The organism is Rhodonellum sp. (genome assembly GCF_030656585.1).
Lineage (GTDB): Bacteria > Bacteroidota > Bacteroidia > Cytophagales > Cyclobacteriaceae > Rhodonellum > Rhodonellum psychrophilum.
Window position 1 is genome coordinate 1 of record NZ_JAUSPP010000003.1, and the last position, 57,145, is coordinate 57,145.

At 41.7% G+C, this 57,145-nt stretch carries 53 protein-coding genes; 27 read left to right on the top strand and 26 right to left on the bottom strand.

Going from position 1 to position 57,145, the window contains the following annotated elements; genetic code table 11:
• Window positions 1-728, top strand: a 728-nt coding sequence (locus Q7J63_RS00090) for a DUF1080 domain-containing protein (RefSeq protein ID WP_304883473.1), incomplete at its 5' end; no start/stop codon positions are given.
• Window positions 729-957: 229 nt separating this feature from the next.
• On the opposite strand, the gene Q7J63_RS00095 is transcribed toward Q7J63_RS00090, so the two are convergent.
• On the bottom strand, window positions 958-1,272 hold the full coding sequence (locus Q7J63_RS00095; RefSeq protein WP_304883474.1) for an iron-sulfur cluster assembly accessory protein: 315 nt from the start codon (window positions 1,270-1,272) through the stop codon (window positions 958-960).
• Window positions 1,273-1,389: 117 nt separating this feature from the next.
• On the opposite strand from Q7J63_RS00095, the gene Q7J63_RS00100 reads away from it, so the two are divergent.
• The 7 genes from Q7J63_RS00100 to Q7J63_RS00130 all read left to right on the top strand — a co-directional run bounded on the left by Q7J63_RS00100 (window position 1,390) and on the right by Q7J63_RS00130 (window position 5,796).
• Entirely contained in the window at window positions 1,390-1,911 is a 522-nt protein-coding gene (locus Q7J63_RS00100; protein ID WP_019599546.1) for a hypothetical protein, read from the top strand.
• An 11-nt stretch (window positions 1,912-1,922) separates the two neighbouring features.
• Window positions 1,923-2,336, top strand: a complete 414-nt coding sequence (locus tag Q7J63_RS00105; RefSeq protein WP_019599545.1) for a YkvA family protein — start codon at window positions 1,923-1,925, stop codon at window positions 2,334-2,336.
• A gap of 47 nt (window positions 2,337-2,383) precedes the next feature.
• Window positions 2,384-3,100 (top strand): oxidoreductase, encoded by a 717-nt coding sequence (locus tag Q7J63_RS00110; RefSeq protein ID WP_304883475.1) that lies wholly within the window; start codon window positions 2,384-2,386, stop codon window positions 3,098-3,100.
• Between the two features lie 9 nt (window positions 3,101-3,109).
• Window positions 3,110-3,562, top strand: a complete 453-nt coding sequence (gene dtd / locus Q7J63_RS00115; protein WP_304883476.1) for a D-aminoacyl-tRNA deacylase — start codon at window positions 3,110-3,112, stop codon at window positions 3,560-3,562.
• Between the two features lie 99 nt (window positions 3,563-3,661).
• Window positions 3,662-5,152 carry an ATP-binding cassette domain-containing protein gene (locus Q7J63_RS00120; protein ID WP_304883477.1) on the top strand — a complete coding sequence of 497 codons (1,491 nt, stop codon included), beginning with the start codon at window positions 3,662-3,664 and terminating at the stop codon, window positions 5,150-5,152.
• A 79-nt stretch (window positions 5,153-5,231) separates the two neighbouring features.
• On the top strand, window positions 5,232-5,558 hold the full coding sequence (locus Q7J63_RS00125; protein ID WP_026333810.1) for a nucleotide pyrophosphohydrolase: 327 nt from the start codon (window positions 5,232-5,234) through the stop codon (window positions 5,556-5,558).
• Between the two features lie 100 nt (window positions 5,559-5,658).
• The gene (locus tag Q7J63_RS00130; protein ID WP_081625020.1) at window positions 5,659-5,796 is read left to right on the top strand and encodes a DUF2256 domain-containing protein; all 138 of its coding nucleotides are present in this window, start codon (window positions 5,659-5,661) and stop codon (window positions 5,794-5,796) included.
• A gap of 136 nt (window positions 5,797-5,932) precedes the next feature.
• Here the strand turns inward: Q7J63_RS00130 and Q7J63_RS00135 are convergent, their stop codons facing one another.
• The 4 genes from Q7J63_RS00135 to Q7J63_RS00150 form a co-directional block, all read right to left on the bottom strand.
• Window positions 5,933-8,389, bottom strand: a complete 2,457-nt coding sequence (locus Q7J63_RS00135; RefSeq protein WP_304883478.1) for a zinc-dependent metalloprotease — start codon at window positions 8,387-8,389, stop codon at window positions 5,933-5,935.
• A 77-nt stretch (window positions 8,390-8,466) separates the two neighbouring features.
• Window positions 8,467-10,569, bottom strand: a complete 2,103-nt coding sequence (locus tag Q7J63_RS00140; protein ID WP_304883479.1) for a helix-hairpin-helix domain-containing protein — start codon at window positions 10,567-10,569, stop codon at window positions 8,467-8,469.
• A complete protein-coding gene (locus tag Q7J63_RS00145; RefSeq protein ID WP_304883480.1) occupies window positions 10,566-11,390 on the bottom strand; it encodes a hypothetical protein in 825 nt (274 codons plus the stop codon). Before Q7J63_RS00145 ends, Q7J63_RS00140 begins: the two co-directional genes overlap by 4 nt.
• Before the next feature lie 107 nt (window positions 11,391-11,497).
• Window positions 11,498-13,012, bottom strand: coding sequence for a POTRA domain-containing protein (locus Q7J63_RS00150; RefSeq protein ID WP_304883481.1), 1,515 nt, complete (start codon window positions 13,010-13,012; stop codon window positions 11,498-11,500).
• A gap of 15 nt (window positions 13,013-13,027) precedes the next feature.
• Here Q7J63_RS00150 and yidD point away from each other — a divergent pair, with 15 nt between their 5' ends.
• Window positions 13,028-13,249 (top strand): membrane protein insertion efficiency factor YidD, encoded by a 222-nt coding sequence (gene yidD / locus Q7J63_RS00155; RefSeq protein WP_081625019.1) that lies wholly within the window; start codon window positions 13,028-13,030, stop codon window positions 13,247-13,249.
• Here the strand turns inward: yidD and Q7J63_RS00160 are convergent.
• The 5 genes from Q7J63_RS00160 to Q7J63_RS00180 form a co-directional block, all read right to left on the bottom strand.
• Window positions 13,231-14,349, bottom strand: a complete 1,119-nt coding sequence (locus Q7J63_RS00160) for a prolipoprotein diacylglyceryl transferase (RefSeq protein ID WP_304883482.1) — start codon at window positions 14,347-14,349, stop codon at window positions 13,231-13,233. The two genes, yidD and Q7J63_RS00160, sit on opposite strands and share 19 nt — an antisense overlap.
• Window positions 14,350-14,462: 113 nt before the next feature.
• Window positions 14,463-16,310 (bottom strand): NAD(+) synthase, encoded by a 1,848-nt coding sequence (nadE, locus tag Q7J63_RS00165; protein ID WP_304883483.1) that lies wholly within the window; start codon window positions 16,308-16,310, stop codon window positions 14,463-14,465.
• Window positions 16,311-16,356: 46 nt separating this feature from the next.
• The gene (gene rnc / locus Q7J63_RS00170) at window positions 16,357-17,097 is read right to left on the bottom strand and encodes a ribonuclease III (RefSeq protein ID WP_026333809.1); all 741 of its coding nucleotides are present in this window, start codon (window positions 17,095-17,097) and stop codon (window positions 16,357-16,359) included.
• 2 nt (window positions 17,098-17,099) lie between these two features.
• On the bottom strand, window positions 17,100-18,353 hold the full coding sequence (gene fabF / locus Q7J63_RS00175; RefSeq protein WP_019599531.1) for a beta-ketoacyl-ACP synthase II: 1,254 nt from the start codon (window positions 18,351-18,353) through the stop codon (window positions 17,100-17,102).
• Between the two features lie 21 nt (window positions 18,354-18,374).
• Window positions 18,375-18,611 carry an acyl carrier protein gene (locus tag Q7J63_RS00180; RefSeq protein WP_008629501.1) on the bottom strand — a complete coding sequence of 79 codons (237 nt, stop codon included), beginning with the start codon at window positions 18,609-18,611 and terminating at the stop codon, window positions 18,375-18,377.
• Window positions 18,612-18,760: 149 nt separating this feature from the next.
• Here Q7J63_RS00180 and Q7J63_RS00185 point away from each other — a divergent pair, with 149 nt between their 5' ends.
• Both Q7J63_RS00185 and pyk read left to right on the top strand, forming a co-directional pair.
• Complete coding sequence (locus Q7J63_RS00185; protein ID WP_019599530.1) at window positions 18,761-19,189, top strand: IPExxxVDY family protein; 429 nt, start codon at window positions 18,761-18,763, stop codon at window positions 19,187-19,189.
• A gap of 14 nt (window positions 19,190-19,203) precedes the next feature.
• Window positions 19,204-20,634 carry a pyruvate kinase gene (gene pyk, locus Q7J63_RS00190; RefSeq protein WP_019599529.1) on the top strand — a complete coding sequence of 477 codons (1,431 nt, stop codon included), beginning with the start codon at window positions 19,204-19,206 and terminating at the stop codon, window positions 20,632-20,634.
• A gap of 225 nt (window positions 20,635-20,859) precedes the next feature.
• On the opposite strand, the gene Q7J63_RS00195 is transcribed toward pyk, so the two are convergent.
• The 5 genes from Q7J63_RS00195 to Q7J63_RS00215 are packed head-to-tail and all read right to left on the bottom strand — an operon-like array spanning window position 20,860 to window position 24,598.
• A complete protein-coding gene (locus Q7J63_RS00195) occupies window positions 20,860-22,419 on the bottom strand; it encodes an NFACT RNA binding domain-containing protein (RefSeq protein WP_304883485.1) in 1,560 nt (519 codons plus the stop codon).
• Window positions 22,419-23,183, bottom strand: a complete 765-nt coding sequence (locus Q7J63_RS00200; protein WP_304883486.1) for an MBL fold metallo-hydrolase — start codon at window positions 23,181-23,183, stop codon at window positions 22,419-22,421. The genes Q7J63_RS00195 and Q7J63_RS00200 overlap by 1 nt, the downstream gene beginning before the upstream one ends.
• On the bottom strand, window positions 23,180-23,458 hold the full coding sequence (locus tag Q7J63_RS00205) for a hypothetical protein (protein ID WP_019599525.1): 279 nt from the start codon (window positions 23,456-23,458) through the stop codon (window positions 23,180-23,182). The genes Q7J63_RS00200 and Q7J63_RS00205 overlap by 4 nt, the downstream gene beginning before the upstream one ends.
• A gap of 9 nt (window positions 23,459-23,467) precedes the next feature.
• Entirely contained in the window at window positions 23,468-23,848 is a 381-nt protein-coding gene (locus Q7J63_RS00210; protein WP_304883487.1) for a response regulator, read from the bottom strand.
• A gap of 3 nt (window positions 23,849-23,851) precedes the next feature.
• On the bottom strand, window positions 23,852-24,598 hold the full coding sequence (locus Q7J63_RS00215) for a response regulator (RefSeq protein WP_304883488.1): 747 nt from the start codon (window positions 24,596-24,598) through the stop codon (window positions 23,852-23,854).
• Between the two features lie 54 nt (window positions 24,599-24,652).
• On the opposite strand from Q7J63_RS00215, the gene miaA reads away from it, so the two are divergent.
• Window positions 24,653-25,564, top strand: coding sequence for a tRNA (adenosine(37)-N6)-dimethylallyltransferase MiaA (gene miaA, locus Q7J63_RS00220; RefSeq protein ID WP_304883489.1), 912 nt, complete (start codon window positions 24,653-24,655; stop codon window positions 25,562-25,564).
• Here miaA and Q7J63_RS00225 read toward each other — a convergent pair.
• From Q7J63_RS00225 to Q7J63_RS00235, 3 genes are all read right to left on the bottom strand, one after another.
• Entirely contained in the window at window positions 25,549-25,917 is a 369-nt protein-coding gene (locus tag Q7J63_RS00225) for a hypothetical protein (protein ID WP_304883490.1), read from the bottom strand. The two genes, miaA and Q7J63_RS00225, sit on opposite strands and share 16 nt — an antisense overlap.
• A gap of 3 nt (window positions 25,918-25,920) precedes the next feature.
• Window positions 25,921-26,895, bottom strand: coding sequence for a 6-phosphofructokinase (pfkA, locus tag Q7J63_RS00230; RefSeq protein WP_019599520.1), 975 nt, complete (start codon window positions 26,893-26,895; stop codon window positions 25,921-25,923).
• Between the two features lie 225 nt (window positions 26,896-27,120).
• Window positions 27,121-27,468: a single-stranded DNA-binding protein gene (locus Q7J63_RS00235; RefSeq protein WP_019599519.1), complete on the bottom strand. Its 348-nt coding sequence runs from the start codon at window positions 27,466-27,468 to the stop codon at window positions 27,121-27,123.
• A gap of 717 nt (window positions 27,469-28,185) precedes the next feature.
• On the opposite strand from Q7J63_RS00235, the gene Q7J63_RS00240 reads away from it, so the two are divergent.
• The 6 genes from Q7J63_RS00240 (at window position 28,186) to Q7J63_RS00265 (ending at window position 35,928) form a co-directional block, all read left to right on the top strand.
• Window positions 28,186-29,487, top strand: a complete 1,302-nt coding sequence (locus Q7J63_RS00240; protein WP_019599516.1) for an amidohydrolase family protein — start codon at window positions 28,186-28,188, stop codon at window positions 29,485-29,487.
• A 33-nt stretch (window positions 29,488-29,520) separates the two neighbouring features.
• Window positions 29,521-31,026 (top strand): S10 family peptidase, encoded by a 1,506-nt coding sequence (locus Q7J63_RS00245; protein ID WP_019599515.1) that lies wholly within the window; start codon window positions 29,521-29,523, stop codon window positions 31,024-31,026.
• A 200-nt stretch (window positions 31,027-31,226) separates the two neighbouring features.
• Window positions 31,227-32,312, top strand: a complete 1,086-nt coding sequence (locus tag Q7J63_RS00250; RefSeq protein WP_019599514.1) for an efflux RND transporter periplasmic adaptor subunit — start codon at window positions 31,227-31,229, stop codon at window positions 32,310-32,312.
• Window positions 32,309-33,568, top strand: a complete 1,260-nt coding sequence (locus tag Q7J63_RS00255; protein WP_019599513.1) for an FtsX-like permease family protein — start codon at window positions 32,309-32,311, stop codon at window positions 33,566-33,568. The genes Q7J63_RS00250 and Q7J63_RS00255 overlap by 4 nt, the downstream gene beginning before the upstream one ends.
• Before the next feature lie 2 nt (window positions 33,569-33,570).
• Complete coding sequence (locus Q7J63_RS00260; RefSeq protein ID WP_019599512.1) at window positions 33,571-34,254, top strand: ABC transporter ATP-binding protein; 684 nt, start codon at window positions 33,571-33,573, stop codon at window positions 34,252-34,254.
• Window positions 34,255-34,509: 255 nt separating this feature from the next.
• Window positions 34,510-35,928 (top strand): Glu/Leu/Phe/Val dehydrogenase, encoded by a 1,419-nt coding sequence (locus tag Q7J63_RS00265; protein WP_019599510.1) that lies wholly within the window; start codon window positions 34,510-34,512, stop codon window positions 35,926-35,928.
• Window positions 35,929-36,139: 211 nt separating this feature from the next.
• Here Q7J63_RS00265 and proC read toward each other — a convergent pair whose 3' ends face one another.
• Window positions 36,140-36,943 (bottom strand): pyrroline-5-carboxylate reductase, encoded by an 804-nt coding sequence (proC, locus tag Q7J63_RS00270; protein ID WP_019599509.1) that lies wholly within the window; start codon window positions 36,941-36,943, stop codon window positions 36,140-36,142.
• A gap of 378 nt (window positions 36,944-37,321) precedes the next feature.
• Between proC and Q7J63_RS00275 the strand changes: the two genes are divergently transcribed.
• The 4 genes from Q7J63_RS00275 to Q7J63_RS00290 all read left to right on the top strand — a co-directional run bounded on the left by Q7J63_RS00275 (window position 37,322) and on the right by Q7J63_RS00290 (window position 43,235).
• On the top strand, window positions 37,322-38,482 hold the full coding sequence (locus tag Q7J63_RS00275; RefSeq protein ID WP_019599508.1) for a glycosyltransferase family 4 protein: 1,161 nt from the start codon (window positions 37,322-37,324) through the stop codon (window positions 38,480-38,482).
• Between the two features lie 67 nt (window positions 38,483-38,549).
• A complete protein-coding gene (locus Q7J63_RS00280; protein ID WP_304883492.1) occupies window positions 38,550-39,611 on the top strand; it encodes an NAD-dependent epimerase in 1,062 nt (353 codons plus the stop codon).
• 127 nt (window positions 39,612-39,738) lie between these two features.
• Window positions 39,739-40,791 carry a dTDP-glucose 4,6-dehydratase gene (rfbB, locus tag Q7J63_RS00285; protein ID WP_019599505.1) on the top strand — a complete coding sequence of 351 codons (1,053 nt, stop codon included), beginning with the start codon at window positions 39,739-39,741 and terminating at the stop codon, window positions 40,789-40,791.
• Between the two features lie 581 nt (window positions 40,792-41,372).
• Window positions 41,373-43,235, top strand: a complete 1,863-nt coding sequence (locus tag Q7J63_RS00290; protein ID WP_304883493.1) for a M1 family metallopeptidase — start codon at window positions 41,373-41,375, stop codon at window positions 43,233-43,235.
• A 40-nt stretch (window positions 43,236-43,275) separates the two neighbouring features.
• On the opposite strand, the gene Q7J63_RS00295 is transcribed toward Q7J63_RS00290, so the two are convergent.
• Together Q7J63_RS00295 and Q7J63_RS00300 are read right to left on the bottom strand one after the other, a co-directional pair.
• A complete protein-coding gene (locus tag Q7J63_RS00295) occupies window positions 43,276-43,449 on the bottom strand; it encodes a histone H1-like protein (RefSeq protein ID WP_019599500.1) in 174 nt (57 codons plus the stop codon).
• Between the two features lie 100 nt (window positions 43,450-43,549).
• Entirely contained in the window at window positions 43,550-44,800 is a 1,251-nt protein-coding gene (locus Q7J63_RS00300; RefSeq protein WP_026333808.1) for an aminotransferase class I/II-fold pyridoxal phosphate-dependent enzyme, read from the bottom strand.
• Window positions 44,801-44,986: 186 nt separating this feature from the next.
• On the opposite strand from Q7J63_RS00300, the gene accC reads away from it, so the two are divergent.
• The 3 genes from accC to Q7J63_RS00315 are packed head-to-tail and all read left to right on the top strand — an operon-like array spanning window position 44,987 to window position 48,367.
• The gene (accC, locus tag Q7J63_RS00305) at window positions 44,987-46,489 is read left to right on the top strand and encodes an acetyl-CoA carboxylase biotin carboxylase subunit (protein ID WP_304883494.1); all 1,503 of its coding nucleotides are present in this window, start codon (window positions 44,987-44,989) and stop codon (window positions 46,487-46,489) included.
• Window positions 46,489-47,802 carry a DUF1015 domain-containing protein gene (locus tag Q7J63_RS00310; protein WP_304883502.1) on the top strand — a complete coding sequence of 438 codons (1,314 nt, stop codon included), beginning with the start codon at window positions 46,489-46,491 and terminating at the stop codon, window positions 47,800-47,802. The genes accC and Q7J63_RS00310 overlap by 1 nt, the downstream gene beginning before the upstream one ends.
• Window positions 47,786-48,367, top strand: a complete 582-nt coding sequence (locus tag Q7J63_RS00315) for a Maf family nucleotide pyrophosphatase (protein ID WP_304883495.1) — start codon at window positions 47,786-47,788, stop codon at window positions 48,365-48,367. The genes Q7J63_RS00310 and Q7J63_RS00315 overlap by 17 nt, the downstream gene beginning before the upstream one ends.
• A gap of 305 nt (window positions 48,368-48,672) precedes the next feature.
• On the opposite strand, the gene Q7J63_RS00320 is transcribed toward Q7J63_RS00315, so the two are convergent.
• From Q7J63_RS00320 to sdaAB, 3 genes are read right to left on the bottom strand one after another with little or no spacing between them, the layout of a single operon-like run.
• Window positions 48,673-49,983 (bottom strand): efflux RND transporter periplasmic adaptor subunit, encoded by a 1,311-nt coding sequence (locus tag Q7J63_RS00320; RefSeq protein WP_304883496.1) that lies wholly within the window; start codon window positions 49,981-49,983, stop codon window positions 48,673-48,675.
• 9 nt (window positions 49,984-49,992) lie between these two features.
• Entirely contained in the window at window positions 49,993-51,339 is a 1,347-nt protein-coding gene (locus Q7J63_RS00325) for a TolC family protein (RefSeq protein ID WP_304883497.1), read from the bottom strand.
• A 2-nt stretch (window positions 51,340-51,341) separates the two neighbouring features.
• Window positions 51,342-52,019: an L-serine ammonia-lyase, iron-sulfur-dependent subunit beta gene (gene sdaAB, locus Q7J63_RS00330; RefSeq protein WP_304883498.1), complete on the bottom strand. Its 678-nt coding sequence runs from the start codon at window positions 52,017-52,019 to the stop codon at window positions 51,342-51,344.
• A gap of 155 nt (window positions 52,020-52,174) precedes the next feature.
• Between sdaAB and Q7J63_RS00335 the strand changes: the two genes are divergently transcribed.
• Window positions 52,175-53,008, top strand: coding sequence for an aminotransferase class IV (locus Q7J63_RS00335; RefSeq protein ID WP_304883499.1), 834 nt, complete (start codon window positions 52,175-52,177; stop codon window positions 53,006-53,008).
• A 239-nt stretch (window positions 53,009-53,247) separates the two neighbouring features.
• On the opposite strand, the gene Q7J63_RS00340 is transcribed toward Q7J63_RS00335, so the two are convergent.
• Entirely contained in the window at window positions 53,248-54,042 is a 795-nt protein-coding gene (locus Q7J63_RS00340; protein WP_019599489.1) for a thymidylate synthase, read from the bottom strand.
• Between the two features lie 228 nt (window positions 54,043-54,270).
• Between Q7J63_RS00340 and Q7J63_RS00345 the strand changes: the two genes are divergently transcribed.
• Entirely contained in the window at window positions 54,271-56,544 is a 2,274-nt protein-coding gene (locus Q7J63_RS00345; protein ID WP_304883500.1) for an RND family transporter, read from the top strand.
• Here the strand turns inward: Q7J63_RS00345 and Q7J63_RS00350 are convergent.
• Window positions 56,529-57,145, bottom strand: a 617-nt coding sequence (locus Q7J63_RS00350; protein WP_304883501.1) for an endonuclease/exonuclease/phosphatase family protein, incomplete at its 5' end; no start/stop codon positions are given. The genes Q7J63_RS00345 and Q7J63_RS00350 overlap by 16 nt on opposite strands.

The following is a 57,145-nucleotide window of genomic DNA, read 5'->3' on the forward strand; positions in this document are numbered from 1 at the left end:
ACAACTGGATCGTCAAAATTTCCAAACATGAGGTGGGAGAGAATTTCGCCAACACGTTTAGGGTTGAAGATGGTTTGATGAAAGTTCGCTATGACGGTTATTTTGAATTTGACCGACAATACGGGCATATATTTTATGACAAGCCATTTTCAGCGTACCTCCTTAAAATTCAATATCGTTTTGTTGGGGAGCAGGCAAAAGGCGGTGAAGGTTGGGCGTTGCGAAACAGTGGAGCGATGCTCCACGGCCAAGACCCAAGAACAATGTTGAAGGACCAGGATTTCCCTATTTCCATAGAAGGCCAGTTATTGGGCGGCGATGGTGAAAAGGAAAGAACGACCAGCAATCTTTGTACTCCGGGCACAAACGTCGTGATCGATGGGGAATTGTTTACGGCTCATTGCCTGAATTCTTCTTCCAAAACCTATCATGGAGACCAGTGGGTCACTGCTGAATTTTTGGTTTTGGGCGATTCGGTCATCCATCATATCCTTGAAGGGGACACGGTGCTGACCTACCACAAACCCCAAATCGGTGGTGGAAATGTAAATCCTTTTGACCCCAAGGTGAAGATAGATGGGCAAATGCTCAAGTCCGGATATATTTCCCTACAGAGTGAAAGCCATCCCATAGATTTCAGGAAAGTAGAAATCTTTGACTTGGATCCTTATATGAAGGATCAGGCAAAATTGAAATCAGTCTTGGAGGAATTGAAGCAGCACAAATAAGATTGTTTTTGCCAATTCATCATTCCATTGTTTTAACGATCAAGTTTTAAAAACTTCATAATGTAGTTTTTGGCAAAAAATCATTCGATTAACCAATATTGAAATCCCTCGGTGAAAACTGAGGGATTTTCTATATTGATTGAATTGGATTTGCGCTATTGAGGAGTTGAGGAAAGTAGACTGTGAGCGGGGCTTTTACGCTTTCGGGGTCCAATCAATTCAAATAATTCTAAACATCGTGTCTTTTTGGAATGTCAGGATTTACAAAGGTAAATCCCCTTGCTTCGGTTCCATCAAAAAAATCAACTTCCATACCCATCAAAAACATCATGTGTCTCTTTTCTATCAAAATGGGGATTCCTTCAAACTCAAATTGAACATCGTCTGTTTTTGGCTTGTCAAATCCCAATAAATAGGACATTCCGCCACATCCGCCACCTTTGACACCTACTCTCAGGGAATAATCTTGGGGAATGTTTTTGTTATCAATGATGTTTTTGATCTCGATCAGTGCCTTTTCGGTGATTTTTATTGGGATAAGCATGCCTACTCAATGGTAATTGATGATTGTAAGTTCAAATTTACATTTGAAAATATGATTTGGCATAGTTTTTTACCAATCAATTAATTCAGATATTCGGACATTAATCAAAAGAATCCTATGGAGTTTGTGGCAGATTTGTTAAAAATCGTTTTACCGGCCGGTTTGGTCATTTATGGAATGTACCTGACAGTGGTCTCATTTTTGAACAAAGACAGAGATAAAATGCTGGTGGAAATCAAAACCCAAAACACACAAACCATTCTTCCCATCCGGCTTCAAGCGGGCGAAAGATTGTGTTTGTTGCTCGAAAGAATTACGCTCAACAACCTGATTCGTAGGGTGAACAACAGCAGTTTTTCTGCGAAGGAACTACATGGCCAACTCCTTTCAGAAGTTAGGGAAGAGTTCAACCACAATCTTTCTCAGCAGGTTTACTTCTCGGATGAAACCTGGGAGAGCGTCAAAAGGGCAGTGGAAAGCGTGGTCACCTTGATCAATACAGGCATCCAGGACATGAATGAAGAAGCCCGTGGCATTGATTTGGCAAAGCGGATTTTCCAACTTTCCTTAGACCAAAAAAATGATGCCATTCAAGAGGCGCTGAAAAATGTCAAATCAGAGATCAGAATTTATTTTTAATCAAAACGAACATGACTTCAATAAAGGGGAAAACCATTGATTTTTTCGAGAGTGCCAAATTGCTTTATTTGGAAAAGGCAAAAGGGATTCTAGCAGAGGAGGGACAGCTTAAGAAATTGATGGAAAGGGTTGCCAAAAGGATCCAAGATTTGAAAAATCATCCAAGAATCAATTCCGCCATCGAGCCTTTGATGATTTTCAAGAGGATGATAAAAGCGCACAAAAATGGAGAACATAAAATCCCACTCAAAACCCAAGGCCTATTGGTACTGGGCTTGTTGTATTTTGTGATGCCTTTTGACCTTATTCCTGATTTTATCCCCCTGTTGGGTTATGCGGATGACCTTTCCGTAATCTTGGCCATCTTTAAAGCTGTGCAGGATGAGGTGAATGAGTTTTTGGAATGGGAAAAATCCAGGTTCTAAGGCTGTTTTTTTAAGAAGTAATAAATTATTGTTGAACAAAGTGAAATATGAAAAAAATAGCGGTCTTATCAGGTACTTCAGGGATGATCGGAATGCAGCTTTTGCATTGCCTGATTCAGGACAATTCCTACGACATGATCATTTCTGTGGGAAGAAGAAAGCTTGCCCTTAAACACGAGAAATTGGTTCAGGTGGAAATGGATATGGCCAAGATCAGGTCCATGGATTTGGAAACCAAATTGAGGGAATCTGATATTGGAGGTGTTTATTTCCCTTTGATTGCAGACTTGAATAACAAAAGTCTCGAAATACATGCTTTTTGTTCGCTGGGTACCACGATTAAGATTGCCGGTTCCAAGGAGAAATTCCAGGAAATCGACCACGATTATGTCATGAATTTCGCCTTCTGGAGCAATGGTTTAGGGGCAAATAAATTCCTTTATGTCAGTGCTCTTGGTGCAGATCCGCAATCTTCCACTTTTTATAACAAAGTGAAGGGTGAAGTCGAGGAGGATCTGAAAGTGATTCCTTTTTCCTATTTGGGACTGTTCCAACCTTCGTTGTTGCTTGGAAGCAGAAAAGAATTCAGGCTAGGAGAAGAGATTGCCAAAATTGTTATGAAGCCTTTGGTTTGGTTGAAACTCCTGAAAAAATTCAGGCCAATCCATGATTATCAGGTTGCCAAAGCCATGGTTTTCCATGCAAATCAAAACAAATCTGCAAAGGTGGAAGTGATTCCTTCCAAGGATATGCAAGATTTTTAGGATAGAGCGATGCTAACAGTAATCCAGCGTGTCTCGGAATCTTCCGTGAGAATAAATGGGAAAATCAAAGGACAAATTGGGATAGGTTTGATGGTATTGTTGGGCATCGAAGAGGCAGATGGCCAGGATGACATCGATTGGTTATGTAATAAAATAGTAAATCTTCGCATTTTTCCGGATGAAAATGGGGTCATGAACAAAAGCCTCCTAGATGTGAATGGGGATTTGTTGCTCATTTCCCAGTTTACCCTACACGCCAGCACCAAAAAGGGAAATAGACCTTCTTATATCAAGGCCGCCAAACCTGAAGTAGCGGTTCCCTTGTATGAAAAATTTATTTCCTCTATGGAAAAAACACTTGGAAAACCCATCCAAACCGGAGAATTTGGGGCAGACATGATGGTTGCCTTGGTCAATGATGGCCCTGTGACCATCCTTATCGATAGCAAGAATAGGATTTAAAAAAGTCCTGGGATTTTTCTGATTCCAATTTTCATTTTAAAAAATGGCTTTAAAAACGTAAAATTGCATCCACTGCAATATTGTAAAGCCCCACCATTCATGGATCCATTGCTTTCTCTTCAAAATGCTACCGTAAAATCCTTGGATAAGACCATATTTGTGGATTTGGATTTTGAATGGAAGAAGGGACAGCACTGGGCCATTATAGGTCCATCTGGGACGGAACAAACCGCTTTTTTGGATACCCTTATGGGTAAGACGATATTGTCAAAGGGAATTCTTGAAAAACCCTTCGCAAAAGCTTATCAGGATGAAAAAACCGAAAAGGGGGAAATCAATAGTTTCAGGGATTTGATCGCCAGCGTTTCCCAAGATTACCAATTCAGGAACAAATCCAACCTCCAGAACTTCTACTATCAACAGCGCTTTAATTCCATGGAATCCGAAGATACCGCAACGGTTGGTGATTACTTGGAAGGGATAGAAGTAAAATTGGAAGGTCCTTGGGACAAAGAGAAGACAATGGTTTTGATGCGCCTGACAGCGTTGCGAGGGAAGTCCCTGATCAAGCTTTCCAATGGGGAAACAAGAAGGTTGACCATCGCATCGGCCTTGATGAAAAACCCCAAACTGCTATTTTTGGATCAGCCGATGACGGGATTGGATATTGCAAGCCGTAGATATTTCGGGTTTATTTTGCAGGAGATCATTGCCTCAGGAACCCACGTAATCATGTCCGCTAATCCCAACGAAATCCCGGAATGCATCACCCATTTGGCCGTTTTGAAAAACAAAAAAATTGACGAGTTACTTGAAAACACCAAAGAATTAGGACCGTTGAGCGGTGTCAATAGATCCTTGGAATTTGATTGGGAACTTTTGAAAAATCTGTTGAAGGATAAACCAGACGCTTCCTTTCAAACGATCGTGGACTTGAAAGCGGTGACGATAACTTATGGGGACAAAGTCATTTTAGATAAAGTGGGTTGGACGATAGCGCCCGGGGATAGATGGGTATTGAAAGGGGACAATGGCGCAGGGAAATCAACATTGTTGAGCTTGCTGCTAGGCGAAAATCCACAGGCTTATGCGAATGATATTTGGCTTTTTGGTCGGAAAAGAGGGACGGGAGAAAGTATTTGGGACATTAAAAAGCATGTAGGATTTGTAGCACCTGAGTTGTCAAGGTATTTTCCCAGAAACCAAACTTGCTTGAAGGTGGTTTTGTCTGGACTGTTTGACACCATGGGTCTTTTCAAAAAAGTTAATCGTGAAGAGGAAAGCTTGGCAAGGGTTTGGCTGGAATTGTTCAATCTTTCAAATATCGGACAGGTAATGTTCCATCAGATTTCTGTCGAGAATCAACGTTTTGTGCTTTTGGCAAGGGCAATGATCAAAATGCCGGCACTCCTGATTTTGGATGAAGCTTCCCAGGGCTTGGATGCCCAGCAAAGTCTGCTTTTCAGGAATACCATCGATCAAATCTGTGCCTATACTTCGATTTCAATGATTTTTGTAAGCCATTATGAAGAAGCGATTCCCAATGCCTTTACTAAAATCCTCCATTTGGAAAATGGCCGTGTCATCTAAATACAGTTAAAATAATATCGAAATCAATAAAAAATTCCTTCTCTAAACCTTTTGACATTACCATTTAACCAAATCGATGATGACCATAGAAGAAGCCCAAAAACAAGTAGACGAATGGATCAAAACGGTTGGCGTCCGTTATTTCAGCGAACTCACCAACATGACCATACTGATGGAAGAAGTGGGGGAGTTGGCGCGGATCATGTCCAGAAAATACGGAGAACAATCCTTCAAGGAATCCGATAAAGGACAGGATTTGGGCGATGAAATGGCAGATGTGCTATGGGTTTTGATCTGTTTGGCCAATCAGACTGGAATAGATCTCACCAAAGCCTTGGAGAAGAATTTCGAAAAGAAGAATATCCGAGACAAAGACCGGCACAAAGAGAATAAAAAGTTGCAATAAAGTTTTGGAGGAAGGGCCTATGGGTTTGTATTTCTTTCATGTATTTTAATGGTTTCGAACACCAGTCCAAACATTCAATATTCAGGCTGGTTTATCTCAAATGAAAAAGCAACACCTCCCCACAAAAATTTGTGTCGTCTGCCAAAGACCTTTTGCTTGGCGGAAGAAATGGGAGAAGAACTGGGAAGCCGTAAAATACTGTTCGAAAAAATGTTCTGGTCAAAAAAAATCGACTTAGATCATTATCGATAGGACTTGATTTTTAGAGATTTCCGCCAAATATTTTCTGGATTGCCAAAATCCAGCACAAAAAAAGCCTTCCCCTAAAAATCATGATTTTTAGGGGAAGGCTGTCAAACTGCGATCACTCTTTATCAATGGTCAAAGTCGCATGCCATTTCTTCACTTCCAATCGGTGCTCCATCCGGAATCTCTATGGTCTTCGGTGAGTTGAGCTGTTCGGGCAAGTCCAAGTAGGAGATGATCTTGTCGGCAAGATATTGACTGTGGTTGTTTAGGGTATTGTTTTGGCTATTGATTCTGCCCAATAGAAATGAGAACTTAGGGTCTTGGGATACAACCACTAAATCCTTTAATTTTCTACGGACAATTGCCCTGACTGTGGCTGTGGACTGAGGATCCTTGGAAAGTTCAATCAGCTTATCCACCAACTTATTTTCGGTCATCAGCTTGATCTCTCCTTTGTAATTCTCTTCAAATTTACGGTCAAAAATATCCTTGAAGACTATATCTAAAACCTCACTGAATGAAGGGAGATTGACGTCGAATAATTTCTGCTGATGCAATCTATTTGCTCTGCCAGCTTCGAACAGAAAACCAAAGGCCATGTCTACCACATTCTCAGCAGGTGCTAAAGGATCAAAATTCAATCCATTTCTGGAAGGAAATGTTTCCCGATTTCTGCCATAACCCAAAGGTCGTGGAGGAATCATCGAAATGATATGTTTCGGCAATGCCAATTGTTCGGGGTTTAGGGCATACATTAGGCTGGTGAGCGCTTCCCTTTGTTGCTCTCCATTTAGTCTTGTTTGTGTGCGCTGATTGTCACCCTTGACCTTGTAAGTATAATCCAATCCACCAAGCAATTTGGCTGTAGCCTCCAACTGGTAGCGATGCATCAAATAAAGCGGCACCAATACCTCTTCCATTAAGGCCTCCGGTTGGTTTTGGTCGATGGCGTTCAATCCAAAACTTGCCATTTTTTTACTTCTGATCTCCATCATGCGCATCAGTTCTTTCGATGCAGAAGCGCCATTGTCCCATAGATGTGCAGTGGGATGGCTTCCACTTGGATGTCTCGAATCCATATCCGAAATAAAAGTATGCCCTGCAGAATAGGTGTCTTCCAACAAATTTTGGAGATAGCTTTGATCTTCCTGGCCATCGGGAATCACATCGTATCCGTAGCGAATGGCCAATTTGTCCCAATCCCCAATTTTATCGTCATAGGCTTTTGAAAGATCGATTTCCCCATTGGCATCCATGGTGATAAAAGGGTAGGGGTAATCCATTACTGAAGAGCGATTGTTGGGAGACGAGGAATAATTATGCGACAGGCCAATGGTATGCCCGATTTCATGTGCTGAAAGTTGCCGAAGTCTTGCCAAAGCCATTTCCAGCATTTCCGGATTTTTTGGTTTCCCATCCTCAAAAGGTTGCAAGAGTCCTTGGGCAATCAAAAAATCCTGACGTACTCGGAGAGAACCCAAAGAAACATGGCCTTTGATGATTTCACCCGTTCGGGGATCTCTTACAGATGAGCCATAAGACCAGCCTCTTGTAGAGCGATGGACCCATTGAATGACATTGTAGCGCACATCCATAGGGTCTGCTCCCTCCGGCATCAATTCCACCCGAAAGGCATCTTTGAATCCTGCAGCTTCAAAAGCTTCATTCCACCAGTTGCCACCTTCAATCAAAGCAGACCTGACTGGCTCAGGCGTTCCCCTGTCCAAATAATATACGATTGGTTTGATTGCTTCGGATACTGCCAAATTGGGATCTTTTTTCTCCAAGCGATGCCTTGAAATGAATTTTTTGACCATTGGCTCTCCAATCGGACTGGTGAAATCCATGTAGCTGATATTGAAATATCCAGCCCTGGTGTCAAATTCCCGCGGCTGGTAATTTTCATCAGGCAATTCAATAAAAGAATGTCTTTGCCTAACTGTGACAGCTTCGGGTGAAGGTGTCACAGATCTGATATATGCTCCAGCTGGTGTTCCTGTCAAGGTAATCATGGCTTCCACTTCTGTGTTTTGCGGAAAATTTTTGGTCATGGGGTAATAAATGGCACTTCTGGAAGGCTCAGTTTTGTAAGTGCCTTGTCTAGCCGAACCTAGCTTTTCGGCTACCTGATGGGCATCTTGAAGATAAAAAGTCGTGGCATCCACCAATATTTTACCCTTCTCTTCTTCGCTGATTTCAAATCCCCATAAAACCGATTCTGCAAATGCATCCTTCACGGATTTTACCTCGGAAGGATTGTCACTGTACGCTCGGAAGTCGTAATTTTTATGGACCAATAGTAATTTGTTCCCCGCTTTCCTAAACTCCACAATCCTGGTCCTTCCCAATTGACCCCGGTCAAGACCGATGTCATTTGATCCAATTCCAGCGGCAAGAGAATTGACATAGAGAAATTCCTTTTCCAGGTCGGTGATTTCCAGGAATATCTTTCCTTTATCTTCTTGGGTATAAAATGGGATGAAACCCTCATTCTTAACAAATTTATTTTTGTCTAGGGTTTGTCCAAAGCCCAAAAAAGCGTTATAAACGATCAATAGGGCCAAGAGTAGTGTTTTTTTCATCTGAGAATGGTTTGGTGCATGAATATATCAAAAACCAAATGAATGGGATTTACCGATGGTGGAAATCTGCCGAAATTTTACCTGTTGAATTGGTAGCGGAGCTGAAAAGTGGTTTCTGTTTGTCTATTGCCGGAGATTTCCTGCAGGCCGGATCCAATGGATTCCCGGTCTGTATAGGTGGTTCTGGCAAACCTCGCCCAAAATGTAAGTTTCGGACTCACTTTATATTGTCCCAGTATGTAATAGCGCATGCCTTGCCCGTTGAGTGCAGGAATGGAAAAGGCCCAGAGTACATTTCTTTCGTAAACGTATTGGCGATTGTCATAGTCTTCAGTGTCGAATAATGCAAATCGAGTGGATATTCGCCACTTCTGCATGTCCACATTGAGGTCTTGGCTGATGGCAAATCCCTTGGTGGTTTTGTTGTTGAAATCAAAGCTGCTTGCCATTATCCTTGACTTGATGGACCATTGTTTGTCTATTGCATAATCCAAATTGATCAAATAATTCATTTTTCTGCCAGTTGAAAGTTGATAGGTGGATTGAAAACGGGGGAGATCACTGATGTTCCTGTCTTTTTGTTCCTCTCTCATTTGTAAGAAGAGAAGAATGTTTCTGGAGGGAGAATAGCTGAACCTTGCGAGCCATTCCTGGCCAGAAGAAGGGGAGTATACCCGATACCGAAGCCAAGGAAATTTGAAATAGTCATAATAGAGGGATAGGTTGTAGCGCGGATTGGGCTTGAAATTCAATCCCATATATACCCCTCGTTCATTGATGGGTCGTGTTCCTTCGGAAAATGCATTGCCATAAAAGGTGTGGAAATCCCTGTCAAACCTTCTCCACAGGACCGAAAAATCCAGCCTTTTGCTCAGGCTGCTCATCATGCCCATTACGGTCCCTTTTCCGCCGCTTCGCGAAATGGCTGTTTCCCCAAACAGAAAGAAGTTCTGGAAATTGTAACTGTAATACATGCTATGGATATGGTTTTCCTTTCCCGAAAATTCAAATTTATTATACACTTGGGGAGCTCTTTTGTATTCCCTGCTGAATTTTGTGTAGAGAGAATTTATCCCAATCTGTAAATTTCTATCGGGACTTTGATAATGTAGGTTTCCTCCGAGATTCATTTCTTGAATCTGATCTTTATAGGCTATTTCTGTTTGCGTTCTGTGGAGGCCGCTGGTTTGGAAAGAGCTGATGGTTGCCGCTTCCCTTTCCAAGGTGTCCAACATTACCTGAATGTTCCCGTCCCTAGGTGCATTTGATGCCAAAATGGTCACTTCTATTGCACCCATCTTTCTGGTCACTGCAGCGCCTCTGAAAAAACCAAATTCCATTGCCGAAGTATAGGATCTCAGGCCAATGGTGCTTCTCCTGATTGTGGTGATGGTTTCCGCACCTTTCCCTACGGAAAACCCCGCGCCATAAACCAGCCCTTGTCCAAACTGTGCCTGAAAATCCCCCAAGGTAATGGCTTTCCATTTCCCCTTATTGAACAGTGTAAAATGATAGGAAAGGAAATTGAATCCAAATCTTTTGGTTTTCGGATCCCAGACAAATTTTTCTCCCGGATCTTTGTCAATCGTAAATCCCAAACTGAAATCCCGACTGTGCTGAATCCTGAATCGGGCATACACATTATTGGGATCACCAATGTATCGGCTGGTCAGCCTTCCGTTGGAGAGCGTGTCGGGCGGAGTGAAACCTTTTCTGGTTTCCCATACCTGATTTTGTCTCAGCATAAAGTAGCCTTCCCTTTCGGTCAAAATCCTTTCCAGAAGTGGCTTGTTGGTAATGTGGCTGCCATCGGCCAAAGTCACAAAAGGCAATAATTTATAGATCGTGGCCAAATCGAATCCGGGAATGGCCTGTAATTCATAGATGGAAATCAGGTCACCGAAATTCTTTCTATAGTCAAAAAAAGCGGTCAATTGAATAGGAGAGAGCACGTACACGGATTTCAGTTCCTCTGGATTTGTTTTATTCAGGTTGATTGGATTGAGATAGAGCTGCAACAGGCTTTCATAAAGGTCTTCATAATTGTCATCTGTCTCGGGAAGTGAAAAAAGTTCCTCCATAAACTGCTCAATATCGATTTCCCCTTTCCGGTAGTTTTGGGCAAAAGCCTGTAAACAGAGCAATTGGAACAAAACCATAAGGGGATATTGCGCCTTCATTGTTTAGTGAATGCATAGGTAAACGAGAAATGATGGGTGTTGCCCAAGGCATTGTTTTGGGTCAATGCATAATCCAAATGGAATTTTTTTGGCTTGAAGCCAATTCCAAAAAAGAGATTGTGGGGATTGGAATTCACGCCTGCTCTGGCCCAAAATCTATCCATTAGGTTGTATTCGAGCCCAACTTTCAGCATTGGATCCAAAAGAATTTCCTTTTCGGCTTCCATGTTGACCATGATCTTGGCAGAAGGGCGATAAGAAAACCCTGCCTTGACTACAGTTGGCAGTCGATCGGGAGCATTTTTCCCCAATTTGGATCGGGTAGGATTGTAAATATGTGCACCAAAAAACAATTGAGGCCCAAGTTCCGCTACTCCTCCCAGCTCAATAACCGGAGCAGCGCCTCTTCCAAATCCTTCGATATTGGTTTGAAAGTAATTGATTTTGATTCCGATACTGGTGATGCCCATTTGATTGGAAAATCCCAATCCTATGTTTTGCTGGTTGAAGTGGGCTCCCCCGAAGCTGGAAATTCCCAGTCCCCAGGCACCCAAATCATTTTTGAATGCCGCTCCTGCAGACAGCGTCGTCAGTTCGTTGAGATTGAGACGGTGGTCATAGCCTACGAAGACCTGCGATTCTGTCAACCTGCTCAGACCGCCGATGTTGTTGAAGATGCTCCAAGCATCAAAAAGAGTGATATGGGTGTTCCCCATTCCCATACTTCTTGCCCCTCGGGGGAAGGTCTCAGTTCCGTTTTGGGAAAATGCCCCTAACGGAAAGAAAAATAAAAGTACATATGCAAATTGCCGGATTGACATTTGGAAAAAAATTAGGTGACATAAAAATGAACGCACCTAAAAATAAGCCTTAAGGTAAAAAAAGAAAAGCTTCTACTGAAAGTTAAACGTTTAAATTCGACTGGCTTTTAAAAGGGTGCAAGGAAGTTGATGAAAAACGTCCCTTCTTTTTGGCTGTTGATGGAATATTCAAATCTCAGGACCAAATCATAAAAAGTCACCAAATCAAAGCCTGCTCCATATCCGTAAAGGTACTGGTTGGTCAAACGCCCATTTTCGGGAATAAAATTCCTGTCCTTGACATATCCGTGATCAAAATTGGCGCTGAAATAGAGCTTTACGGGGAAATAAGAAAATTCTTCGACGGGCATAATGTTGGAAATATCATATCCCAGGTCGAATATCGTGAATCTCAAGCTATTTTTTTGAACAACTGTCTGTTGTCCTTCAATTACGTTGAGCTCATACCCCCTGATGAAATTGGGTTTGTAACCGATCCCCCTGACCAATGTATAGGGTTGCTTCGGACTCAAAAAAGCATTCAATGACAAACCCGCGGCAAAATGGAATTTATTGTTGAATTTTTGGTATTTGTTTACATTCAGGGAAAGCTCGGTTTCGTTGATCCCATCTCCGCTGAAAAGGCCATATTTGGTAATTCCGATATTGAGGGACTCTCCATCTGTGGCGTAGGCATTATTGTCTCTTCTATCGTGCCTGAAATTATAGCTCGCCAAAAAATACCTCAGGTCGTTCTGCTCATTCAAGAAGTAGTTTGGGTTTTGTTCGAGAACTTCGTCTTTTACCCAGGTATGGTTGAATCCAAAAGTGGCAAAATGAAAGTTGTAAAAACTTCCACGGTAGGTATAGCGAAGAAATGCTGCAGTATTCTTCCTTAAAGCATCTTGGGTTTCATTTTGAAAAAATACCTGCTTGTTTTCCAAAGACCTTAAGGCGACAGTTTTGTTGGTGAAATAATTGAACTGAACAGCAAGGCCATGTTGTTGGTTCTTGTCAATATAAGGAATGCTGTATAGGACATCAAAGGCCTTGGTGAATCCAAGCTGTGCGCTGATTTTCATTTTTTCGTTTCGCCCGCCGACGTTGTTATGGGCCAAGCGGAGACCATAATCTACTCTGGAAAAATCCCTGTTTTGGTTGGTCCACCATTCGGCAAAGTTTCTATCTGCCAAATTAAAAATAATGGAAGGAATGATATACCATCTTTCAGTGACCGAAACCAATATTTCAATCTGTCCAACTTCAGTAAGAAGCGGGGTGATCTCGACATTGTTGAACAATTGAAGATTATAGATTTTTTGTTGGTCTGCCTTTATCATTCCCAAAAGTTCCTCCCAGTCATAGACAAGACCTTGCTTCAAATTCAATTCTCTGAGAATGATGTTTTTGCGTGTTTTTTCGTTCCCTACGATGAAAATATTGTTGATCAATACTTTTTGCGGAATATCGAGGATTGTAGTATTGACAGTATCTTCTTTTATTTGGGCATAGGTGTCAGCCACTGGAATTATCATCCAAGCCGAAACAATAAATACCAAGAATTTTTTATAAACAGAAATCACAGCCACTCGCCTTTCTACACTAAATTTATGGAACTTTATTGAATGGATTTTCTTTATCATTGAAATTTATCACCCTTGAAAACACTTCTCCGAAAAATAGCCATATTTCCCGTTTTGGTTTATCAATATACGATATCCCCGCTCTTACCGACTTCTTGTAGGTACACACCTACTTGTAGCCAATACATGAAGGAGGCAATTCTCAAACATGGTGTTTTTACCGGAGGGTGGATGGGCTTAAAAAGGATTGCAAGTTGCAATCCCTGGGGTGGGCATGGTCACGATCCTGTTCCTTGATTTTCTTTTGGTTTTAACCCTTTTTTTAGTGCAAGAATTGTAAAAACAATTCCAGCAATCACCAAGGGAATACTCAGATATTGGCCCATATTTAGAGAAAGTCCTTCTTCAAAATCCACTTGGTTTTCTTTGAAATATTCCCATACAAATCGCATTCCAAATACAGAAATAAAGAAAAGTCCGAGCAACAATCCATCGGGAACTCTTGAGTCATATCGAAACCAGATCCAAAAAAGACCTATAAAAATCAGAAGATAGGTGATGGCTTCATAAATTTGGGTTGGGTAACGAGATACGCCAAAGGTCCGCACCGTGGCAAGATAATGATCTCCCTTGTCCAACAAATCATAATTCAGTGGTGTATTCGGATCTTCCGCTAGATATTTAAGTGAGCTTTGGAACCTTGTGAGTACATATTTCACATCCGTTTCCAAGGTGTTTCTCAAGTCAGCTTCCTGATATCCGCCCTTCTCGATTTTAATGTCAAAATTAACGGGAACAATTCCATTTCCCTTCAATTCGGATGCCCTATTTTTAGGTTTGTAAGCATCCACTTCCAAAACGGGGATTTTTAAAGTAGTCAAGATTTCTTCGGTATCCCTTGCATAGACAAAACCACTGTCGTTGCCGTTTGGTTTGCCTCCGATTTCTGAATTCATCAAGTTCCCCATTCTGATCATGGCACCTGTCATGGCTACTACAATGACGATTCTGTCCATAATCCAGAAGTAACTTTGCGTTGGGATTTTCCTGGAATATAAATACAGAGCAAGCATGATGGCTACCGCCGCTCCATGACTCGCCAAGCCACCTTCCCACACCTTCAATATGTCTAAGGGATTGCTGAGGTATTTTTCGGGTTCATAAAACAAAACATGACCCAATCTTGCCCCGATGATCGTGGCAAGTACCATGTATATGGTCAACTTGTCTACCAAACGCTCATCTTGGCCTTCTTTACGAAAAATGTAGACCATTACCTGTTGGGAAATAATAAACCCCAAAGCAAACAGTAAACTGTACCACCTGAGTCTTTCAAACCCCGGTATCACCGAAGCATCTGGGCTCCATACCACATAACTCAATATAACATCTGTCATTGTTTTTTCTTTTATGGAAATGAATTTAACAATTCAAAAACCGCATGTAAACCTAATACCTCTCATTGAAATTAACAGCATGTCTTCAGAATTTAATTCGACAAGGAGTGATATTAAAAATTGTCCAATTCTTTCAATTCTTCTTCAAAACCCCCTGATAATATGGGGAATCTGTACCATGTTTTTGGATCAATATTGAATTCATCCAAATGAAACGACGGCGCCAATCTCTCTCTCTTCCATTGATTCCTGGACCAAAGCCTGAAAAACTTCTTGATGTATGTTTTCAGCAAACCATCTTCGATACCTAAGTTTTCCTTCAGAATCAGGTAAACATCCATTGGTGACTTTCTGTCCCGAATAGCAAGCCGCTCGATTTCGACGATCACTGCATATGGCATCAAATCAGTTTCATCCGTTTGGTGATTTTCATTTGGTCGGAGTTCAGCTGTAGGCGTGAGGGCATTCACACTTTTCAAGCCGTGATAGCCCAGGTTTTCTTCGGCCCATTTCAGCCAATTCATTAGGAAAAATTTGTCTACGCCAGCAATCGGGGAAATGCTTCCGCTCGTGTCGCCATCCATCGTGGTATAACCTACATCTCCTTCACTTCTGTTGGAAGTATTGATGAGCAAAGCATTGTTGATATTGGCCAACATCCAAATGATCGGGGAACGGGATCGGGCTTGAATATTTTGCAAGGTAATATCATCGTCTTTCCAGGTCAGTTTTCTACCCAGAGCAGTTTCGATTTTCTCGGTATAGGATTTTACCTCGTCGGAAATCTCCCAATTATAAAACTTGGCACCAATGCTTTTGGAAAGTGTTTTGGCACTCTGAAAGGTCGAATAGGAAGAGTTTTCAGAAGCTTGGTATGCAGTAGTCAGTAGTTCTCCGACAATTTCTGTTTTGGGATCGGAAGTTTGTGGATTGAATGGCAAACCTATTTTTTTCAAAAAAGAACTTACGCCCAATTCTTCGATTCCGCGTCTCACCATTTCTGCTATCAATACTGCGATGGAAGAGGAATCCGCCCCTCCACTCAAGGAAAGAACAAATCCCTTGCTTTTGCTTTTTCTCAAATAATCAAAAAGAGCCAGGGAGGTGGCTTTTACAAATTCATTGTTTTTGTCATGGACAGTGGGAACAGGGGTGATTTCAAAATTTTCTTTTTCAAATTCAAAACCCATGACTTGATAATCCAAAAAGGAAAGCAATTCATTCTTCAGGATCAATTCACCAGCTCTGGCAGCCAATATCTCTCCGTCAAAAATCATTCGTCCGGATTCATTTCCCAATAAATTGGTGTAAAAATAGGTTGCATTCAAAAGGGTAGAGCTCTTTTTGACGAGGTTCTCCCGAATTTCACTTTTCCCCATCGCAAAATGACTGGCGCTGGGGTTGAAAATCACATCGACCTTTCGCTCCTGGAGTCGGTATCCCGGCCGGGCATCCCCTCTCCATGCATCTTCACAGATTTCAAATCCGTAGGAAATGCCTTTTTTTTCAAAAATAACATCTCCAAGTGGAATTTGACCTCCTGAAAATTCAAAAGGAATGATTTCTCTCGCTACCCAAGGCGTAAACCATCTGAATTCATAATGCACACCATCGATGGCCATGAATTGTTTTGCTACGATTCCCAGGAGTTGACCGTTTTCTATCACAGCCATACAATTGTATGTAGTGTCGGCAATCCTTATCGGCAATCCAACAGCCACGGTGATTTGTCCACAGTGGGCAATAAGTTTTTCGAGCTGAAGAAGGGCTTTTTGGGGATACCAGTGACTGAGAAACAAATCCTCACTTCCATATCCTGTCAATGTGAGTTCAGGAAAGCAAAGGAGTTCCACCCCTAGTTCTCTTGCTTCTTGGATGGCATCGACAATTCTGTTGAAATTCCCTGTCCAATCCAAAGGGGTTTGGTTGACAGTGGCGCAAGCTATTTTTAATTTTGACATAAAAACGAAATCGTATCTTTAAAACAGCGATCTCAAAGATAGTGTTCTAAAAAGCGATTTTAAGTTTTTCACAAGCATTTTTGGCAGCCTCCTGTTCGGCTTTTTTCTTGGTAGCCCCTTTTCCGGAAGTGCAAACTTCACCTCCCACCCAAAGTTCAACCAAAAACTCCTTGAATCTTGTGTTTCCTGTCACGGAAACCAGTTTGAAATCGACTTCTTTGCTTTCCTTTTGAGACCACTCGATTATTTTACTTTTGAAATTTGTGGTGGTGGCAATGATGTCATCCACATCAAAATGGATCAGGATTCTTTGGTGAATGAATTTTTTGCAAAATTTATATCCTCTATCCAAATATACAGCTCCCACCATTGCTTCGAGGGTATCCCCAAAAATGGATTTATGTGCACTGAGATTTTTCCCCTTCAGCTCTGCTTCCAAGATTTTGGAGAGGCCGATTTTAACCGCGATTTGGTTTAGGGCTTCTCGGTTGACCATTCTTGAACGGGTTTCTGTGAGAAAACCTTCATCGCGAAATGGAAATTTATTGAATAAAAATTCAGCGACTACCGCACCTAAAATAGCGTCACCCAAATATTCCAGTCTTTCGTTCGAAATTCTCAGGCCATTCTTGAATTCCTCTGCTACGGATACGTGCTTGATGGCAAGTTTATAAAGGGATAAATTAAAAGGCTTGCTGCCTACCATATGTTTTATGGAGGCAGCAAGCCTTTTTTCATCTGTATTGAAAAGAAATGCTTGAAATCTGAGCAATCTGGAAAGTTTCAAATTTACTCTGTTATTTTTTTGAAAATAATGGAGCAATTATGACCACCAAATCCAAAAGTATTGCTTAAAGCAGCACGCACTTCTCTTTTTTGAGCTTTGTTGAATGTCAAATTTAATTTGCTATCCAATCCCTCATCATCCGTGAAATGGTTGATGGTAGGCGGAATGAGGCTGTTTTGTATCGCAAGGATGGAAGCAATTGCTTCTATCGCACCGGCAGCACCCAACAAATGACCTGTCATGGATTTGGTACTGCTGATATTGAGTTTATAGGCATGTTCCCCAAAGACATTTTGGATCGCTTTAACTTCACTGATATCACCCAAAGGTGTGGAAGTACCATGGACATTGACGTAGTCGATATCTTCTGGATTCATTCCGGCATCTTCCAATGCCAATTTCATGACGTTTGTGGCTCCTTCACCCTGCGGGTGGGGTGCGGTAATGTGGTAAGCATCGGCTGTCATGCCGCCTCCAACGAGTTCAGCGTAAATCTTTGCTCCCCGGGACTTGGCATGCTCATATTCTTCAAGTATAAGTGCTCCAGCACCTTCTCCCAAAACAAAACCTTCACGATCCTTGTCAAAAGGTCTCGAAGCAGTTTGAGGAGAATCGTTTCTCTGGGAAAGCGCTTTCATGGCATTGAATCCACCGACACCGGCCTCAGTAATAGTAGCTTCTGAGCCACCGCTGATAAAGATGTCCGCTTTTCCCAATCTGATGTAGTTGAAGGCATCGATCAATGCATTGGTACCGGAGGCGCAAGCCGAAACGGTTACAAAATTGGGGCCTTTGAATCCATATTTTATGGAAAGGAACCCAGCACTGATGTCCGCAATCATTTTTGGAATGAAGAATGGGTTGAAGCGGGGAGTACCATCTCCTCTCGCGAAATCGACAACCTCCTCTTGAAATGTTTTTAGTCCACCTATTCCGGAACCCCAGATAACACCTGCACGGTAGAGATTAATTTTTTCTAGATCCAAACCGGAATCATTCATGGCTTCTGCCACTGCAATCATTGCGAATTGAGTGAAAGGATCCATCTTCCTCGCCTCTTTCCTGTCCAGAAATTTTTCCGCATCGAAGTTTTTCACTTCGCAAGCGAATTGTGTCTTGAATAGAGAGGCATCGAATTTAGTAATAGGTGCAGCACCGCTCACACCATTAGTAAGACCTTCCCAGAATTCCGGGACGGTATTGCCTATGGGTGTAAGGGCACCAATACCTGTTACTACAACTCTTCTTAAATTCATAAATGAATTTTGAGTGATTACTTATTTTACGTTTGCTTCCAGATAGCTAATCGCCTGACCAACTGTGCCAATTTGCTCAGCTTGATCATCTGGGATGGAAATGTTGAATTCTTTTTCGAATTCCATGATGAGCTCTACTGTGTCCAGAGAGTCGGCACCAAGATCGTTTGTGAAGCTAGCTTCGGGAGTAACTTCGGATTCCTCAACGCCTAATTTATCAACGATAATGGCTTTTACTTTTTGTGCAATTTCAGACATTTTGTGATCAGTTTAATTTAAACACTGTGCAAAGAAATATATTTAAAACCTTATTGCCAAAAATACTGGGCAACTAAATCAAGATATTCTCTCGCAAGATAGAAGTTCTAAGATTATTTTTAACTTTGTCCATGAAAAATTCTTCCTGAATGAAGAAAACAAAACTATTCGTAGAACCCGAATTTGACTTTGAACTTTTAGGTTTTGTGGCTCCATTAAAGGATTACAAAATGGCTTGGGTAATCAATGATTCTTTGGGAATCAACTTGGTTAAAGCAAAAGACTATGAGTTGGAATTTACAAATCAGCCGCAATTGAAAATATCCCAATTTATTCTTGAGAAAGAACATGGGTTTATTCAGTTGTTGAAAAACCGATCCTATAGTGATGGTGGAAATGCGTTATTTCTAATTCCAGAACTTAAAATCATGGATTACTTCCTGCTGCTGCAGGACTTGACCTCCCAATTGAATATTAATGCTTATATTGAGCAACTTTCCACGAGCTTATTCATCCAAAATGTGGTGAAGCTGGACTTGTCCAAAATTAAATCAAAAGAAAATCTTTTAACCTATTAACAAAATATTTACTCATGAGCGTAACCGTCTTTAATAAAACAAAGATTCTAGCTACTGTTGGTCCTGCCTCTAACAACGAAGAAGTACTTATCAATTTGGCAAAAGCTGGAGCCAATGTTTTTCGCCTGAATTTTTCTCACGGCAATCACAAAGGTCATTCGGAGGTCATCAAACTAATCCGAAAAATCAATAAGGAAAACAATCTCCATCTGGGGATTCTTCAAGATCTTCAAGGTCCAAAAATTAGGGTGGGCGAGGTTGAAAACAATGGAGTGGAAATCCTCCCTGGAAATTCCATTACCATTACAAACGATCCCGTAATCGGAACTGCTGAATTGGTCAGCACCGTTTATCAAAACCTTCCAAACGACGTTTCCACAGGTGACCGTATCTTGATCGATGATGGTAATCTTGAATTGGTCGTGGTCAGTACAGATGGCAAAAACGTGAATTGTACAGTCATTCATGGAGGGATCTTAAAATCCAGAAAAGGCATAAACCTGCCCAACACAAAAGTATCCGCACCTTCCCTTACGGAAAAAGATCTGGAAGACTTGATCTTCGGATTGGAAAATGATGTGGATTGGATTGCCCTTTCTTTTGTGCGTTCTGCAGAGGATATCCTGGATTTGAGAGAAAGGATTAAAAAAGCTGGCAAGGTTTGTAAAATCGTTGCAAAAATAGAAAAGCCAGAGGCACTGGATAACATTGATGCGATCATAGAGGCAACAGACGCCATCATGGTCGCAAGAGGTGACCTGGGTGTGGAAGTACCCATGGAAATGGTCCCGCTTTGGCAGAAGAAAATGGTGGAGAAATGCAAAATCGCTTGCAAGCCTGTGATTATCGCTACCCAGATGCTGGAGAGTATGATCGTGAATCCAAGGCCTACAAGAGCTGAAACCAATGACGTCGCCACAGCAGTATTGGATGGCGCAGATGCCGTGATGCTCTCTGCAGAGACTGCATCTGGCAATTATCCCGTAAATTCAGTGAAGGCCATGAGCAGCATTATTTCCTACGTAGAAAACAATGCGGATGTCTACCACAACCTCTACAAAATTGAGGAAGATGATGAGACATTTCTAAGTAACAATTTGCTGTTGATGGCTTCAAGACTTTCCAGAAACGTAAAGGCAAAAGCAATCGTGGGAATCACCACTTCAGGTTTTACGGGCTTCAGAATCGCTTCCCATCGACCTTTGGCCAGTATTTTTGTTTTCACCCGAAACAAGCAATTGATAACCCAGATGAGTTTGGTGTGGGGAGTGAGATCCTTTTACTATGAAAGCAATGTGTCCACCGACGAGACTTTTGCTGATATCGAAAAAACACTGAAAAACAACGGTCATGTCAATGCTGGTGATATCATCATCAATACAGCCAGTATGCCATTGAAATCAAAAGGGAAAACCAACATGTTGAAAGTACATGTTGTCGATTGATAAAAGCACAATAGTTTGAATTAAAATTGAAATCGGGACATGTTTAAAAAACATGCCCCGATTTTTTGTACCAAACCGTTTAGAAATGGTAATGCATAACACGGGTTTAAGCAACTCGAGTCCGAATTAGAATTGCGCGGGCATAATTCCATTTAACTTAATCAAGTTAGATTCTTTACGTTACTTTTTCGGTGTCTTAGAATTCGGATTTAATAAAACAAAAATTTAGGAAGGTCCTTTAGGTGGAACAAGGAGAATGTTTTCCTTGGCCACCATCACAGCTCCAGGTGCGGAACCTTTTACCTTCCTCACATACTTTGAAGGGGTATAAATAACCGCAGACAAGCTCTCATTCTTGTTTTTGGAGTAATAGGCAGCCAGTTCAGCTGCTCTCTCGATAACCGATTTCGGGAATTGGATACCCGATTTGAATTTGATGAGCACATGAGAACCAGAAACATCTTTTGCATGCAGCCACAGATCCTCTTTCCAGGCATAATTGCGGAGCATTTCATCATTTCCTTTAGCAGACTTGCCGACCAAGACCTCAAAACCCTCTACATCGAATCGCTTAAAAGGGACTTGTTCTTGGCTTTCTTTTTCCTGTGCAACCAGATTGTGTTTCTTTATGAAATCCCTCAGTCCCCGAAACTCTTTGATTGGACTGATTTCGGAAAGCATCAGGTCAAGATTTTCTACCAGGTATTGCTTCCCTTCCAAATTCTCATGAAGTTGGTTGATTTCTATTTTTCGGTTTTTGGATTTGCGATATAGATTTTCCGCAAACTTCTGCGGGGATTGCCCCCTTTTCAGCTTGATGGTTTCCTCTTTTTCTGTGTAGAAATTGAAAAGCTGCACTTCCTCCTGATTGGGAGCGATTTGGTGAAGGTTCGCCATGATCACATCTGCGATCTGAGCAGGGCTGATTTCATTGATCAAATCCTCCAGTTTTTGAGAGGTTTTTTGAATGTACCCAATGGATTTTTTTCTCTGGTCTTCAAAGATTTTTTGCCAATGGCTTTTTTCCTTATCAAAGGCTTGGACAACCACCAAATAACCAAAAAGTGCATTGCATGCGTGGATGGGATCTTCGGTCTGGAAAATCGGGTTTTCTTCCGGTAATAAACTTAAAACATGCTCTTTTCCACGTTTGGTGATCGTAAACAAAGGACTTTCCAACATGTCCAATAATTCCTGCATCAATGCCCACTTCACTTCAAGATCGGCATCGATATAGCCATGTGACTGTAGCCATTCCCTTGGGATTTTTCCCAATGTCGGCAAAAACTGGGAGGCATTTCCCTCTAAACTTTCAAATCTCGAATTTCCCAAATCAAAGTTTTTCGGGAATTCGGAAAGTGAAATTTCCCTGTCCACTCTCAAATCGTTTCTGAACAAAATACTGGGGAGGTCTTCCCCGATTTTGTAAAAAAGAACATTGCTACGGGTGCCGTGAAGTTTGAACAAAAGCTTGTCTCCACTCTCAAGTTCGATAATAAAAGCTCTTTCGAAATTCACGACCTGAACGGAATGGATCACCTGACCGATGAGATCTGGGAATAAAGAAATGGTGTTTCTTTTGCCTCTTTTGAAATCATCTGGGAATCCCAGGCATGAAATCGAAGGCAAAAGATTCGCGCGAATATAAAAACCTTCTTCCTCCTTTTTGCAGGCAATGATCAGCTCATTCTTGTTTTGTGAAAAGCAAGAGGTGATTTCCATTCCCTGATACCGCTCTTCGAGGGCTGGACAAAGAAATTTGAGAAAGTGAAAATTGAAGTGCATCAGTCAATATGGATTTTTAGCCCATCAAACGCAAGCTTGATGTTTTCGGGAAGACTATCTTCGACTTCTTTATGGTTGCCGAGTTTGTGACTAATGTGGGTGAAAAATGCCCTCTCTGGTTTGATGATATTTACCATTTCGATGGCTTTTTCCAGAGTGAAATGGGAAATATGGTATTCTTTCTGAAGGGCATTGAGAACCAATACTTTGGTCCCTTTTATTTTCCGCATCTCTTTCTCCGAAATAAAACTGGCATCCGTGATATAGGTGAAATCCTTGAATCGAAATCCCAGTACAGGCAATCTGTAATGGAGTACTTCTATGGGAATCACCGATATTCCCTCCGCAACAAATGGAGATTTGGTGATTTCATTGGGAATGACAGCTGGAACTCCAGGGTATTTTACTTCCTGAAAGATGTAGGAGAATTCCATTTTTATCTGTTCCAATACCTCCTTGGTGCCGTAGATGGGGATGTCCTTTTTCTGAGAAAAATTATATGGACGTATATCGTCCAATCCCGCTGTATGGTCTTTGTGTTGATGGGTGTAAAGAATGGCGTCCAGGCTGCTGATTTTTTCCCGAAGCATTTGTTGTCTGAAATCCGGGCCAGTGTCTATGACAATACTTTTCCCATCAATGTCAAGGTGAATGGCTGTTCTGAACCTTTTATCTCTAAAATCCAAAGAGCTGCAAACCGGGCAATCACAGCCGATCACTGGGACGCCTTGGGAAGTTCCTGTCCCTAAAAATGTTACCTTCAAAGTTTCAATTCGGTTTGTTGGAGTTCTGAAAGAAGATCTTGGTTTTTTTTGTCCACAAAATCCTTAGGATTGAAATTCAGTTCTTTCACGATTTCCAATAAGGTGTTGATTTTTCCCTCAAGGGTATAATACCTGTTGATGATGACGATTTTGCTATCATTTAGAATACAATACCCGGATTTGAAACTTCCCTTTTCGTACCTCAAAATATAATCCGAAGCTGCGAAAAGGTTTTCGAGTTTTTCCAGAAAATGTTTTGTGAACTTTATGGTCATGGGGGAATATTACTTTTCAAGATGTTTTCTTACCGTGGCCAATAAATAATCATAATCCAATGGTTTTTGGACATAATCATTCAAGCCTGCTTTTTTAAAATCATCCAGTGTATAGTTTTTATAGTTTCCAGTGATTGCCACAATGGGGACGCTTGCCTTTTTTGGATCTTCAAGTTCCCGAATGGCCTTTGTGCATTCGATTCCATCCATCACTGGCATATTGATGTCCATCAAGATCAAATCAAAATCTTCTTTGGCCAGTTTTTCTAAAACCTGCTTTCCGTTCTTTACTGCTGAAATGGAATAGTTTTCAAACAACAGTACATTTTTGGTGAGGTTAATAATCACCGAACTGTCTTCAGCGACCAATATTTTCTTACTTTCCGTCATGGATCAAATCATTTTTTTTGCTTGGAGGTGTTCTTGAAAACTAGTGATGAGCCCTTCCAAAATTAAATATTCCCTAAAGATATTGTCAAAATTGGTGGTTTTTATGTTTTTCTCAAATGCTTTGGTGAAATTAAAAATCTTCATCGCTCCCAAAGTACCTGAATTTCCTTTCATAATGTGTATTTTTTCGCCTATTTCTGGATAATTTTCTTCCTTTATCAACAAGTTGATCTCTGTGAGCAAGCGAAAGGATTCGTCCAAAAAATCTTGGTAAACGGTTTTAATGTTTTCTAGGGTATTGTACTTCATCAATTGGTTGATTACGGTTTCATCCAAAATGAGATCCTCGTCAAATCCTTGGCTGTCTTCAAAAGTAAAGCCGTTTTTTAAGATATTGTTTTCGATGGTTTCCAAAAGTTGTCTTGGTGTTATCGGTTTTGCAATAAAATCATCGAATCCGGCAGAAAGAAAATAGTCGCGGTCTGCCGTGCTTGCATAGGCGGATATGGCTATGACTGGACTGTTGGTGAGTTGTTCCGCTTTTATTATTTTCAAAGCACTAATGCCATCAAGCAAAGGCATTTGAATATCCATCAGGATAAGGTCAAAATCTCCTTCCTTTACCTTCTCTATCGCTTCGACCCCATTTTCGGCGGTCTCATAAAAATAAACTTGCCCAATGATGTGTTCGAAAACTTTTCTATTCAAAGCATTATCGTCCACGATCAATACCTTTTTGTTTTTCGTCATGTTTTATTGGTATTTTTGAGGCCATTCAATAAGTAGGATTTTGACCTAATTTTAGTGAAGAAAAATAAACATCTATTGGTAATCGTAGGTCCCACGGCTGTCGGGAAAACTGAATTATGCCTTAATTTAGCTAAAAATTTCAAAACTGAAATTATATCTTCAGATAGTAGGCAATTTTTTAGAGAAATGGAATTGGGAACAGCGAAGCCTTCTGCTGAAGAGCTGAAAATGGCCCGACATCATTTTATCAATACCCTCTCCATCCACGAGGAGTATGATGTGAAAAAATTTGAGCGGGATACACTTTTTCTTTTGGAGACCTTATTTGAAAGCCACGATTTGGTCGTGATGACGGGAGGTTCAGGACTATATGTCGATGCCATTTGTAAAGGATTTGATGATATCGATGCGGTAGATCCAAACATCCGCAGGGAATTGATCCAAAGTTTTGAATCGGAAGGTATCGAACCTCTTCAAAGAGAACTTTTGAACTGTGATCCGGAGTATTATCGAACCGTTGATCTTCAAAATCCCCAGCGATTAATGAGAGCTTTGGAAGTTTTTAGGGGAACGGGCAAGCCTTTCAGTGCTTTTCGGGAAAAGAAAATACAACCTAGGCCTTTTGGAATTATCAAAATAGGATTGGAAAGAGACAGGGAGGACCTTTATGTCAGGATCAATTTGAGAATGGATCAAATGATTGAAAAAGGGCTTTTTGATGAGGCAGAAGGACTTTATCCCTTCAGGCACCTCAATGCCCTGCAAACTGTGGGATATTCCGAGATTTTTGGGTTTATCGAAGGGAAATACGACAAAGAAGAAGCGGTCAGGCTTTTAAAAAGAAATTCAAGAAGGTATGCCAAAAGGCAATTCACCTGGTTCAAAAAGGATGAACAAATACATTGGTTTCACCCAGACCAATATCTGGAAATCCAAAATTTAATCCGAAATCATATAGCATTGTAGCCCAGTAACTTGGCTACAATGCTATAGGGTTTTCTTTTCAGGAGTTCGTTGTATTGGGATTTGATGAGTTTGGCGGTTTGGAAAGGTTTTTTGATTTCCTTTTCAAAAATTGCTTTATCCTTTTCTCCCAAATTGTTTTTTACTTGGATATAGACGGCTTTCAGCGCTGTTGTATCATTGGGGTCAAGCTTCAAGTCCATCTTTCCTTGCTCCCCGATTTTTTGCAATTCCTCCAGAACCTTGGCCTGCAGGTTGAGCACTTGGTTTTTTTTGGTTTTCAAGGTCATGTTGACCACCATCATAAAAAGCATCACTGCACCACCAAGAGTAATGAATATCGGTATAAACCCCATTTTTTATATACTAAGTATTTCAATCAGTTTCAAATGGTCTTCTTTTAGTGGTTTGGTTTTGCCAATACAATCCTCGAAAGGGGTGTAGATGACATCTCCATTGACAACTCCCGCCATGCAGTTGGATTTACCCGCAATGAGACCGTCAACTGCCGCCATTCCGCAACGGGAAGCCAATACCCTGTCTCTGGCCGTAGGGTTCCCGCCTCTTTGGATATGACCCAGTGTGGTTACTTTGAATTCTTTATCGGCGTCGTTTAGCTTTCCTTTCACTTTTTCCATGATGTACTCTGCAGTGCCTTCTTCATCACCTTCAGCAACCACAATAAGACTGGACGATTTGGACTTTCTCAGGCTTTTTAGAGATTTCACCACTTTTTTCAGATCCGTTTCGGTTTCAGGGACAAATACAAATTCTGCTCCACCGCCGATGCCACACTCTACGGCTATATAGCCACTGTCTCGACCCATCACTTCGACAAAGAAAATCCGGTCATGGGCCGCAGCCGTGTCCCTGATTTTGTCGATGGCTTCCAGCGCTGTGTTGACAGCTGTGTCAAAACCGATGGTATAATCCGTGCCATAGATGTCATTGTCAATGGTGCCAGGGCAACCAATGATGGGGATACCGAATTCTTCAAAAAACACCTTTGCACCGGTAAACGTGCCGTCTCCTCCTATTGCCACCACCCCCTCTATCTCATGCTCCTTTAATTGATCATAAGCTTTTTGACGACCTTCTTTGGTCATGAACTCTTCACTTCTTGCAGATTTGAGGATTGTTCCACCTCTTTGGACGATATTGCTGACGGAATTGGATTGCATTCTTTTGAACCCACCCTTAATCATGCCATCGAAACCATAGCTGATTCCATAGATCTCCAGTCCGTAAAAAATCGAGGTTCTGACCACGGCGCGAATACAGGCATTCATACCGGGAGCATCACCTCCAGATGTAAAAACTGCTATTTTTTTCATTGTTTAATAGGTTTTTTGCGAGGTCAAAAATACTCATAATTGCCTTCAATTGTTAAAAAACCTAGAAATCTTTTGGATGCCAATCGTATATATAAACTCAAAATAAGGACTGATGAAGGACAAGAAACCGTGAATCAAAAAGAGATTTACTCCTTGCTGTGATTTGGGGAAAAGATCCAAAAAAGGTGTCTGCCTTCATCAACAAACACCCTTTTTTATTATAAATTAGACACTTACCACCTTTTCTCCAAGGAGAAGCACCTCATCAACATTTACTTCGGTTACATATTTTTTCACTCCATCCTTATCTGTATAGGAGCGATTGGTCAATTTCCCATCGATGGCGATTTCTGATCCCTTGTCGGTGTATTTTTCTATGGTTTCGGCCGTTTTTCCCCAAGCCACCAGTTGGTGCCAAGTGGTCTCCTCCACTTTCTCTCCCTTGGCATTGTAATACACCTCATTGGTGGCCAAATTAAAGTTTGCCACGATCTTTCCACTTTCAAGATGTTTTACATCTGCTTTGGCACCCAATCTCCCGATCAATTGTACCCGGTTTCTCAATTTGTTCATGTTTTTTTAAATTATGGTTATAGATGAATTGGAAACTTGCTTCTTTCATTCAAGCAACGGAACAAAGATGGGGAGCCAAAAACCAGAGAGTCGGTTGCTTTTCGCTTATAGTCGTTTATAAACGTTTAAAATGGATAGGGTGTGTTTTAAGGAGATTATATTGGGACGCAGGATTTAACCTGTAACGTAATATGCATTTGGTTCAAAAGGAGTTAAACTGCAAGAAAATCAGAATATTATGAGACTATTTTCTGACACCTATAAGGTGAAGTCAAAAATAATCAACACCTAATTGATTATGATTCAATTACAATCTTGAATTGAGTTCGTCTTGCATTAAACGGGTTAAACCAAGTAGGGAGTAATACATATTACTGATAGTGTGAAAACAAAAATCACAGACAACTCCCTGATTATTAGGAATTGTAGGCTGGAAGAGAAATGGGAATGTACAGTACGGGTTTAATTAGTGATTGAAAAATTCAAAACTCCCTTTCTGATCAGTTCAAAAAGTAGGAGCTTGACAAAATCAATCGGGGATGTGATTTCCAGAATGGATCCAATTGTTTCCGATAGTGGGATTGGGTTTTTCGTTTTGCCGATGCCAAGGAAAAAAAATCAACTCAAAAGTCATCATTGTTTTTGATCCAAGCCATTCCGTGCCGCATTCATCGTTTTTTTTTAATAGATTGTTTCGTCAATAAAAACCAAATAAAAATGAAAAGAATATTTTACGGAACTGCTGTTTTGGCATTAGTCTGCGGAAACTTGTTTGCCCAAAAAACCTATATACAGGCTGGGAAGTTGATAGATGTCAGGAATAACAAAACCTTGTCCGAAATGACGATCGTTGTGGAGGGGGAGATGATCGTTTCGGTCGCTAAAGGATATCAAAAGGGAACGGATGAAGATCAAATCATTGACCTGAAATCCGCTACAGTAATGCCGGGGCTGATGGACATGCATATTCATGTGGAAGGACAGACAGGCCCTCGCCAGTACATGGAAAGATTTACCAACAACGAAGCGGACGTGGCCTTCAATTCCCTGGTCTATGCCAAGACTACCCTCATGGCTGGTTTTACCACTGTCAGAGACATGGGTGGATCAGGGGTAAATATCTCCCTTAGGGATGCGATTGCTGCCGGAAAAGTGGACGGTCCCAGGATCATCACCGCAGGAAAATCAATCGCACCCACCGGCGGCCACGCGGATCCCACCAATGGTGTCAGGAGAGACTTGATGGGTGACCCCGGGCCGGAAGTCGGGGTGATCAATGGCGTTGCAGACGCAAGGAAAGCAGTTCGCCAACAAGTAAAAAACGGCTCAGATGTCATCAAGATAACCGCCACGGGTGGAGTATTGAGTGTGGCCAAAGATGGTTCCGCTCCTCAATTCCAACAAGATGAATTGAATGCTGTGATAGAGACCGCCAGGGATTTTGGGATCCATGTCGCTGCTCATGCACATGGTGATGAGGGCATGCAGCGATCCGTGATTGGAGGGATTCACTCCATCGAACACGGTACATTGATGTCAGAAAAAACGATGGACATGATGATAAAAGCAGGTACTTGGTATGTGCCTACCATCACCGCAGGGATGTCCGTGGCTGAATATGCCAGAATACCGGGCTACTATCCCGCTCCGGTCAAAGCAAAGGCCGAAGCCATCGGAGCCCAAATTCAAACTACGTTCGGAAAGGCTTATAAGAGAGGTGTGAAAATCGCTTTTGGAACAGATGCCGGTGTTTTTCCTCATGGGGAAAACTACAGAGAATTTATTTACATGACGGAGGTAGGCATGCCAAACCTGGAAGCCATCCAAACCGCAACCCTACGTGGCGCGGAACTATTGGGCATGGAAAACAAAATTGGTGTCTTGGAATCAGGGAAATTTGCGGATATCATCGCCGTCTCAGGAGATCCTGAAAAGGACATCAAGGTCATGAAAGATGTGGTTTTTGTAATGAAAGAAGGGAAAGTTTATAAACATGTGCCGTCTATGGGCATGAATTGATAATATGAAGACGCAAAACAGAAACACTGCATCATGAAAAAACAAATTTCTTTATCGATACTGGCGATTTGCCTGACATTTACATTTTCATTTGCCCAAGAAAAAACACCGGAAACCATTCCCCAAGGAGAAATTTTTTCTTCCATCCAAAATGTGAAAATAGAGGGCACAACGCATAGCCTGAAAACCAAGGCTGGAACCCTACAACTTCGGGATGAAAACAATGAGCCCATTGCCTTATTTGGTTTTACCAGTTATTTCAAAGAGGAGGGGCCTTCCAAACGGCCAATCATATTTTCTTACAATGGAGGCCCTGGATCCTCTTCGTACTGGTTACACATGGGAGTAATGGGGCCCAAAAGGGTCGTTGTCAATGATCCGGATTATACCAAAGCCGCTCCCTATACTGTGGTGAACAACGAATACTCCATCCTTGATATGGCTGATGTCGTCATGATCGATCCAGTGGGTACAGGATTGAGTATTCCCATAGGCAAAGCAAAAGGCGAGGATTTCTGGGGAGTGGATCAAGACATCAGGTCTATTTCTCTCTTTATTGTCCAGTTCCTAAAGGAATATGACAGATTCCAATCTCCCAAGTATTTGTTAGGGGAAAGTTATGGTACTTTCCGGAATGCCGGGGTGATGAGTAGTTTGTTGGACAAAGGCATTGCGCTGAATGGCGTAGTGATGGTGTCTTCCGTTTTTGATTTGAGGACACTGACATTTCCTGTTGGAGATGATACCCCTTACCTTGTTCATTTTCCATCTTATGCCACCACGGCTTGGTACCATGACAAACTGGAAAACAAAAATCCGGATTTGGAATCTTTTGTCGAGGAATTGAGAAAATTTACGGAAGAGGAGTACATGCCGGCACTCTACAGAGGCAGCAGACTCTCTTTGGAGGATAAAGCCAAAATGGCACAAAAGCTCGGGCAATACACCGGTCTGAGCAAAGAGTATTGGATGAAGGCAGACCTCAGGGTGAAAGCAGAGGAGTTTTTCAATGAATTGATGCGGGAAGAAGGGAAGACCGTTGGTCGCTTGGATTCAAGGTTTGTTGGGATCAATGAAAACTTACTCAATCAATCAAGTACGACCGATCCACAAAGCGATGCGATCTCTTCGGCATATACCACGGGTTTTCTGGATTACTTCCACCGGGAACTTGGCGTAAGCAAAAAATTGAATTACAAGACCTCAGCCTATTCCTCACCGGGATTCAAATGGGATTGGAGCCATGCCGGAAATATGGGTTGGGGTACCCAGACAGCCATCAACACCGGTATCGATATGGCTTCGGCAATGAACAAGGATCCAAATGTAAAAGTATTGATCATGAACGGGTATTATGATTTGGCGACGGTATTTTATGGGGTGGAAAACTCCATTGACCATCTGGGTCTGAGACCTGAAATCAGGGACAATATCACCATGACGTATTATGAAGCGGGACACATGATGTATACCCACTTGCCTTCACTTGTCAAATTCAAAAAAGATCTTGCGGATTTCATCAAGGATACCTCAAAATAATCGTTTTGATTCTTTAATTCTTCAATCCATATTCCTCAACCCATCACAAAAGCAGAAATTAATTTTTGCTTTTGTGATGGGTTTGATTTGTTTTGATCGGCAATATCTTGCTGTTATTTTTCTGGAGGAATGCCAATTTAGACATGAAAAACTTGTACTTTAGTGACGGTTAAGATTATTTTTGGTAAAACTAAAAACCCATGAAACCGACACTAGTTTCCTGTTTTTTGTTGATTTTTCTCTTATCGTCCTGTGGAAATTCCTCCCAGAAAACCAATCCCAAGAGAGAACATATTTCTGAATCCGTTTATGCATCTGGAATTGTTCGAAGCCAAAACCAATATCAGGCTTATGCCAATGCAAGTGGATTGATCCAAGAAATATTCGTGCGGGAAGGGGATAGCGTGGATGTTGGTACTCCAATCCTTGCCATTTATAACGAATCAGCCAAGCTAAATCGGGAAAATGCCGAATTGGCAAGGCTATTTGCAGATCGAAAAACCAACCAATCTAAATTGAAGGATTTGGAAATCAATATCCAACTCGCCAAAAACAGGCTGCAGAATGATTCGCTTCTGTGGGTTCGACAGCAGCGGCTTCATGAAAGGGGCATTGGGTCTTTGATAGAGCTAGAGCAACGAAAGTTAGCATTTGACAATAGCCAAACCGCATATCAATCTTCATTGCTAAGATACGAGGACCAAGAGAGGCAGATTGATTTCAATGATAAAAACGCATCAAAAAACTTGGCAATATCCAAAGTGCTTGAAAGTGATTTTATTTTGAGAAGCAAGGTCAAGGGTAGAATTTATGCCCTACTCCGAGAAAAGGGGGAAATGGTGGGGATTCAAACCCCTTTGGCGGTGATTGGGAGTGATCGGGAATTTGTTATCGAAATGCAGGTGGATGAATATGATATCGTGAAAGTGGCAGTCGGCCAAAAGATCCTTGTCAGTATGGACAGTTACCGTGGGGAAACATTTGAGGCAATGATCAGTCAAATCAATCCCCTTATGGATCAAAACAGCAAAAGTTTCACAGTTGAGGGGAAATTCGTCAGAAAGCCAGCGGTGCTTTACCCGAACCTTACCCTTGAGGCAAATATATTGATCCAATCCAAAGAAAATGCACTCACGCTGCCCAGGAGTTATATTTATCGGGACCGTTACGCGATCAAGTCAGATGGGGATACCGTTGCGGTGGTATTGGGGCTCAGGGATTTTCAGAAGGCGGAAATCCTGGAAGGTTTGGGAGAGAATGACCAAGTAATCAAGGTGGAAAAATGAAAATTTCTCTTACATTGGAAATCGCAAAATCGCTGATGTTGGCGAGGTTGAAGCAAACTACGGTAGCTGCAGTAGGGGTGACCTTCAGTCTTACCATGTTCGTGGCATTGCTGGGGTTTATGAATGGATTGAATACCATGCTTGACGGGTTGATATTGAATAGAACTCCCCATATCCGGTTTTACAATGAAGTCAAACCCAACCCGAATCAACCCATAGACCAATCCGAGGAATTTGGGGATTACTATAATATTATTCGGTCGATAAAACCCAGTGCCAGTCGCATCAGTATCCATAACAATGAAGCCATTGTCAAGACGCTCCAGGAGGATCCCCGGGTTTTGGGGGTAGCCCCAAAAATATCAGCACAGGTTTTTTACAATGTTGGCACCATCAACATTACAGGTGTAATCAATGGAATTGACGTCGAAGCTGAAGCCGATCTTTTCTTCTTTCAGGATTACGTCACGGCAGGAAATTACATTGATCTAAAAAACACGGCAAACAGCATTATTTTGGGGAAAGGAGCTGCCGATAGAATGATGGCCGAAATCGGAGATGTCATCCAAGCCACTACCGCCCAAGGCAACAGAATACAATTAAAGGTGGTTGGCTACTATCAATCAGGATTGGGAGATCTGGATAATGTCCAAAGTTATGCTTCCATCGCAACGACCCAAAAAATGTTGGGCGAAACAGCTTCCTATATTACGGATGTTCAGGTGAAGCTAAAGGACTTGGCTTTAGCTCCTTCCATGGCCAGGGAATATCGAGATGTTTTTGGCATCGATGCGGATGATATCCAGACTGTCAATGCGCAATTTGAAACAGGCACAAGGATCAGGACATTGATCAGCTATGCAGTTGGAATCACCCTGTTGATCGTCTCTGGATTTGGGATTTACAATATCCTGAACATGATGATATATGAGAAAATGGATACGATAGCCATTCTAAAGGCAATCGGTTTTTCGGGGAGGGATGTGAACAATATATTTATCGCGATTGCCTTGACTATAGGCTTTGTAGGGGGAGGCGCAGGTTTGATCTTGGGGTTTTTGGCAGGTTTGGGCATCGAAAGGATTCCTTTTGAAACAGAAGCGTTGCCGACCATTAAGACTTTTCCTGTTGATTTTAATCCAAAATATTACCTAATCGGCGGGGTTTTTGGCTTGGTGACTACTTATTTTGCAGGTTATTTTCCCGCAAGAAAAGCCAGTTCAGTCGATCCCGTAGACATCATCAGAGGCAAATAATCATGAAAGGAGAGATCGTACTTGAAGCCAAAGGAATCAATAAGTATTTCTTCAGTCCCGAAAAAACGCAGGTCTTAAAGGAGGTGACTTTTCAGATTTCAAAGGGAGAATTCGTGTCTGTGGTTGGGAAGTCGGGCTGTGGGAAGTCCACATTGCTCTATATTCTTTCCACCATGGATACGGATTATGAGGGGGCACTTTTTATCGATCGGGAAGAGATGAACACCAAGTCTCAAAAATACCATTCGAAAATCAGAAATGAAAAGATAGGGTTTGTTTTTCAATTCCATTATTTGTTGAATGAATTTTCCGTGTTGGAAAACGTGATGATCCCCGGGCTGAAACTTGGGAAATATTCCAGAGAGGAATTGGAACATCGGGCGATGGAAAAGCTGAAGATTTTTGGGATGCAAGGGCATGCATTGAAAAAGGCCAATCAACTTTCGGGCGGGGAGAAGCAGCGTGTAGCCATCACTCGGGCACTGATCAATGACCCTTTGATCATTATGGGAGACGAACCTTCTGGAAATTTGGATAAAAAAAATGGAGATATCGTATTCAGTATTTTCAAGGAATTGACCCAGGAGTTTCATCAGACGCTCTTGATTGTCACACATGATCAAGATTTCGCCGCAGCAACAGACAGAATCATCGAGATGGAGGATGGAAGAATTATACGCCAGTAAAACTAATCAAGGAGGGTATATATTGATTTTCATTTTTTTGGTTTAAGTTTTAACACGATATTCGGCCCAAAACACAAAATAATATTCTGTTTTTTGGTTGTTGGAATGGGTGAATAAATACTTCTGATCTACATGTCCATATTTTTTTTGATTGAAGGCCAATTGGAAGGGGTTAAAAAAAATATCAATCTACCATAAAATTCGTATTGAAGAGAATGATTAGTAAATTCACGTTTAATCTAAACGAATATTTTTATGACCAAAAAAACCGAGTATAGCTTATTTGATGATGTATGTGGTTTTGTGGATGAGGCTGCCAGACACATGGATTTACACCCCGGCCTTTTGAATCAAATCAAGCAATGCAATAGCATTTACAAGTTTAATTTCCCACTTCGCAATGATGACGGAACCTATGAAACCCTTACAGGTTATCGGATTCAACATTCCCATCACAAACTTCCTGTAAAAGGAGGAATCCGATACAGTGAGCATGTCAATGAGGATGAAGTCAAAGGATTGGCAGCCTTGATGACCTATAAATGTGCGCTGGTCAATATCCCTTTTGGTGGAGCAAAAGGAGGGGTACGCATGGACCCCTTGAAATACAATGCCAACCAATTGGAGCGGATCACCAGAAGATATACCTCGGAATTGATCAAAAAGAAATTTATAGGTCCTGCCATTGACGTGCCCGCACCCGATTATGGAACAGGTGCTAGGGAAATGGCTTGGATCGTCGATACTTTCGAAGCTTTCAATCCGGAATTGATCAATGCCAAAGGCTGCGTGACCGGTAAACCACTTTCCCAACATGGGATTGAGGGAAGAAACGAAGCCACCGGTATGGGGGTATATATCGGTATCCGAGAAGCCGTTGGAGTGGAGGAAGACATGAAAGAGCTAGGATTGACAACGGGGCTAAAGGGTAAAAATATCATCATCCAGGGTTTTGGAAACGTAGGATACCATTCAGCGCTGTATTTGCGGGAAGCAGGTGCCAAAATAGTCGGTGTCGCAGAATGGAATGGGGGGATATGGGATGAGGCAGGAATCGATGTGAAATCCCTCAAAGAATACCAAACAAAAAACAAGGGTTTTAAGGGGTATTCCAGAGGAGAATTTATAAAAGAAAGCAAAGAACTCCTGATTTATCCATGTGATATTTTGGTGCCAGCAGCTTTGGAAAATCAGATTACCAAAGAAAATGCATCTAAAATCCAGGCAAAAATCGTCGGCGAAGCGGCCAACGGACCTGTCACACAAGAAGCTTCCAATATCCTTTTGGAAAATGGGGTAATGGTCATTCCCGACATGTATCTCAATGCTGGCGGTGTAACCGTTTCTTATTTCGAATGGCTAAAGAATCTCTCAAGGGTTTCTTTCGGTAAATTGGAAAAAAGGTATGACATGGAGAAATACAGGAAACTGATGTCTACCATAGAAAATGCCACAGGGGAAAGTTTCACGGATGACGAAAAGGAAGGTTTGATTTCAGGTGCCTCAGAAAGGGATTTGGTTATTTCTGGACTGGAAGACACCATGGTTGCGGCTTACCACAGCATGAACAAAACCCGCAAAGACAAAAACATTAAAAGTTTGAGGACAGCAGGTTTTATCCTTGCACTCGAAAGAATTGCCATCAGTTATACCGACTTGGGGATTTTCCCTTAAGGATACTGGGGGATATAGATCCAGGTTCAATCATGGAGCTGGTTTCCTCTGAATTGGAAAACACCCTTCATTTTTGGCTAAATATGGCCTTAAATGAAGGGTGTTTTAGTATAGAATATCTTCTGGAGGGTCTCCACAGGTAGATAGTCAAAGCCCTGCAACGTGTCGATTGTTAAGATTCCCCTTTGGGATTATCTTCAAGCTTTTCCCCTTATTTTTTTTCGATTTTTTCAAATGAAACCAGAATCCCCCTAACCATGGCTGCACTGAAACCTTGATGCTCCATTTCATTGAGGCCGACAATGGTACATCCCTTTGGTGTGGTGACTTTGTCTATGGCTTCTTCGGGATGAATCTGTTTCTGAATCATCAGCTCAGCGGCACCTTTTACGGTTTGGTTGACGATCTTACTGGCGGTTTTGGCATCGAATCCGATCTGTATCCCCCCTTGGATCATCGCCCGCATGAAACGCAAGACATAGGCAATCCCGCAGGCGCCGAGGATGGTTGCCGCTTCCATCAACCCTTCATCGATGGTGATGGAAAAACCAATGCTGTTGAAAAGTTGCTTCACTTTTTCTTCACTTGATTCGGACTGGTTGCGTCCACATATGCAGGTGACAGATTCCTGTATATCCGCTGCAATATTCGGCATCGCTCTGAAAACAGTCGTTTGAGGATCCAAAACGGTATACATCTCGTCCAAAGTGATGCCCGTTGCCAAGGAAATAATGACTTGTTTATTAGGATCCAATGCTGGTTTTATTTCCCTTAGGATTGCGGATACATTATAAGGTTTGACCCCCAAAATCACCAAATCAGCTTCCTGGGCAGCAATCAGGTTGTCAGAATGAACCCTAACTCCCTTGTCTTGGAGATATAACAGGTTCTCGGGATTCCTTTTGGTAACATGGAGGTTTTGTGGTTGAAAATCAGCTTGCTCCAATAGGCCGTTCACAATGGAGGTCCCAAGATTTCCACATCCAATGATGGCGATTTTTATGTCCTTCAACATGGTGAATTTTTAATAAAAGGGATTTACAATTGTCTAAAGGTAAATAAGATTGCTGATTTTTTGAATAAATGGCAGAAAATTGCTTCTTGATTTGGATTAAGTTTTAAAAATAAGTCAGGTTGCCAATTGTTTCAGGCAAAGGGGGCTTTCCCAATAACTATCCTCAATCTAAATTAAATTTTTTAAGGTTTAGGGAGGGAAAATGGGCAAGGTATTTGGTGTTTGCTTGAAAACATGCATCCTCAAAAAGGAATTATGAAAGGATAAAAAAGCCAATTCTGCTTGTTTTCAAGTTACTTTATTCTGGCTTTTTTCAAATAGGAAGCCCAATCGAAACAATAAAAAGTTATCTTTGACTTTTAAAAATAAAAAAAATTAATGCCAAAATTAATTCGGGTCACAACTGTCCCACTGTCATTGAAACTTTTGTTGGCAGGACAGATGAAGTTTATGAAGGAGTCCGGGTTTGACGTTTTGATGGTCAGTGCTGACGGAAGAGAAGTCAATGAGGTGGTCAAACGAGAAGGTTGTCCGCATCAAGTAATTCCCTTCACCAGAAAAATCACTATTTTTCAAGATATCTATTGTTTATGGTTACTGTACTGGTTGTTCAAAAAAGAAAAACCTGATATTGTTCATTCCCATACCCCAAAAGCAGGCTTGTTGTCAATGATTGCAGCCAAGTTTGCAGGTGTGAAGATAAGGGTGCATACCGTAGCGGGAATGCCCTATATGGTGGCGGACAAGCAGAGAAAAAAGATTCTCATCGCAATGGAAAAACTTACTTTTCATTGGGCCACCGAAGTTTGGTCGAATTCGCAATCGCTGATGAAGTTTATTTTGGAGGAAAAACTTTTGGATTCCCAAAAAATCAAGGTGATAGGAGAGGGTTCTTCCAATGGTGTGGATTTGGAGAAATTCAATAGGGGAGCGCTAGCCGAAAACCATCTCATTGCAGCGACTATGCGCATCATGCCAGGAGAGAATGATTTCATTATACTTGCTGTGGGTAGATTGGTGCGGGACAAAGGCATTGAACAATTAGTGACTGCTTTTTTGGATTCTAAAATCGTAAATCAGTCTAAATTGGTTCTTTTGGGAAGTTTTGAACAACAACTCAATCCCTTGGATGAAGAAATAGTGAGAAAGATTCAAGACCATCCTCGAATTGTTCATGTAGAATGGACCGATCACGTGGCGCATTATATGGCTTTGTCTGATGTGTTGGTCCATGCATCCCACCGTGAAGGCTTCCCCAATGTTTTATTGGAAGCGGCTGCGATGCAATTGCCTGTGATTTGTTCCGACATTATCGGGAATATTGATGTGGTCACCCAAAGAGAGACTGGATTGATTTTTCCGGCCAAAAACGTTGAAATCCTAAAAGAAGCATTGGAATTTTCATTTGTCAAAAGAGATGATTTACAGGTACTTGCAGATAATCTTTATCTGGAAGTAACACACAAATACTCCAGGCCAAGAATACACCAACTAATTTTGGAAAATTATCAACGCCTAAATGCAGATGCATTGGATTAGGTTTCAAATTTTCCGTGAATTTGATTACTTTGCTTTAAAAAATTAAGACTTTAATATCAGATAAAAAATGAAATATCTTGTGACCGGCACAGCCGGATTTATCGGTTTTCACGTAGCACAACAGTTGCTCAAAAGAGGTGAGGAAGTGATTGGTTTGGATATTATCAACGATTACTACGATGTGGATCTTAAGTACAAACGCTTGGAAATTGCAGGGATCGACCGGTCTGAATTGGCATTCAACAAACCTGTTAAATCCACTGTTTTTTCAGGATACACTTTTGTCCAAATGGATCTTGCCAACAAGGAGGTCCTTATGGATATTTTTGAAAACGGAAAGATCGATGTAGTGATTCATCTTGCTGCCCAAGCTGGTGTGAGGTATTCCCTCACCAATCCAGATGCCTACATCGCTGCCAATATTCAGGGATTCCTCAATATCTTGGAGGCTTGCAGGAAATATCCTCTTACACATCTTGTGTATGCATCATCCAGCTCCGTGTACGGGGCAAACACCAATATGCCATTTTCTACCTCACACAATGTAGATCATCCGGTAAGCTTGTATGCCGCCACCAAAAAATCCAACGAATTGATGGCCCATACTTATAGTCATCTCTTCCAGATTCCCACGACGGGACTTCGTTTTTTTACGGTTTATGGACCTTGGGGAAGACCCGATATGGCTCTGTTTTTATTCATAGAAGCGATGAACAAAGGAGAAGCTATCCAGGTTTTCAACCATGGAAAAATGAAAAGGGACTTTACCTTCATCGATGACATCGTCGAGGGGATTATCAGGGTAGCGGACAGACCAGCCAAACCAAATCCAGATTGGACAGGTCAAAATCCAGATCCGGGAAGTTCTTACACACCTTATAAAATCTACAACATCGGAAACTCGAATCCAGTCGAATTGATGGATTACATTGGGGCTTTGGAAAAGGCAGTAGGGAAAGTTGCGGAAAAAAACATGTTGCCTTTACAGCAAGGGGATGTGCCAGCGACCTTTGCGGATGTGTCTGATTTGGTGAGGGATACCGGCTACAAACCAGCAACCTCGGTCGAAGATGGTGTTGCTGCATTTGTGGAGTGGTACAACAAATTCTACAACAAATCAGGGGAATAAAATAAATTCATCCAGAAAATCCATTTGGCTTCACCGGAAGATTGAAATTGGTTAAAAAAACATTCAATCTCTTCCAAGTGCATGTTTTAAATAAATCAAAAAAATCTGTGGGTTTAACAATTAAACAATGAAAAAATCAATTTTAATCACAGGTGGCGCAGGTTTTATCGGTTGCCACGTTGTCAGACTTTTTGTTGAAAAATATCCGGATTACAACATTATCAATTTGGACTTACTGACCTATGCGGGTAATCTCGAAAATCTAAAAGAAGTCGAAAATGCACCCAATTACCGATTTGAAAGGGTAGATATCCTGAAAGAGGAGGATTTAAAGTTCGTTTTCGAAAAACATAATGTCACGGATGTCATCCACTTGGCCGCCGAGTCCCATGTGGACAGGTCAATCACGGACCCTTTGGCATTTGTAAGGACAAATGTGATCGGTACGGTCAATCTTCTCAATGTGGCCAAAGCTTATTGGAAAAACTATGATGATCATTTATTCTACCATGTTTCCACGGATGAAGTATACGGCTCACTCGAAGACGGTGGCTTTTTTACCGAAACGACGCCTTATGATCCCCAGTCCCCATATTCTGCTTCAAAGGCATCTTCGGATCATTTTGTAAGGGCCTATGCCAATACTTACAAATTGAAAACTGTCATCACCAACTGCTCCAACAATTACGGCGCCAATCAATTTCCGGAAAAATTGATCCCTCTTTGCATCCACAATATCAAAAACAACAGACCACTTCCCGTTTATGGTAAAGGAGAGAATATCAGGGATTGGCTTTATGTGGTGGATCATGCAAGGGCGATTGATATGGTGTTTCACGAAGGGAAACCCGGCGAAACCTACAACGTGGGGGGATTCAATGAATGGAAAAACATCGATATCGTAAAGTTGCTCTGCCAGAAGATGGACGAAAAACTTGGACGAGAAGCAGGGAGTTCCGAAAAATTGATCACCTATGTAACGGATCGTGCAGGTCATGATCACCGATATGCCATCGACGCCACCAAAATCCAAAGAGAACTGGGTTGGGAACCCAGTCTTCAATTCGAGGAAGGAATTACCAAAACTATTGATTGGTACCTTGAAAACGAGGAATGGCTGAACAACGTCACCTCGGGTGATTATCAAAAGTATTATGAATTACACTATGATAATAGGTAATAAAAAAACCAGCCATTTGGCTGGTTTTTTTATTACCTGATCTCCCTTTCACTTCTCAAAAAAGCAAATCCTGCTTTTTTGAATATCAATGAATAAATGGCTTTTTTGAGCGCACGGACCCATGTTTTGTCTAAAAAATTGGGGATAAATTTCGATTGGATTTTTCTGGGTTTCCCAGTCAGCGGAAACCAAGGCCAATGACCGCAATAAAAATGGAGATGCCCATTGAACCCCAATTGGGTATTGGGTTTCCCAATGAGTTGAAACTGCAAGAAAATCAGACGAATTGGAAATAAGGTGTAGTGACCATGTGGTGAACTCAAAAATTGAGAACAACTGAATGATTACCAGGTAATTATTGAAAGAAATAGAATTGGTAATGAATGAAATGGGGCAAACTATTTCAGCACTGAATAAAATTGGAAATGCGCAACATCAGTTGAACAGCAATCCGATCAAATATTAGACTGCGTATTTTTTGGAAATTGGCATACCTGAAGAGATCTTCCCTCTAATTTGATTAACGGTTTGGGTTGGCGGTGTTTTTTGTCTTAATTTTAAAAACACAAATAAAAGGATTTATGATCAAGAAATTTTGGATGCCTGTATGGGTGATTGTCCTGACAGGATTGTTTACTGCTGCTTCTGCACAAGCGGACAGGTGGCAACAAAAAGTGATTTATGAAATGGATGTGACCATGGACGTGGTCAAAAACCAGTATAAGGGGACCCAAAAGCTCCATTATACCAACAATTCTCCCGATACCTTGGAAAGGGTTTTTTATCACCTGTTCAACAATGCTTTCCAGCCTAACAGCATGATGGATGTGCGTTCCAGGACTATCGCTGATCCCGATAGAAGAGTTGGCGAAAGGATCAAAAATCTTGGTCCCGATGAAATTGGATCTTTAGAAATCACTACTTTGAAGATGAACGGGAAACCCGTGAGATTTGAGCACGTGGAGACCATTTTGGAGGTCGACCTGTTGGATCCGATTCTTCCCGGGAGTACGGTGATTTTTGATATGGATTTTGAGGGGCAGGCGCCTTTACAGGTTAGGCGATCGGGCAGGGACAATGCGGAAGGGATTCGCTACTCGATGGCACAGTGGTATCCTAAAATGGCCGCATACGACAGAAGAGGTTGGCATGCCAATCCTTATATCGGCCGAGAGTTTTATGGTAATTTCGGAGATTTTGATGTGAAAATCACAATTGACAAAACGTACATCCTTGGAGGAACTGGATACCTACAAAATGCAAATGAAATCGGGTATGGTTATGAGGACAAGGGTGTAAAAGTGAAGCCGGTCAGTGGTGCTACGCATACATGGCATTTCATTGCCCCGAATGTGCATGATTTTGTATGGGCAGCAGATCCTAAATACACACACGAAAAAGTGCAAATGGAAAATGGTCCGATGGTTCATTTTCTTTATGTAAAAAGTGAGAAAACTGAAGAAAACTGGAGCAAGTTAAAAGGATACACCACAGCTGCGATCCAGTACATGAGTGAACATTCGGGCAAATACCCATATGATCAGTATTCGGTGATCCAAGGTGGAGATGGTGGGATGGAGTATCCCATGGCAACATTGATCACAGGAAACCGAAATTTAAGAAGCTTGGTGGGTGTCACTGTTCACGAATTGATCCATAGCTGGTATTATGGGGTTTTGGGTTTCAACGAATCTTCAGAACCTTGGCTGGATGAAGGTTTCACGACTTGGGGTACCAGTGTGGTCATGGATGCGGTTTTTGAAAAAGATCCTGGTTTTGTTCAGGAAGGCAATTATAGATCGTATTTCCGATTGGCCAAGTCAGGCAATGAGGAGCCACTGACGACTCATGGTGATCATTATAACCTCAATTCCGCCTACGGTGCGGCCACCTATACAAAAGGAGCCGTCTTCATAGAGCAAATGACATACTTGATCGGGAAAGAAAATTTTGACAAAGCCATGTTGCGACTTTGGAACGAATGGAAGTTCAAGCATCCCACCGGGATTGATGTCGTTCGTGTAATGGAGAAGGAAAGTGGTCTGGAATTGGATTGGTTTTATGATTATTTCATTGGATCTACCAAAACCATTGATTACGGCGTCAAAGCTGTGGAAGCTGATGGGAACAATACCAAAATCACACTGGAAAGAATAGGCTTGATGCCAATGCCATTGGATGTGGTCGTGACCTATCAGGATGGAAGCCAGGAGATGGTGTATATGCCATTGGTGATTCAGAGGGGATCTAAGCCAGAAGAGGCCGGTAAGCCAAAAAGAATCCTAACCCAAAGGTGGCCTTGGACGGATTATTCAACGGAAGTCAGTATTGGGAGACCAATCTCGGATATCAAAAGTGTAGAAATAGACCCGAGCATGAGATTGGCAGATATAAATAGGGAAAACAACAAACAGGAAGTTTCTGTGGATATTCCCAAAAAATAATAAAAAAAAAAGGTGGCCGATGGTCACCTTTTTTTTATTATTAGGTATTTTTCTTGTCCTGGACTTCCTTACGGATTTCCTGCGCCAAATTTTTAAGGTCTTGCATTCCTTTTCTTACTCTTGTACCGGCTGCTTGATTGTTCTTCTCATAGAATTTCTCGAAGTCATCTTCAAGGCCCATTACAAGGTCTTTAATTTCACTGAATTTGCTCATAATAAAAATTAATTTTAAGGTTGATGATAAGTTTAATTTCCCGTTGAATATAGTTAAAATGTTTATAAAACAACAGAATAACGGCATTTTTCAATTTTTTTTATTCTCCAAACGACACTGCAAGCTCTGAAGTTCTATAAAATCCGCTGGTCAACTTTTCCTTTACTGCTTCGAAAGCAACAATAGTTTCAGCAACATCTTCCAAAGAATGAACTGCGGTCGGAATTAATCTTAAGATAATCATGCCCTTAGGGATTACTGGGTAAATCACCACAGAACAAAATATGTTGTAATTTTCTCTCAGGTCTTTACTTAAGGTTGCGGCTTCACCTACAGTGCCATTCAAGACGACTGGAGTCACTGGAGAATTTGATTTCCCGATACTAAAGCCCTTTTCGATCAATCCGGATTTCAAAGCCCTTACGATTTTCCAAAGGTTTTCCTTCAATTCAGGCTGGGTTCTGAGCATTTCAAGTCTCTTCAAAGCACCCTCCACCAATAGCATGGGAAGCGACTTTGCATAGATTTGCGAACGCATGTTGTACTTTAGATAAAGGATCACATTGGCATCACCTGCAATAAAGGCGCCAATAGAGGCCATTGACTTTGCAAATGTGGAGAAATAAAGGTCAATTCCATCCTGAATCTCTTGTTCCTCGCCAGTGCCAGCTCCCGTTTTTCCCATAGTACCGAAGCCATGTGCGTCGTCCACCAAAAATCTAAAATCATATTTTTCTTTCAGTTTTACGATTTCGGCAAGTTTTCCCTGATCTCCGGTCATTCCAAAAACACCCTCGGTGATGACCAAAATCCCACCGCCAGTCTCTTCGGCTAGTTTTGTCGCTCTTTGCAGCTGCTTTTCGCAACTTTCGATATCATTGTGGGGAAACACATAGCGCTTGCCCAAATGCATCCTCAAGGCATCTATGATGCAAGCATGACATTCACTGTCATACACGACGACGTCCTTTCGGTCAAGAAGGGAATCGATCACTGACATAATACCTTGATAGCCGTAATTGAGCAGGTAAGACTTTTCTTTTCCGACAAAATCAGCCAATTCGGTTTCGAGTTGCTCATGTAGATCTGTTTGACCAGACATCATCCTGGCACCCATAGGGTAGGCAGCACCCCATTTCGCGGCTGCATCAGCATCAGCTTTTCTCACCTCGGGGTGATTGGCAAGGCCAAGATAATTATTGAGACTCCAAGTCAATACTTCTTTCCCCTTGAACTTCATTCTTGGAGAAATTTCCCCTTCTAATTTAGGGAAAGTGAAATATCCCTCTGATAATTCCGAATGCTTGCCCAATGGGCCAAGGTTGGTTTGCAATTTTTTGAATAAATCCAAAGCTTTAAAACGTTTATGTTTTATATTTTTTTTTAATACTAAAATCTCCCACTAAAACAGCCAAAAGTAATACTTTTTGATCAACGGTGCAATATTCCCTGTCCATTTCAGAAATTCTTTCGGATACTGGGTTAATTTTATTTAATTCGTACGAAACAATGTTTTAGGAAAGGTATAAACCCAAGTATGAAAAAAATAAAAAAGCTTTTGGTGGCCAACCGTGGTGAAATTAGCCTCAGGATCATGCGGACGGCCAAGGAAATGGGAATTAAAACGGTTGCAGTTTACAGTGAAGCCGATAGAGATGCCCCTCATGTCAAATTCGCCGATGAAGCAGTTTGTCTGGGACCACCTGCTTCCGCGCAATCCTACCTTTTGGGAGACAAAATCATAGCGGTATGCAAATCTCTCCAGGTAGATGCCATTCATCCCGGGTATGGATTTCTATCCGAAAATGCGGATTTTGCCAGAAAAGTGACCAATGCAGGAATCATTTTCGTTGGGCCATCTCCCGAATCCATTGAGGTGATGGGGAGCAAATTGGCAGCAAAAAGCACTGTTTCCCAATATGACATTCCCATGGTGCCGGGCACAGACGAGGCGATTTCCGATATTCCAGCAGCCAAAGAACGTGCATTCGAAATCGGTTATCCCATATTGATCAAAGCCAGCGCAGGCGGTGGAGGGAAAGGAATGCGTGTAGTCGAGAATGAAGGGGAATTCGAAGACCAGATGCACCGAGCCATTTCTGAAGCACAGTCTTCTTTCGGAGACGGAGCCGTATTTATCGAAAAATACATCACCTCTCCAAAACATATTGAAATCCAGGTTCTGGGAGATCAACATGGGAACATCGTTCACTTATTCGAAAGGGAGTGTTCTGTCCAAAGGCGCCATCAGAAAATTATAGAGGAGGCACCTTCCGCTGTTGTTTCTCCGGAAATGAGAAAAGCCATGGGAGAGGCTGCAGTCCAAGTGGCCAGATCCTGTAATTATTATGGTGCTGGGACGGTTGAGTTCATTGTTGACGAACAATTGAAATTCTATTTCCTTGAAATGAATACCCGTCTTCAGGTCGAGCATCCAGTGACAGAGATGATCACAGGCAAAGACTTGGTCAAAGAACAGATCCTGATCGCCGAAGGGTATCCTTTGTCCTTCACCCAAGAAGACCTCCATATCCATGGACATGCGATAGAAGTCAGGGTGTATGCCGAAGATCCAAGGAATAATTTCTTGCCAGACATTGGAAGACTTGAAACCTATATCCGTCCCCAGGGACCTGGAATTCGGGTTGACGATGGTTTTGAGCAGGGGATGGATATTCCGATCTACTACGATCCCATGATCGCAAAGCTCGTCACACATGATGAGAGTCGGGAGAAAGCGATTGAAAGAATGATCAGAGCGATCGAAGAATACAAAATCACCGGAATAGAAACGACTTTGGCTTTTTGCAGTTTTGTGCTTCAGCATGAGAAATTCAAAAGCGGGGATTTCGACACTAAGTTTGTTGAAAAATATTTCACACCTGAAAAACTCAATCCTATATTCTCCGATCAAGAACTCTCCTTGTTGGCGGCCTTTGCTGTGGATAGGTTTGAAAAAAAGAAAAAAAGCCTTAGAATGGTGAATTCCCAAAATGGTGATGTCCAGAAATCTTCGAATTGGAAAAACAGATTGATCTGATGGCGGAGATATTACCGATTAAAGGTTGGAGATACCATGAAAGGTTTACCGACAGGATTGAGGAATTGACATCTCCTTTGTTTGATGTGGTTTCCAAGCTCCAAAGGGAGGCACTTTATGAAAATCCCTATAACAGTATCCACTTGTCCGTTCCATTGGGGGAAGAACCCGCTTTGCATGCAAAAGAGGTTCTTCTTGATTGGAAGACAAAGGGGGTTATCGTCCAGGATCAGCTTCCTGGTATTTATGTGTATTATCAGTATTTCAGATTGCCTGGCGAAGAAAAGGAAAGTTGCCGAAAGGGTTTTATTGCCCAGACCAAGGCCTGCGATTGGGAAGAGAAAATCGTGCTCAGGCACGAAGATACCATCCCAAAAGCTGTCAATGATAGGATAGAATTGCTCAAAGCCACCCAGTTTCAGGCGAGTCCCACCCATGGCTTGTATGAGGACCCACTTCACCAGTTGGAACCTTATATGGACAAAGCCATAGAGGATCCCATTTATGACTTTGATGACTATCAAGGGGTAAGGGAAGTTTTAGGTGTGATCCATGATGCGGAAATTATCAAGGAATTTATGCAGGTGATCGGAGAGAGGCAGATTATTCTCGCAGATGGTCATCACCGTTTTGAAGGAGCCATAGCATATAGAAAAGAGATGGCCTCAAACAATCCGGATCATTCGGGTAGCGAAGGGTATAATTTTCACATGATGTACTTGACCAACGCCCATTCCAAAGACCTTAGGATTTTGCCTACGCACAGGATCTTTTCCCAGATTGAAATGGAGGAAACTGAAATATTGGAAAAATTACGCCCATGGTTTATTATCAAAAAGCTCAATGATGTAGGTGAAATTGAGGAATTGATCCTTCAAAAGAAATGGGCTTTTGGCTTGGTTTTTTCAAAGAATGCCTATAAAATCCGCTTGATCCCCGAAAAAATAAATGAAATGCCAGACCGCTTTCCTTCAACCGTAAGGGAACTGGATTTGATGATCATTCATTATTTTCTGGTGGATAAAGTGCTTGGGATACCTTTGGAAGAACAGCGGTACTCCAATCAAATTGAATACGAAAGAAATTTGAGACGGTGCTTGGGTAAAGTCAATTCAGGGGAGGCTTCTTTTTCCGTGATCACTAAGGAAGTGGCCATGACCCAAGTTTTGGACGTCTGCAAAAGCGGTCAAACCATGCCTCAAAAATCCACGTACTTCTATCCAAAATCTCTTTCAGGGTTGCTTTTTGCATCCATTGAGGAATCTGAGTTTAAATTTCCTTATCAAGTATTTCAAAATGATACCATTGATTGATAAAAAAATAATATTGGCCTCCAAATCACCCCGAAGAAGTGAGCTTTTAAGAGGGCTTGGGCTGGAGTTTGTAATAAAAACAAAGGACACCGAGGAAGATTTCCCTTCAGAAATGCCTGTTGGGGAAGTAGCTGGGTTTTTGTCGGAGAAAAAAGCCCTGGCTTTTGCGGAAGAATTGCAGGAAGGTGAGTTGGTCATTGCAGCGGACACGATCGTTGTCTTGGGGAATGAAATCTTGGGCAAACCCGCAGATGCGAAAGGAGCATTCGAGATGCTGACAGCACTCTCAAACAGGACCCATGAGGTCATTACCGGGGTTACTTTGATGGATAAGGAGAGAATTCTTACTTTTCAGGACATTGCAAAAGTGTATTTCAAGCCAATCACGGAACTTGAGATCCAATATTATATCGAAAAATACAAACCCTTCGATAAAGCGGGTGCTTACGGCATACAGGAGTGGATTGGTTTTGTAGCGGTTGATAAGATCGAAGGTTCTTATTACACAGTGATGGGATTGCCAGTCCACAGGGTTTACAAAGAACTTAGCCTTTGGGGACAATAGAATGCCGAATCCCCTTTGGGGGCTGTTGGATAGTTGTTCTATAATTCCCATGTTGGACATGTCCTGAATAACTGGGACGATTTAGAATCTAAAAAGTCCGAAATACGGATTTGGCAACACCTATTTTCCTTCTTTAGGTTTGTTTGAAACGCAGCTTTGCGGTTTTTTTCAAATAAAAAGGATTACAAAGCCAAAAAAAGAATCCAAGACAATCGTCTTGGATTCTTTTTTTGGCTGGATTTTGAATGATAAGACAACAAAATACATTGATTTTGAGCCTTTAAGTCCACTTTTTATATAAGTGATCAGTCTTTCTTTTCAACCTCCTTTGGTTTTTCTACCTTGATAGGGTCATTGTCTTTGATTTGTTTGCTGACAATAAAATAGGGTCCTGAAATGACTTCCTCGCCTTCCGCAATTCCTTCAAGCACTTCAATATTGTCAAAATCGGAAATTCCGGTTTTGATTTCTTTCATCTTTGCTCTTCCGTTTTCAACCACAAAAATCAATTCTTTTGATTTGGTAATACCGCCCTCAGCCTCTGTTTTTTGATCCTCTCTTGTGGTGACTGCAGCCAGGGGGACAGAAAGGATATTGTTCTTTTTCTGTGTAATGATATCGACACTAGCGGTCATTCCTGGTCTAAATGGATATTTGTTTTTTTCAGTGATGAGGTCTGTATAGGACTCATTAAGAATTCTGATTTTTACCTCAAACTCCGTCACAGCATCCTGGCTGGCTTTTGTGTTTGCCGAATTGGCTATGGATGTTACAATTCCCGTGAATTTCTTGGCAGAAGAAGAATAGGAGTCCACATCAATGACAGTGGTATCCCCCAAGCTAATTCTGATAATGTCGTTTTCATTGACATTTACCCGTACTTCCATTCTGGTAAGGTCAGCCAACCTCAACATTTCTGTTCCGGCCATCTGTTGTGTTCCAACTACCCTTTCTCCTTTTTCAACCAAAAGTTTTGAAACCACACCATTCATGGGAGCATAAACATTGGTAAGTCGAAGATTTTCTGATGCCTCGTTGACGGTAGCCTGCGAACTTTTCACGATGTATTCCGCCGCCAAAACGGATTGCTGGGCAGCATCGAGATCGTTTTGGGCAGTCAGGAAATTTGACTGGATTTGTTCAAAATCCGAGTCTGAAATAACCTTGTCCTTGTGCAGTTTCTCGTTTCTTTTGAACTCCAAATCGGCTCTTGTGAATTGAGCTTCAGACCGCTTTAGGTTGGCTTTGGCCTGCGCCATGTTAGCCATTTGTTGGTTGAGGTTTGCCCGGCTTCTGTCCAAGGCAGAGATAAAATTGTCTGGTCGGATTTTCACCAAAAGGTCTCCGGCCTTCACCGAATCGCCTTCCATTACATTGAGGGTGATGATTTCACCCGCCACATCAGGACTCATTTTTACTTCGGTTTCTGGTTCTACCACACCCGAGGCACTGACTTTTTCGATGATACTTGCTTTTTTCGCCTTTGCGGTTTCTACACTAATCTCTTTTTCACCACCTATCCAACCGGCTGATCTTCCGATAACCGCAAAAAGGATGACAATTACTACTACCCCTAAAAGGATGTAAATGAGTTTGTTGGACTTTTTCTTAGCCATGATTGTAAATTATAAATTAAGGGGATTACCCAGGTAAAAATCTAGAACTTTTACTCTAAAGATATAGGTGTATTTTGATGTGATCAAATCTGCCTGCGCATTGAACAAATTGTTTTGGGCAATCTGGAAATCCACGGAATTGATAGCGCCGGCATCAAATCTCTGTTGCGCAATACGGAACGATTCCTGTAAAGAGGAAACTCTTACCTGTGAGGCTTGGTAAGACTGCCTAGAGGCATATGCACCGGTGTAAGCAGTTTCAATGTCCTGACGCAATAAGTTTTTGGTCTCTGTTTGTTGGATTTCGCTTAGGTTCTTTTGCAATCTGGCGCGCTGTAATCCTGCTCTGTTTCTAAAGTTTGAAAATAAAGGGATATTGAGCTGGATGTTTGCCGCCTGTGAAAGATTATTTTCGATTTGGGTACTGAAAGAAGGGATATCAAATCCTGGAATTGCCTGATCTACATAGTTGGAGAAGATATTGGCACCGATTCCTAATGTAGGTAAAAAAGCACCCTTTGCAATTCTGATTCCATATTCTGCACTTTCCAAGTTTAACTCGGCAGCCTTAATTTGTGGCATGGTTTCCAATGCAACAGAGAAAATCTCATTCACATTATTTTCTGGAACATCGAAGGACTCGGCCTCCAATTCCGGGGAGATGACATCTAGGTCTTCATCAAAGGGGATCTGTAGGGCTTGGGCCAAGTTCAGTTTGGAGATCCTAAGGTTATTCGTCGCATTGATGACTTCCAATTGATTGGTCGCATTCTGCGATTCCAGATCCAATCTATTTGCCAAGGGAAGTGAGCCCGCATCCACCAATTTGGAAGTGATCGACAACTGCTCCTTTGTAGAATTCAATTGGTTTTCAGCGATTTTCAATTGCTCTTTTCCAAAAACCACATTGATGAACAGATTGATTACGTTCAGGGAAATGTCGTTTTCTGTTGCCAAAACATCGAACTTGGCAGCTTCAATGTTTACTTTGGATTGCCTGACACTGTTGTTGATCTGCTGGCCAGCAAAAAGCGTTAGATTGGAATTGGCGAATAAGTTAATGTTACCAATCCTGTTGTTTTCAAAAAGGTTGGTCACAGGGTTGATGGATCTTCCCCATCGGTAACCTGAGCTTGCCCCGGTATTCAGTGAAGGCAGCCTTTGACCTTGACTTTCCAAAAGATTGGCTTCAGAAATACCTAAATTAATCTGACTTCGCTTCAGGGTAAGGTTGTTTTCCAAAGCTACCTCAATGCAGGTTTCGAGGTCCAATGCTGTGATGTTTATTTCTTGCGCTTCGGCCTTGATGCCAAAAAAAAGAAATAAGAGGGAACAATAAAAGTAGTTTTTCTTCATTTTTATAAATCAATTTCAGGAATGTAAATCAATTCTTTGATCCAGGGCAAGCTTTTAAGGTAAGTGATCGTGATGGGATTGAGGCCAGAATCCATTTCGATAACATGACATGCCACATCATGTTTTCCTTTCCGGGACACCGACATCGTGGCGATGTTTGTTTTTTCTTGGGCAATCACACTGGAGATAAAGGCAATCGCACCGGACTCATCTTTGGCCTTGATGATCAAGGTATGGGACTGTGCCGAAAAATTAGCCGAAAATCCATCCAATTCTGCGATATTGATCAGTCCCCCGCCCAAACTTTCGCCAATGATTTCTACTTTCTGTTCCCCTTTGGTCAGGGATAATTTAATGGTGTTGGGGTGATAGACCGAGGCATTTCCAATTGACTTAAAATTATAAGTCAAACCAAACTCTTTGGCCAGGTCCAAAGCTTGTTTGATCCTTGGGTCATCGGTTTTGAAATCCAGCAAACCCCCAATGATGGCCCTGTCACTGCTGTGGCCCTCATAAGTTCTCGCAAAAGAATTGTAGAAAGTGATTTCGGCATGATCTGGCTTTCCCCCGAGAACCCTTATGGCTGACCTTGCTATCCTGACTACGCCCGCGGTGTGAGAAGAAGAGGGGCCTATCATAATAGGTCCTATCATATCAAATACACTGCTTTTTCCGCCCATAGCTTAAAATTATTTCAATTATGGTGCTAAAGTAACAATTTTAATATCAACAGATTAGTTTTTAGCCCTTGATTTGCAAATTAAGGACTATTATTTAGATAATTTAAGTAAATTTAAATGCATGATAGGAATACATATTTAATTTATGTTCAATAATGAACAATACAATGTTCGGTTTTGAGTCAATCGTTTGGTTTAAAGAAAAAGGGAATCCTTGGATTCAAGAAACTCCCCAGATGCTGAATCGGGGATTTTTATTTGGGGATGGATTGTTTGAGACCATGGCTTTTTTGAGAGGAAAAATCCGGTTTTCCGAAATGCACTGGGAAAGGTTGACAGAAGGCTGTGGGACTTTGGGATTGGACAGCTCCACACTTACTTCCATTCCTGAATTGGAAAAACTGCTTGCCGAAAAATTTGGAACGGTCACCGATTTAAGAATTAGATGGAATGTGTTTAGAAATGGTTTGGGAAAATACACACCTGAAACCGACATGATTTCTGAGGTTCTCCAGATTCAGGCCTTCGCCCTTCCGGTTAAAATCAAAAAAAATGGATACATCAGCGATTCCATCCAGGTACCCTTTTCCCCTTGGAGTCATTGCAAAACCCTGAATGCGCTCACTTATGTAATGGCCAACAGGGAACGGCGGCAGAAAGAAATGGATGAAGTGATTTTACTCTCCACCGATGGATTCGTTTCAGAAGCTGGTGCTGCCAATGTTTTTTGGCTGAAAAATCACCGGTTTTATACACCATCCCTTGCTTGTGGGGGTATTGCAGGGGTCGCGAGAAAAATCATCCTGAATAAGTTGAATGCACTTCAAATCCCCATTGTTGTGGACGCATTTAGGCCTGAAGCGATCCTGGAAGCTGATAAAGTATTCACCAGCAATGTAACTGGCATAAGTTATTTGGAGAGGATTGGAGATTCCGTGTTTGAGGTAAGTCCTATCGATTTTTTGGAAAGCTTATTTGGCCAGCCTTAAACCCGAAATATGGATTCCGTTTCTTAATGAGATGGAAATTGAAAGAAAATCAGACTGTTTTGAAAATGAAGGACTGATGCCAATATGGTGAAGTCAAAATTTGTAAACAAATGACTGATTCACAATTCAATTTCAGTCTGAAATTGAATTGTGAATGCATAACAGGGTTTGAATTTTGAAATTTGGATATTGTGAATGTATTTCTTGGATTAACTCAGGTTATCAAAAACTACTGAGGATCACACAGCAACGGCGGCTTTGATATGTGGATGCGGGTCGTAATTGGTCAACTCGAAATCTTCTATTTTGAAAGATAAAATGTCTTTCACCTCAGGATTTATTTTCATTGTAGGCAAAGGCTTCGGTTCCCGGCTGAGTTGTAGATTTGTTTGCTCCAAATGGTTGCTGTAAAGGTGGGCATCTCCAAAAGTATGGACAAACTCACCTGCTTCCAGACCACAAACCTGGGCGACCATCATCGTGAATAGCGCATAAGAGGCGATGTTAAAAGGGACCCCAAGAAATACGTCCGCACTTCTTTGGTAAAGCTGACAGGAAAGTTTACCCTCTGCCACATAAAACTGAAACAACAAGTGGCAGGGTGGAAGTGCCATTTGGTCGACGTCAGCAACATTCCAAGCACTGACAATTAATCTTCTGCTATCGGGTTTGGTCTTGATTTGGTGGATCAGGTTTTTGATTTGGTCGATTTCCCCTCCCTTTCCATCTGGCCAATGTCTCCACTGATAGCCGTAAACGGGGCCCAAATCCCCATTTTCATCTGCCCACTCGTTCCAAATCGAGACCTTGTTATCGGTGAGGTACTGAATATTGGTATCCCCGCTCAGAAACCACAGCAATTCATGGATGATAGATCTCAGATGGCATTTTTTGGTGGTGATCAGCGGAAATCCATCTTGAAGGTTGAACCGCATTTGGTATCCGAAGACACTGATTGTCCCTGTTCCGGTACGGTCCTCTTTTTTCACACCATTTTCCAAAATGTGCTGCATCAAATCATGGTATTGCTTCATAGCGATTGGGGTTTTGAAGGTCGAAAGATAAAAAGTTTGGCGTTCAAATGGAAGATGATTTTCACATATTGGTCAATAAGTACGATTTGGAAAAGAGGGAATTCCGACTTTGGGGATTTTCAGGATATACCGACTTAAAACATTGCTTCAAATTTCACTAATGAAATACATTGTCGAAGATGTGCCAAAACAATTTCTTTATTTTCCAGTATATTTCCACAAAAAAGTATGTTTGAAAAAAAGACGGCTTTTTGGGGATTGGGATTATCGGCGGTTATTTCGCTGATGCTGTTGCTTCTCAGGCCCCAACTGCTTTTTGATTATGATTTTGAGAGTTTTTTCCCTTCGGATGATCCTGAGCTTGCCTTTTACCAGGATTTCAGGGAGCGATTTGAAAATGACAATGACTATTTGCTGATTGCCCTCGGCAACTCTTCCGGCATATTTGAAAAGGGTTTTTTGGAGAATGCCTCTCTGTTTCAATCCGAACTCAAAAAACTTGAATTTGCAGAAAGGGTCATCTCCATTTTAGATCTGGAAGAATCCATTATCAATCCTTTTGGGATAGTGAAAAGAAAGGTGCTGGATTGGTCCGATCCACTGACGCTCAGCACCACTTCTGAAAGGGTATTGAAGGATCCCCAATTTTCCGAAAACTTAATTAGTAAGGACGGGGACTACTTGCTGATAATTTTAAAAAACAAACAGTTGATCACCAAAGAGGAGGGGGATCAGCTATATGGCTCGGTCAAGCAATTACTTGAAAATTCCGGTATTGAAACGTACTATTCAGCAGGTAAAATCAAGGCGCAAGGGGAGTTTGTGAGCCTTCTCCAAGCCGAATTTGCTTTTTTTCTCGGGATTTCATTCCTCCTCATCATCGTGGTTTTATACCTTATCTTTAGGACATGGTGGGGAATACTTGTGCCTGTTTTTGTCTTGGCGACGGGAATTGCCTGGACCACTGCCATCATGATGTTGCTCGGAAAACCACTTGACATCATGTCGGTCATGCAGCCCACAATATTGTTGGTCGTAGGATTGAGCGCAATGGTGCATTATCTCACTTTCTACTTGACCCAATTGCGGAATGGCTTACCCAAAGACAAAGCCATTCACGCCACTTTTTCTGGTCTTTTCCTGGCAATTTTCTTGACATTTTTAACGACTTCACTTGGCTTTTTTTCTTTGTATGCCACCTCTGCCGTGAGTCTGAAGATGTTTGGGCTATTCACGGGCCTTGGGGTTTTGCTGATGTTTTTGAGTGTGGTCTTGATCACTCCTGGATTGTTGTATCTGTTGGGTCCGCTTTCTTCGGTGTCCAGAGACAAGTGGGTTGAAAATTGGAGGATTGGTCTTAGGATAAGTTTACTCCTGACCCTTGCCAACAGGAAATTGGTGGTGATCGGATTTGCACTGGTTTCGGTCCTCTCTCTGATTGGCATTTCCCAGCTTCAAATCAATGGCTATCTCTTGGATAATCTTCCCCGAGACCATGAATTGGTGGAGGAGTTTAATTTTTTTGACCGCCAGTTTGGTGGATCCAAACCTTTGGAGATTTCCCTTGAAGTTGGCAAAAAGGCAAAAACTCTTTTGGATCGGGAAGTTTTGGAGGAGATTGTGGTGTTGGAAACCTTTTTGCACGATAAATTTTCCGTGGGAACCATAATTTCCCCACTTACGCTTGTCAAAAACATAAATAAAGCCCTAAATGGTGGGAATGTGAATGCATTCCGCTTGCCCAGTCCGGGTCAAATGTTGCTGATATCGTCCAATGTGGAGATGGCCTTGGAAAAGGCGGGCCTAAAATTATTGTCTGAAGACAGGAAATCGGGACGTTTGTCTTCAAGAACTTCCGATGAGGGAAGTTTAAAGAGCAGTATTTTAAAAAAAGAATTGGAAGATTTTTTGAAATCTGAAATCAACAGCGATTTACTGAAAGTCAAACTTACCGGAACCTCGATTCTTATAGACAAAAGTCATGAGACGATCACCCATCAGATGGCAAAGGGCTTGGGAATTGCTTTTGTTTTGGTCGGTTTGGTCATTGGTTTTCTGTTCAGGTCCTGGAGAATTTCCTTACTGGTGCTCCTGCCCAATGTGATACCATTGCTTTGGATGTGTGGCGTGATGTGGCTTTTGGGGATTGAACTCAAGTTGACCACTGCCATCGTTTTCACGGTGGCCTTTGGGATAGCTGTCGATGACAGTATCCATTTTATGACAAAACTTCAGAGTGAATTGAAAAAGGGAAAGTCATTGCTCTATGCGATCAAAAGGACGTATTTGGAAACAGGGAAGGCTATAATATTGACGACGCTCATCCTTGTTTCCGGTTTTTCAATTTTGATTTTCAGCGATTTTGGGGTGACCTATTTGGCAGGTCTTCTCATCAGTATGGCCCTTGTTTTTGCTTTGCTTTCGGATTTGTTGTTGCTTCCGATCTTGCTTTTTCCTATGAAGAAAATTTTTGATTCAAAAATCAATCAATCCTCCAATTGAATTTCTTTACTCAATTTATTTGGCCAGGAGAAAGTTGCAGATATTGGATAATGATCTGAATAATCTACCTCTCGATGGGTTTTAAAATGTTCGATTTGTAGATCTGAGTCATAAAAGATATTGTCAATTCTAAGGAAAAAAAGAACCTTATTGTAAGTAAATCCAAATCCCTTACCGGCATCTTCAAAAGCGTTTCGCATTATTTTCCTCAGGCTGAAATAGGTGTAGCTGTACGGAACGTCATTGAAATCGCCCATCAAAAGATTTATATATGGGCTGTTTTCCATGTGTTCCATCAAAACTCCCAATTGCGTAGCTCTGATGACTTGTCCATTTTTTAGTTTGCTGAGTGTTTCTCTGTAGTTTTCTTTGATCCCTTCAATGTTATTCAAACCTTCGGAAGGGATGTTCATGGATTCGAGGTGGGCATTGTAGATGCGGATGGTATCTTTATTGACCTTGATATCTGCGAATATCACCCCGTTGTTTCTTCTGGTTTCGAACACCCGACCTTCATTGATGATGGGATATCTACTGAAGATGGCCATTCCATAAGACCTTTTGGAAGGAATTCCCTCGATTGTTTGATAGGAATATTCAT

What these genes read in the sequence shown, in the direction of transcription:
- Q7J63_RS00140 (WP_304883479.1), bottom strand. Translation starts at nt 10,569, where the DNA reads ATGAAGGCGCAATATCCCCTTATGGTTTTGTTCCAATTGCTCTGTTTA.
- Q7J63_RS00340 (WP_019599489.1), bottom strand. Translation starts at nt 54,042, where the DNA reads ATGAAGCAATACCATGATTTGATGCAGCACATTTTGGAAAATGGTGTG.
- Q7J63_RS00215 (WP_304883488.1), bottom strand. Translation starts at nt 24,598, where the DNA reads ATGACGAAAAACAAAAAGGTATTGATCGTGGACGATAATGCTTTGAAT.
- Q7J63_RS00280 (WP_304883492.1), top strand. Translation starts at nt 38,550, where the DNA reads ATGAAATATCTTGTGACCGGCACAGCCGGATTTATCGGTTTTCACGTA.
- Q7J63_RS00290 (WP_304883493.1), top strand. Translation starts at nt 41,373, where the DNA reads ATGATCAAGAAATTTTGGATGCCTGTATGGGTGATTGTCCTGACAGGA.
- Q7J63_RS00295 (WP_019599500.1), bottom strand. Translation starts at nt 43,449, where the DNA reads ATGAGCAAATTCAGTGAAATTAAAGACCTTGTAATGGGCCTTGAAGAT.
- Q7J63_RS00260 (WP_019599512.1), top strand. Translation starts at nt 33,571, where the DNA reads ATGAAAGGAGAGATCGTACTTGAAGCCAAAGGAATCAATAAGTATTTC.
- Q7J63_RS00325 (WP_304883497.1), bottom strand. Translation starts at nt 51,339, where the DNA reads ATGAAGAAAAACTACTTTTATTGTTCCCTCTTATTTCTTTTTTTTGGC.
- dtd (WP_304883476.1), top strand. Translation starts at nt 3,110, where the DNA reads ATGCTAACAGTAATCCAGCGTGTCTCGGAATCTTCCGTGAGAATAAAT.
- Q7J63_RS00265 (WP_019599510.1), top strand. Translation starts at nt 34,510, where the DNA reads ATGACCAAAAAAACCGAGTATAGCTTATTTGATGATGTATGTGGTTTT.
- Q7J63_RS00130 (WP_081625020.1), top strand. Translation starts at nt 5,659, where the DNA reads ATGAAAAAGCAACACCTCCCCACAAAAATTTGTGTCGTCTGCCAAAGA.
- Q7J63_RS00320 (WP_304883496.1), bottom strand. Translation starts at nt 49,983, where the DNA reads ATGGCTAAGAAAAAGTCCAACAAACTCATTTACATCCTTTTAGGGGTA.
- accC (WP_304883494.1), top strand. Translation starts at nt 44,987, where the DNA reads ATGAAAAAAATAAAAAAGCTTTTGGTGGCCAACCGTGGTGAAATTAGC.
- Q7J63_RS00205 (WP_019599525.1), bottom strand. Translation starts at nt 23,458, where the DNA reads ATGACCATAAAGTTCACAAAACATTTTCTGGAAAAACTCGAAAACCTT.
- Q7J63_RS00210 (WP_304883487.1), bottom strand. Translation starts at nt 23,848, where the DNA reads ATGACGGAAAGTAAGAAAATATTGGTCGCTGAAGACAGTTCGGTGATT.
- pyk (WP_019599529.1), top strand. Translation starts at nt 19,204, where the DNA reads ATGAGCGTAACCGTCTTTAATAAAACAAAGATTCTAGCTACTGTTGGT.
- Q7J63_RS00185 (WP_019599530.1), top strand. Translation starts at nt 18,761, where the DNA reads ATGAAGAAAACAAAACTATTCGTAGAACCCGAATTTGACTTTGAACTT.
- rfbB (WP_019599505.1), top strand. Translation starts at nt 39,739, where the DNA reads ATGAAAAAATCAATTTTAATCACAGGTGGCGCAGGTTTTATCGGTTGC.
- Q7J63_RS00105 (WP_019599545.1), top strand. Translation starts at nt 1,923, where the DNA reads ATGACTTCAATAAAGGGGAAAACCATTGATTTTTTCGAGAGTGCCAAA.
- Q7J63_RS00315 (WP_304883495.1), top strand. Translation starts at nt 47,786, where the DNA reads ATGATACCATTGATTGATAAAAAAATAATATTGGCCTCCAAATCACCC.
- Q7J63_RS00245 (WP_019599515.1), top strand. Translation starts at nt 29,521, where the DNA reads ATGAAAAAACAAATTTCTTTATCGATACTGGCGATTTGCCTGACATTT.
- Q7J63_RS00225 (WP_304883490.1), bottom strand. Translation starts at nt 25,917, where the DNA reads ATGGGGTTTATACCGATATTCATTACTCTTGGTGGTGCAGTGATGCTT.
- Q7J63_RS00235 (WP_019599519.1), bottom strand. Translation starts at nt 27,468, where the DNA reads ATGAACAAATTGAGAAACCGGGTACAATTGATCGGGAGATTGGGTGCC.
- Q7J63_RS00100 (WP_019599546.1), top strand. Translation starts at nt 1,390, where the DNA reads ATGGAGTTTGTGGCAGATTTGTTAAAAATCGTTTTACCGGCCGGTTTG.
- Q7J63_RS00125 (WP_026333810.1), top strand. Translation starts at nt 5,232, where the DNA reads ATGACCATAGAAGAAGCCCAAAAACAAGTAGACGAATGGATCAAAACG.
- fabF (WP_019599531.1), bottom strand. Translation starts at nt 18,353, where the DNA reads ATGAATTTAAGAAGAGTTGTAGTAACAGGTATTGGTGCCCTTACACCC.
- sdaAB (WP_304883498.1), bottom strand. Translation starts at nt 52,019, where the DNA reads ATGGGCGGAAAAAGCAGTGTATTTGATATGATAGGACCTATTATGATA.
- pfkA (WP_019599520.1), bottom strand. Translation starts at nt 26,895, where the DNA reads ATGAAAAAAATAGCAGTTTTTACATCTGGAGGTGATGCTCCCGGTATG.
- Q7J63_RS00195 (WP_304883485.1), bottom strand. Translation starts at nt 22,419, where the DNA reads ATGCACTTCAATTTTCACTTTCTCAAATTTCTTTGTCCAGCCCTCGAA.
- Q7J63_RS00310 (WP_304883502.1), top strand. Translation starts at nt 46,489, where the DNA reads ATGGCGGAGATATTACCGATTAAAGGTTGGAGATACCATGAAAGGTTT.
- Q7J63_RS00345 (WP_304883500.1), top strand. Translation starts at nt 54,271, where the DNA reads ATGTTTGAAAAAAAGACGGCTTTTTGGGGATTGGGATTATCGGCGGTT.
- Q7J63_RS00145 (WP_304883480.1), bottom strand. Translation starts at nt 11,390, where the DNA reads ATGTCAATCCGGCAATTTGCATATGTACTTTTATTTTTCTTTCCGTTA.
- Q7J63_RS00275 (WP_019599508.1), top strand. Translation starts at nt 37,322, where the DNA reads ATGCCAAAATTAATTCGGGTCACAACTGTCCCACTGTCATTGAAACTT.
- nadE (WP_304883483.1), bottom strand. Translation starts at nt 16,310, where the DNA reads ATGTCAAAATTAAAAATAGCTTGCGCCACTGTCAACCAAACCCCTTTG.
- Q7J63_RS00095 (WP_304883474.1), bottom strand. Translation starts at nt 1,272, where the DNA reads ATGCTTATCCCAATAAAAATCACCGAAAAGGCACTGATCGAGATCAAA.
- Q7J63_RS00335 (WP_304883499.1), top strand. Translation starts at nt 52,175, where the DNA reads ATGAACAATACAATGTTCGGTTTTGAGTCAATCGTTTGGTTTAAAGAA.
- Q7J63_RS00150 (WP_304883481.1), bottom strand. Translation starts at nt 13,012, where the DNA reads ATGATAAAGAAAATCCATTCAATAAAGTTCCATAAATTTAGTGTAGAA.
- Q7J63_RS00180 (WP_008629501.1), bottom strand. Translation starts at nt 18,611, where the DNA reads ATGTCTGAAATTGCACAAAAAGTAAAAGCCATTATCGTTGATAAATTA.
- Q7J63_RS00160 (WP_304883482.1), bottom strand. Translation starts at nt 14,349, where the DNA reads ATGACAGATGTTATATTGAGTTATGTGGTATGGAGCCCAGATGCTTCG.
- Q7J63_RS00240 (WP_019599516.1), top strand. Translation starts at nt 28,186, where the DNA reads ATGAAAAGAATATTTTACGGAACTGCTGTTTTGGCATTAGTCTGCGGA.
- Q7J63_RS00110 (WP_304883475.1), top strand. Translation starts at nt 2,384, where the DNA reads ATGAAAAAAATAGCGGTCTTATCAGGTACTTCAGGGATGATCGGAATG.
- proC (WP_019599509.1), bottom strand. Translation starts at nt 36,943, where the DNA reads ATGTTGAAGGACATAAAAATCGCCATCATTGGATGTGGAAATCTTGGG.
- Q7J63_RS00255 (WP_019599513.1), top strand. Translation starts at nt 32,309, where the DNA reads ATGAAAATTTCTCTTACATTGGAAATCGCAAAATCGCTGATGTTGGCG.
- Q7J63_RS00120 (WP_304883477.1), top strand. Translation starts at nt 3,662, where the DNA reads ATGGATCCATTGCTTTCTCTTCAAAATGCTACCGTAAAATCCTTGGAT.
- Q7J63_RS00250 (WP_019599514.1), top strand. Translation starts at nt 31,227, where the DNA reads ATGAAACCGACACTAGTTTCCTGTTTTTTGTTGATTTTTCTCTTATCG.
- Q7J63_RS00135 (WP_304883478.1), bottom strand. Translation starts at nt 8,389, where the DNA reads ATGAAAAAAACACTACTCTTGGCCCTATTGATCGTTTATAACGCTTTT.